This window comes from Actinomadura opuntiae (genome assembly GCF_030283205.1).
Taxonomy (GTDB): domain Bacteria; phylum Actinomycetota; class Actinomycetes; order Streptosporangiales; family Streptosporangiaceae; genus Spirillospora.
Genome location: NZ_JASNWF010000003.1, coordinates 56,640 through 112,773 on the forward strand (window position 1 = coordinate 56,640; position 56,134 = coordinate 112,773).

At 72.8% G+C, this 56,134-nt stretch carries 54 protein-coding genes (2 of these 54 only partly in view); 29 read left to right on the forward strand and 25 right to left on the reverse strand.

All coding sequences use genetic code 11. From position 1 onward, the window contains the following. Positions 1-409 carry the 5' portion of a siderophore-interacting protein gene (locus QP089_RS06550; protein ID WP_285910423.1) on the reverse strand. 356 nt of this gene lie to the left of the window's left edge, so only the first 409 of its 765 coding nucleotides appear in the window; the start codon lies at positions 407-409; its stop codon lies off the left edge, out of view. Between the two features lie 55 nt (positions 410-464). After that, on the reverse strand, positions 465-1,991 hold the full coding sequence (locus tag QP089_RS06555; RefSeq protein ID WP_285910424.1) for an MFS transporter: 1,527 nt from the start codon (positions 1,989-1,991) through the stop codon (positions 465-467). Between the two features lie 168 nt (positions 1,992-2,159). Between QP089_RS06555 and QP089_RS06560 the strand changes: the two genes are divergently transcribed. Both QP089_RS06560 and QP089_RS06565 read left to right on the forward strand, forming a co-directional pair. Further along, positions 2,160-3,068: a LysR family transcriptional regulator gene (locus tag QP089_RS06560; RefSeq protein WP_285910425.1), complete on the forward strand. Its 909-nt coding sequence runs from the start codon at positions 2,160-2,162 to the stop codon at positions 3,066-3,068. 76 nt (positions 3,069-3,144) lie between these two features. Then, the gene (locus tag QP089_RS06565; protein ID WP_285910426.1) at positions 3,145-4,242 is read left to right on the forward strand and encodes a winged helix DNA-binding domain-containing protein; all 1,098 of its coding nucleotides are present in this window, start codon (positions 3,145-3,147) and stop codon (positions 4,240-4,242) included. Between the two features lie 7 nt (positions 4,243-4,249). On the opposite strand, the gene QP089_RS06570 is transcribed toward QP089_RS06565, so the two are convergent. After that, the gene (locus tag QP089_RS06570) at positions 4,250-5,773 is read right to left on the reverse strand and encodes a long-chain-fatty-acid--CoA ligase (RefSeq protein WP_285910427.1); all 1,524 of its coding nucleotides are present in this window, start codon (positions 5,771-5,773) and stop codon (positions 4,250-4,252) included. A gap of 242 nt (positions 5,774-6,015) precedes the next feature. On the opposite strand from QP089_RS06570, the gene QP089_RS06575 reads away from it, so the two are divergent. Both QP089_RS06575 and QP089_RS06580 read left to right on the forward strand, forming a co-directional pair. Further along, positions 6,016-6,285, forward strand: coding sequence for a hypothetical protein (locus tag QP089_RS06575; RefSeq protein ID WP_285910428.1), 270 nt, complete (start codon positions 6,016-6,018; stop codon positions 6,283-6,285). Between the two features lie 140 nt (positions 6,286-6,425). Continuing rightward, entirely contained in the window at positions 6,426-7,748 is a 1,323-nt protein-coding gene (locus QP089_RS06580) for a DUF2786 domain-containing protein (RefSeq protein ID WP_285910429.1), read from the forward strand. 94 nt (positions 7,749-7,842) lie between these two features. Here the strand turns inward: QP089_RS06580 and QP089_RS06585 are convergent, their stop codons facing one another. Then, the gene (locus QP089_RS06585) at positions 7,843-8,055 is read right to left on the reverse strand and encodes a helix-turn-helix domain-containing protein (RefSeq protein ID WP_285910430.1); all 213 of its coding nucleotides are present in this window, start codon (positions 8,053-8,055) and stop codon (positions 7,843-7,845) included. Positions 8,056-8,221: 166 nt separating this feature from the next. Continuing rightward, a complete protein-coding gene (locus tag QP089_RS06590) occupies positions 8,222-9,220 on the reverse strand; it encodes a class II glutamine amidotransferase (protein ID WP_285910431.1) in 999 nt (332 codons plus the stop codon). A gap of 372 nt (positions 9,221-9,592) precedes the next feature. Between QP089_RS06590 and QP089_RS06595 the strand changes: the two genes are divergently transcribed. After that, entirely contained in the window at positions 9,593-10,546 is a 954-nt protein-coding gene (locus tag QP089_RS06595; RefSeq protein ID WP_285910432.1) for a hypothetical protein, read from the forward strand. Between the two features lie 775 nt (positions 10,547-11,321). Here the strand turns inward: QP089_RS06595 and QP089_RS06600 are convergent. Beyond that, complete coding sequence (locus tag QP089_RS06600; RefSeq protein ID WP_285910433.1) at positions 11,322-11,681, reverse strand: hypothetical protein; 360 nt, start codon at positions 11,679-11,681, stop codon at positions 11,322-11,324. 274 nt (positions 11,682-11,955) lie between these two features. On the opposite strand from QP089_RS06600, the gene QP089_RS06605 reads away from it, so the two are divergent. Further along, positions 11,956-12,690, forward strand: a complete 735-nt coding sequence (locus QP089_RS06605; RefSeq protein WP_285910434.1) for a hypothetical protein — start codon at positions 11,956-11,958, stop codon at positions 12,688-12,690. Between the two features lie 686 nt (positions 12,691-13,376). Here the strand turns inward: QP089_RS06605 and QP089_RS06610 are convergent. The 3 genes from QP089_RS06610 to QP089_RS06620 all read right to left on the reverse strand — a co-directional run bounded on the left by QP089_RS06610 (position 13,377) and on the right by QP089_RS06620 (position 17,035). Then, entirely contained in the window at positions 13,377-14,162 is a 786-nt protein-coding gene (locus QP089_RS06610; protein WP_285910435.1) for a hypothetical protein, read from the reverse strand. A gap of 129 nt (positions 14,163-14,291) precedes the next feature. Further along, positions 14,292-15,515, reverse strand: a complete 1,224-nt coding sequence (locus QP089_RS06615) for a cytochrome P450 (protein ID WP_285910436.1) — start codon at positions 15,513-15,515, stop codon at positions 14,292-14,294. A gap of 236 nt (positions 15,516-15,751) precedes the next feature. After that, complete coding sequence (locus QP089_RS06620) at positions 15,752-17,035, reverse strand: citrate synthase (RefSeq protein ID WP_285910437.1); 1,284 nt, start codon at positions 17,033-17,035, stop codon at positions 15,752-15,754. Between the two features lie 128 nt (positions 17,036-17,163). Between QP089_RS06620 and QP089_RS06625 the strand changes: the two genes are divergently transcribed. Then, complete coding sequence (locus QP089_RS06625; protein ID WP_285910438.1) at positions 17,164-17,823, forward strand: thiaminase II/PqqC family protein; 660 nt, start codon at positions 17,164-17,166, stop codon at positions 17,821-17,823. Between the two features lie 6 nt (positions 17,824-17,829). Here the strand turns inward: QP089_RS06625 and QP089_RS06630 are convergent, their stop codons facing one another. After that, entirely contained in the window at positions 17,830-18,768 is a 939-nt protein-coding gene (locus QP089_RS06630; RefSeq protein ID WP_285910439.1) for an aldo/keto reductase, read from the reverse strand. Between the two features lie 222 nt (positions 18,769-18,990). Between QP089_RS06630 and QP089_RS06635 the strand changes: the two genes are divergently transcribed. Further along, positions 18,991-19,878, forward strand: coding sequence for a hypothetical protein (locus tag QP089_RS06635; RefSeq protein WP_285910440.1), 888 nt, complete (start codon positions 18,991-18,993; stop codon positions 19,876-19,878). Between the two features lie 105 nt (positions 19,879-19,983). Then, positions 19,984-20,634 (forward strand): nucleoside triphosphate pyrophosphohydrolase, encoded by a 651-nt coding sequence (locus QP089_RS06640; protein WP_285910441.1) that lies wholly within the window; start codon positions 19,984-19,986, stop codon positions 20,632-20,634. Between the two features lie 31 nt (positions 20,635-20,665). Here the strand turns inward: QP089_RS06640 and QP089_RS06645 are convergent, their stop codons facing one another. The 3 genes from QP089_RS06645 to QP089_RS06655 all read right to left on the reverse strand — a co-directional run bounded on the left by QP089_RS06645 (position 20,666) and on the right by QP089_RS06655 (position 23,017). Beyond that, on the reverse strand, positions 20,666-20,902 hold the full coding sequence (locus QP089_RS06645) for a hypothetical protein (RefSeq protein ID WP_285910442.1): 237 nt from the start codon (positions 20,900-20,902) through the stop codon (positions 20,666-20,668). 499 nt (positions 20,903-21,401) lie between these two features. After that, positions 21,402-22,004: a DUF4291 domain-containing protein gene (locus QP089_RS06650; RefSeq protein WP_285910443.1), complete on the reverse strand. Its 603-nt coding sequence runs from the start codon at positions 22,002-22,004 to the stop codon at positions 21,402-21,404. Positions 22,005-22,039: 35 nt separating this feature from the next. Then, a complete protein-coding gene (locus QP089_RS06655; protein WP_285910444.1) occupies positions 22,040-23,017 on the reverse strand; it encodes a TetR/AcrR family transcriptional regulator in 978 nt (325 codons plus the stop codon). A gap of 108 nt (positions 23,018-23,125) precedes the next feature. Between QP089_RS06655 and QP089_RS06660 the strand changes: the two genes are divergently transcribed. Beyond that, entirely contained in the window at positions 23,126-24,034 is a 909-nt protein-coding gene (locus QP089_RS06660; protein WP_285910445.1) for a TIGR03620 family F420-dependent LLM class oxidoreductase, read from the forward strand. A gap of 72 nt (positions 24,035-24,106) precedes the next feature. Here the strand turns inward: QP089_RS06660 and QP089_RS06665 are convergent, their stop codons facing one another. Next, the gene (locus QP089_RS06665; RefSeq protein ID WP_285910446.1) at positions 24,107-24,763 is read right to left on the reverse strand and encodes a response regulator; all 657 of its coding nucleotides are present in this window, start codon (positions 24,761-24,763) and stop codon (positions 24,107-24,109) included. Between the two features lie 7 nt (positions 24,764-24,770). Then, positions 24,771-25,910: a sensor histidine kinase gene (locus QP089_RS06670; RefSeq protein WP_285910447.1), complete on the reverse strand. Its 1,140-nt coding sequence runs from the start codon at positions 25,908-25,910 to the stop codon at positions 24,771-24,773. A gap of 158 nt (positions 25,911-26,068) precedes the next feature. On the opposite strand from QP089_RS06670, the gene QP089_RS06675 reads away from it, so the two are divergent. Genes QP089_RS06675 through QP089_RS06685 form a run of 3 tightly spaced genes read left to right on the forward strand, consistent with a single transcriptional unit; the run spans position 26,069 to position 28,526 of the window. After that, on the forward strand, positions 26,069-26,974 hold the full coding sequence (locus QP089_RS06675; RefSeq protein ID WP_285910448.1) for an ABC transporter ATP-binding protein: 906 nt from the start codon (positions 26,069-26,071) through the stop codon (positions 26,972-26,974). After that, complete coding sequence (locus QP089_RS06680) at positions 26,971-27,747, forward strand: ABC transporter permease (RefSeq protein WP_285910449.1); 777 nt, start codon at positions 26,971-26,973, stop codon at positions 27,745-27,747. Before QP089_RS06675 ends, QP089_RS06680 begins: the two co-directional genes overlap by 4 nt. Further along, positions 27,747-28,526: an ABC transporter permease gene (locus QP089_RS06685; RefSeq protein ID WP_285910451.1), complete on the forward strand. Its 780-nt coding sequence runs from the start codon at positions 27,747-27,749 to the stop codon at positions 28,524-28,526. Before QP089_RS06680 ends, QP089_RS06685 begins: the two co-directional genes overlap by 1 nt. Positions 28,527-28,593: 67 nt before the next feature. Here the strand turns inward: QP089_RS06685 and QP089_RS06690 are convergent, their stop codons facing one another. Further along, positions 28,594-28,899 carry a hypothetical protein gene (locus QP089_RS06690; protein ID WP_285910452.1) on the reverse strand — a complete coding sequence of 102 codons (306 nt, stop codon included), beginning with the start codon at positions 28,897-28,899 and terminating at the stop codon, positions 28,594-28,596. An 863-nt stretch (positions 28,900-29,762) separates the two neighbouring features. On the opposite strand from QP089_RS06690, the gene QP089_RS06695 reads away from it, so the two are divergent. Continuing rightward, positions 29,763-30,629 (forward strand): Sco1979 family transcriptional regulator, encoded by an 867-nt coding sequence (locus QP089_RS06695; RefSeq protein WP_285910453.1) that lies wholly within the window; start codon positions 29,763-29,765, stop codon positions 30,627-30,629. Positions 30,630-30,650: 21 nt separating this feature from the next. Here QP089_RS06695 and paaI read toward each other — a convergent pair whose 3' ends face one another. After that, positions 30,651-31,091: a hydroxyphenylacetyl-CoA thioesterase PaaI gene (gene paaI, locus QP089_RS06700; protein WP_353070555.1), complete on the reverse strand. Its 441-nt coding sequence runs from the start codon at positions 31,089-31,091 to the stop codon at positions 30,651-30,653. A gap of 117 nt (positions 31,092-31,208) precedes the next feature. Between paaI and QP089_RS06705 the strand changes: the two genes are divergently transcribed. The 9 genes from QP089_RS06705 to QP089_RS06745 all read left to right on the forward strand — a co-directional run bounded on the left by QP089_RS06705 (position 31,209) and on the right by QP089_RS06745 (position 39,842). Next, positions 31,209-31,610: a nitroreductase family deazaflavin-dependent oxidoreductase gene (locus tag QP089_RS06705; RefSeq protein ID WP_285910454.1), complete on the forward strand. Its 402-nt coding sequence runs from the start codon at positions 31,209-31,211 to the stop codon at positions 31,608-31,610. A gap of 139 nt (positions 31,611-31,749) precedes the next feature. Then, complete coding sequence (locus QP089_RS06710; protein WP_285910455.1) at positions 31,750-32,883, forward strand: phosphotransferase enzyme family protein; 1,134 nt, start codon at positions 31,750-31,752, stop codon at positions 32,881-32,883. Between the two features lie 164 nt (positions 32,884-33,047). Next, positions 33,048-33,914, forward strand: a complete 867-nt coding sequence (locus QP089_RS06715) for an NAD(P)-dependent oxidoreductase (RefSeq protein ID WP_285910456.1) — start codon at positions 33,048-33,050, stop codon at positions 33,912-33,914. Positions 33,915-33,977: 63 nt separating this feature from the next. Then, positions 33,978-34,367, forward strand: coding sequence for a VOC family protein (locus tag QP089_RS06720; RefSeq protein ID WP_285910458.1), 390 nt, complete (start codon positions 33,978-33,980; stop codon positions 34,365-34,367). A gap of 11 nt (positions 34,368-34,378) precedes the next feature. Continuing rightward, positions 34,379-34,999 carry a class I SAM-dependent methyltransferase gene (locus QP089_RS06725; RefSeq protein ID WP_285910459.1) on the forward strand — a complete coding sequence of 207 codons (621 nt, stop codon included), beginning with the start codon at positions 34,379-34,381 and terminating at the stop codon, positions 34,997-34,999. Between the two features lie 68 nt (positions 35,000-35,067). Beyond that, complete coding sequence (locus QP089_RS06730) at positions 35,068-35,910, forward strand: serine/threonine-protein kinase (RefSeq protein WP_285910460.1); 843 nt, start codon at positions 35,068-35,070, stop codon at positions 35,908-35,910. Continuing rightward, on the forward strand, positions 35,907-37,013 hold the full coding sequence (locus tag QP089_RS06735; RefSeq protein WP_285910461.1) for a hypothetical protein: 1,107 nt from the start codon (positions 35,907-35,909) through the stop codon (positions 37,011-37,013). The genes QP089_RS06730 and QP089_RS06735 overlap by 4 nt, the downstream gene beginning before the upstream one ends. Before the next feature lie 7 nt (positions 37,014-37,020). Beyond that, a complete protein-coding gene (locus QP089_RS06740) occupies positions 37,021-38,493 on the forward strand; it encodes a hypothetical protein (RefSeq protein ID WP_285910462.1) in 1,473 nt (490 codons plus the stop codon). Continuing rightward, positions 38,490-39,842, forward strand: a complete 1,353-nt coding sequence (locus QP089_RS06745) for an AAA family ATPase (RefSeq protein WP_285910463.1) — start codon at positions 38,490-38,492, stop codon at positions 39,840-39,842. Before QP089_RS06740 ends, QP089_RS06745 begins: the two co-directional genes overlap by 4 nt. Here QP089_RS06745 and QP089_RS06750 read toward each other — a convergent pair. Next, positions 39,839-40,654 (reverse strand): ABC transporter ATP-binding protein, encoded by an 816-nt coding sequence (locus QP089_RS06750; RefSeq protein WP_285910465.1) that lies wholly within the window; start codon positions 40,652-40,654, stop codon positions 39,839-39,841. The genes QP089_RS06745 and QP089_RS06750 overlap by 4 nt on opposite strands. A gap of 215 nt (positions 40,655-40,869) precedes the next feature. Here QP089_RS06750 and QP089_RS06755 point away from each other — a divergent pair, with 215 nt between their 5' ends. From QP089_RS06755 to QP089_RS06765, 3 genes are all read left to right on the forward strand, one after another. Beyond that, positions 40,870-41,385 carry a hypothetical protein gene (locus QP089_RS06755; protein ID WP_285910467.1) on the forward strand — a complete coding sequence of 172 codons (516 nt, stop codon included), beginning with the start codon at positions 40,870-40,872 and terminating at the stop codon, positions 41,383-41,385. A 338-nt stretch (positions 41,386-41,723) separates the two neighbouring features. After that, entirely contained in the window at positions 41,724-42,413 is a 690-nt protein-coding gene (locus tag QP089_RS06760; RefSeq protein ID WP_285910468.1) for a thioesterase family protein, read from the forward strand. 146 nt (positions 42,414-42,559) lie between these two features. Further along, on the forward strand, positions 42,560-42,775 hold the full coding sequence (locus tag QP089_RS06765; protein ID WP_285910469.1) for a hypothetical protein: 216 nt from the start codon (positions 42,560-42,562) through the stop codon (positions 42,773-42,775). Positions 42,776-42,782: 7 nt separating this feature from the next. On the opposite strand, the gene QP089_RS06770 is transcribed toward QP089_RS06765, so the two are convergent. The 7 genes from QP089_RS06770 to QP089_RS06800 all read right to left on the reverse strand — a co-directional run bounded on the left by QP089_RS06770 (position 42,783) and on the right by QP089_RS06800 (position 53,815). Next, complete coding sequence (locus QP089_RS06770; protein WP_285910470.1) at positions 42,783-44,486, reverse strand: coiled-coil domain-containing protein; 1,704 nt, start codon at positions 44,484-44,486, stop codon at positions 42,783-42,785. Positions 44,487-44,584: 98 nt separating this feature from the next. Beyond that, on the reverse strand, positions 44,585-45,544 hold the full coding sequence (gene pip / locus QP089_RS06775) for a prolyl aminopeptidase (protein ID WP_285910471.1): 960 nt from the start codon (positions 45,542-45,544) through the stop codon (positions 44,585-44,587). A 44-nt stretch (positions 45,545-45,588) separates the two neighbouring features. Then, positions 45,589-49,530, reverse strand: a complete 3,942-nt coding sequence (hrpA, locus tag QP089_RS06780) for an ATP-dependent RNA helicase HrpA (RefSeq protein ID WP_285910472.1) — start codon at positions 49,528-49,530, stop codon at positions 45,589-45,591. A gap of 150 nt (positions 49,531-49,680) precedes the next feature. Next, positions 49,681-51,165 (reverse strand): NADH-quinone oxidoreductase subunit NuoF family protein, encoded by a 1,485-nt coding sequence (locus QP089_RS06785; protein ID WP_285910473.1) that lies wholly within the window; start codon positions 51,163-51,165, stop codon positions 49,681-49,683. Then, the gene (locus QP089_RS06790; protein ID WP_285910474.1) at positions 51,162-51,944 is read right to left on the reverse strand and encodes a ferric reductase-like transmembrane domain-containing protein; all 783 of its coding nucleotides are present in this window, start codon (positions 51,942-51,944) and stop codon (positions 51,162-51,164) included. Before QP089_RS06790 ends, QP089_RS06785 begins: the two co-directional genes overlap by 4 nt. Before the next feature lie 198 nt (positions 51,945-52,142). Then, positions 52,143-53,051 (reverse strand): SDR family oxidoreductase, encoded by a 909-nt coding sequence (locus QP089_RS06795; protein ID WP_285910475.1) that lies wholly within the window; start codon positions 53,049-53,051, stop codon positions 52,143-52,145. Then, entirely contained in the window at positions 53,048-53,815 is a 768-nt protein-coding gene (locus QP089_RS06800; protein ID WP_285910477.1) for an SDR family oxidoreductase, read from the reverse strand. Before QP089_RS06800 ends, QP089_RS06795 begins: the two co-directional genes overlap by 4 nt. A 64-nt stretch (positions 53,816-53,879) precedes the next feature. On the opposite strand from QP089_RS06800, the gene QP089_RS06805 reads away from it, so the two are divergent. The 3 genes in view from QP089_RS06805 to QP089_RS06815 are tightly spaced (each overlapping or abutting the next) and all read left to right on the forward strand, a layout consistent with a single transcriptional unit that may run on beyond the window. Continuing rightward, positions 53,880-54,626 (forward strand): enoyl-CoA hydratase family protein, encoded by a 747-nt coding sequence (locus tag QP089_RS06805; RefSeq protein ID WP_285910478.1) that lies wholly within the window; start codon positions 53,880-53,882, stop codon positions 54,624-54,626. Further along, positions 54,623-55,483, forward strand: coding sequence for a CoA transferase subunit A (locus tag QP089_RS06810; RefSeq protein ID WP_285910479.1), 861 nt, complete (start codon positions 54,623-54,625; stop codon positions 55,481-55,483). Before QP089_RS06805 ends, QP089_RS06810 begins: the two co-directional genes overlap by 4 nt. Further along, a protein-coding gene (locus QP089_RS06815; protein WP_285910480.1) for a CoA-transferase subunit beta crosses the window boundary here: on the forward strand, positions 55,480-56,134 show its 5' portion. The gene runs 77 nt beyond the window's last position; the window shows 655 of its 732 coding nt (coding positions 1-655); it begins with the start codon at positions 55,480-55,482; its stop codon lies beyond the right edge, outside the window. The genes QP089_RS06810 and QP089_RS06815 overlap by 4 nt, the downstream gene beginning before the upstream one ends.

Sequence of the window (56,134 nt, forward strand, 5' to 3'; positions counted from 1 at the left end):
AGAGGTGGTACGGGGCGGGGCGCAGGCCGAACGAGCCCTCCGGCTTGTTGAAGACGACCTCCTCACCAGGCCGGACGGTCCGCGCCCACCGCGCGCCCGGCCCGGCGCCCGCGTGGTCCATGACGCACAGTTCCAGCACGCCGGAGGCAGCGTCGTAGTCCCACACGGAATAGGTGCGCAGCGCGTCGCGCACCTTGCCGCTGATCCACGTCTTGGCGGAGGTGATGTCCACCACGTGCAGGCGGATGTGCTGGCCGGGCCGCCACTCCAGCCCGGGGACGCCGCCGATCCTGATCCAGCGCATGCGTCCCGGTGCGGGCCGGACGTCCTCGACACGGCCCCGGACGAACATCCTGTCCAGCAGCCTGCCGCGGACGCCGCACGCGGGCGGGCTCGGTTCCACGGTCATCGTCACCCCTCTCGATGTCGCGTTATATCGCGTATTCGATGGAACACGATATATCTCATTCGCCGTCGCGGCCAGAGCCCTCGGGCGCGTTCCGGCGCGGAAGCCCCAGGGCGACGAGCACCGCGGCCGCGCAGGCGATCACCCCGACCACGCGGAATCCCGACGACATCGCCCCGGTGAACGCGGCGATCACCTGCTGGTGCGCCTCCTGGCCGGCGCCGTTCGCGTCCGCCGCGGCGATCGCCTCGCCGGCCGAGTGGGCGTGCCCGGCGAGCGCCGGCGGCAGGGCGTCCGCGAACCGGGCGGTCAGCACCGTCCCCAGGACCGCGACGCCGAGCGCGCTGCCGATCTCCCGCGCGGCGCCGTTCAGCCCGGACCCGAGCCCAGCGCGCCCGGGCGGGAGCGCGGACATCACGCCGACCGACAGCGGCGGCACGCACAACCCCATGCCGACCGACATGACCAGCAGGTCGACCGCGTAGACCGGGTACGGCGTGGAGGCGTCGGCGAGCGAGAGCAGGCCGAGGCCGCCGGCGATGACGAGCAGGCCCGTGGTGATCAGCGGGCGGTTCCCGAACCGGTGGCCCAGGCCGACGCTACGCCGGGACACCACGATCATCCCGACGACGACCGGGCTGATCGCCACGCCGGTGACCAGGGGCGTGTAGCCCTTGGCGTACTGCAGGTACTGGGCGTTGACGAAGAACAGCGCGAACAGGCTGAAGAACGCCGCACCGATGCCGAGGACGCCGCTGCGCAACGCCGCGCCGGCGAACATGCGCGGGTCGAGCAGTGGGTGCGCGGCGCGCATCGCGTGAGCGCCGAAGACCGCCAGCAGGACGGCGGCGCAGCCGAACCCGCCCAGCACCGGCGCGGACGCCCAGCCGCGCTCGGACCCCTCGATGATCCCGAAGAGCAGGGCGAACAGGGCCGCGGTGAGCAGCAGCGCGCCGGGGACGTCCAGATCGGCGCGGTGCCGCTCGCCCACCGGCGCGGCCCAGGCCACCAGCCCGGCCAGGACGGCGGCGGCGGCCGCGCCCGCGAGGAACAGGCACTGCCAGGGCAGCCACTGCAGCACCGCTCCCCCGGCGAGGTTGCCGACGGCGCCCGCGACTCCGGTGGCGGCCGTCCAGACGGCGATGGCCTGCGGGCGCCGTGCCGGCTCGGTCACCTGGAGCAGCAGCGACAGCGTCGCGGGCATGATCAGTGCGGCCCCGACACCGGTGACCAGCCGCCCGGCCAGCAGCACGGCGACGGCGGGCGCGGCGGCCGACAGCACGCATCCGGCGGCGAAGACGCCGAGCCCGGCAAGCAGGGCGCCCTTGCGACCGAACCGGTCACCGGCGGCGCCGGCCGGGATCAGCAGGCAGCCGAACACCAGGACGTAGGAGTCGACGATCCACAGCAGGCCCGTCGCCGACGGGTGCAGGCCGCTCGCCGACAGCTTGGGGATCGACAGGTTGATCGCCGCGACCGTCGCCACGACCAGGACCACGCACGCCGACATCAGCGGCGGCATGGCGCGCCGGGCGGCGCTTCCCCGGTCCGGCGGCGCGGCGGCGCGGACGGCATCGATCGTCATGAAGGGTTCCTCGGATTCGCTCGCGGGCGCGCACGGGCGCGCCTGAAGGGGCTGAGCAGGAAGGTGCGGGGCGGGGATCCGGCCGCGCGCGCCGCCTCCGCGATCTCCAACGTAGGCTCGTGGCGACTTGCTTTCAAATGCATCTTTTGCACGTGAGGAATGCGTTTCATGCACTCCAGGCTGGACCTGAACCTGCTGGTCGCCCTCGACGCGCTGCTGGAGGAGGGCAGCGTGACCGGCGCCGCCGAGCGCCTGCACCTGTCGGGGCCGGCGATGAGCCGGACCCTCGGCCGGATCCGCAAGGCGATCGGTGATCCCGTCCTGGTGCGTTCGGGCCGCGCCATGGTGCCGACTCCGCGCGCGCTTGCGATGCGCGCGGAAGTCCATGAACTCGTGCAGCGCGCCTACACGCTGTTCTCCGAGGACGACGCCTTCTCTCCGCGCGCGCTGGAGGGCACCTTCACTTTGCAGGCGGAGGAGGGGACCATCTCCGTCCTGTCCGGCCCGCTCCTCGAGCGGATCGCAGAGGACGCGCCCGGCGTGAGGCTGCGCTTCCTAGGGGAGGGGCCGCGGGACACGCATCTGCTGCGGCGCGCGTCGATCGACCTGGAGATCGGCGTGATCACCGACGAGGCGCCGGACACGAGGGTCGAGCCGCTGCTGGAGGACCGCTTCTCCTCCGTGGTCCGCCCCGGGCATCCGCTCGCGGACAGGGAGGTGCCCCTGGACGCCTGGTGCGCGGCGAAGCAGGTGACCAACACGCGGCGCGGCCGCCTCGCCGGGCCCATCGACGAACTCCTCGCCGGCATGGGCCGGTCCAGGCGCGTCGCCGGGACGGTCCCGACGGTCGCCGCCGCACTGCTCGTCGTCCGGGGGACCGACCTGCTGGGGTTCGCCGCCGAGCGGCTGCACAGGCCCCTGGTGGAGCGGCTCGGCCTGGTGTGGGTGCCGATCCCCTTCCCCATGCCGCCGTTGAACCTGTCCCTCGCCTGGCACGCGCGCTACGACGCCGACCCCGCCCACGCATGGCTCCGCCGGTGCGTCCGCGAGACCGTCGCGGACATCGTCGGCGGGTAGGGGCCCTTAGCGCGTCGGTAAGGTCGGCATCTGGGAACGTTCTCGGCCCTGCCGAGACCTGCGCGAAGGCGGATCGATGGCGGACACTCTCAGCGTCCGGGCCCTCAACCGGGCCACGCTGGCACGGCAGTTGCTGCTCGCGCGGGAACGCGTCCCCGTCGGCGAGGCCGTCGGGCGGCTGTTCGGGATGCAGGCGCAGGAGCCCAAGCCGCCGTTCGTCGGGCTCTGGACGCGCCTGGACGGCTTCCAGGCGTCCGACCTGCACGCGGCCCTGCACGACCGGACGCTCGTCCGCGCCACCATGATGCGCGCGACCCTGCACCTGATGACCGCGTCCGACTACCTCGCGTTCCGGACGCCGATGCAGCCGATGCTGGACGGGGCGATGCGCGTCCTGGGCGACCGGGCCGAGGGCCTCGACCTCGACGAGGTCGTCCCGGCGGCGCGCGCCCTGCTCGATGAGAAGCCGCGCACGTTCAACGAGGTCCGGGCCCTGCTTCAGGAGCGGTTCCCGGACGTCAACGACCGCGCGCTCGGCTATGCGGTGCGCATGTGCGTGCCGCTGGTCATGGTCCCGACCGAAGACAGGTGGGGTTTCCCGCGATCCGCCGAGTTCGCCTCCGCGGGCGGCTGGCTGGGCGCCGACCCGGACACCGGCACCGCCGCCGACGACCTCGTCCTGCGCTACCTGGCGGCGTACGGGCCCGCGTCCGCAGCCGACGCGCAGGCCTGGTCGGGTCTGACCACGGTGGGCGAGGCCCTGGAGCGGCTGCGTCCGGACCTGGCCGTCTTCACCGACGACAAGGGCCGGGAGCTCTTCGACCTGCCCGATGCGCCCCGCCCGGGCGAGGACGTCCCGGCTCCGGCGCGGTTCCTGCCCGAGTTCGACAGCCTCGTCCTCGCGCACGCCGACCGCAGGCGCGTCATCGCCGACGCGCACCGCCCGTCGCTCACCACGAAGAACCTCCGGGTGCGCGCCGTCTTCCTGCACGACGGGTTCGCCCGCGGCATCTGGGAGACCGAGTACAAGCGCCGGATCGCCACCCTGCGGCTGCGCCCCTTCGAGCCCCTCTCCCCTGCCGCCCTCGACGACCTGACCGCCGAGGGAGAGGCTCTGCTGCGCTTCCTCGAACCCGCGGCCAAGGAGACGGTGGTGGCCGTCGCCGAGGCCTGACCGCCGGTCAGGCGATCGTCCGGCCGAGGCCCTCCCAGTAGGGCGCGCGCAGGTCCTTCTTGAGGATCTTTCCGCTGGGGTTGCGCGGCAGGGCCTCCACGAAGTCGACCGAGCGCGGGCGCTTGAAGCCGGCCAGCCGCTCGCGGGCGTACGCGATGACCTCGTCCTCGGTGAGCGCGGCGCCCGGCGCCGGCACGACGACGGCCTTGACCGTCTCGCCCCAGCGCTCGTCGGGCACGCCGATGACCGCGACGTCGGCGATGGCGGGATGGGCGGCGAGGACCTCCTCGACCTCGATCGGGTACACGTTCTCGGCGCCCGTGACGATCATGTCCTTGATCCGGTCGGTGAGGAACAGGTACCCCTCGGCGTCGAGGTAGCCGGCGTCGCCGGTGCGCAGCCAGCCGTCCCCGGCCAGCAGGCGGGCCGTCTCCTCCGGCCGGTTCCAGTAGCCGGGGGTGTTCTGCGGCGAGCGGATCACCACCTCGCCGACCTCCCCCGGCGCGCGCTCGGCGTCCCCGCCGGGCTCGACGATCCTCACCTCGACCCAGTCGTAGGGACGGCCGGCCGAGCGCATCAGGTGGGCGCGCGGGCCGTCCGGGTCGTGGTCCTCGGGGTCCAGCTGGACGATCGCACCGGTCGTCTCGGTCATCCCGTACAGCTGGAACAGCGGGGCCCGGAACGTCTCCAGCGAGCGGCGCAGGACCTCGGTGGTGATCGGCGAGGCGCCGTAGGTGATGGCGCGCAGCGCCGAGTAGTCGCGCTCCGCGGCGCCGGGCACCTGGCACATGAACTGCAGTACCGCCGGGACGATGAACGCGTTGCTGATCCGCTCGCGCTCGAAGGTGTCGACCAGCGCGGCCGGATCGATGTCGCGGACCAGCACCTGGCGGCATCCGGCGTACAGTCCGGCCAGCGCCCAGCCGGTGCCGCCGATGTGGAACAGCGGCATCGGCACCAGGCTCACCGACGAGGCGTCCAGCCGCCAGCGCCGCGCCATCCGCTCGCCCACCTCGAAGTTGGCGTTGCTGAGCTGCACGCCCTTGGGCACGCCGGTCGTGCCGGAGGTGTAGAGCTGCACGACGATGTCGCCGGGCTCGCCGACGAATCCGGGGTCGTCGGCGGGGTGGTCCGCCAGCCAGGTCTCGAAGCCCTCGCCGGTCACCACGACCCGCCCGGGGAGCCCGTCCGCGAGGGCGGCGAACTCGGCGTCCACCACGGTCACCGGGGCCTGCGCGTCCGCGACGACGGCGGCGATCTCGGCGGGGGTCAGCCGCCAGTTCACCGGCGCCGTCACCGCGCCGATCTTCGCGGCGCCGAACAGCAGGTCGAAGAACTCGGGCGCGTTCTTGCCCACGTAGGCGACCCGCGATCCGGCGCCGAGCCCGGCGGCCAGCAGGGCGCGGGCGGCGCGGCTGGAGCGCTCGTCCAGCTCGGCGTAGCTGATCGTCCTGCCGTCCCCGGTGAGGGCGGGGGCCGAGCCCCGGTCCCGGGCGTGGTCGCGGACGATGGACACGACGCGGTAGTCCACTCCGAGCCCCTTCCGAATCGCATTCGGTTCCGTGTGCCCGACCCTATCGACCGGATCCGCCCGCGCGAAAGCGGTCACTCGCCCCACGAGGGGCCATGACGCTATGCCCGTACGCGGCTCCGAATAGTGATCAATCCGATACCTCTACTGATTGAAAGATCCACCAAACGGGCGCAAGCTGTCTCCGACGTCTGGAACGCCCCGCCCGTTCCTTCCGGACCGACCGCCGACAGGACACGACCATGTTCGAGATCTGGGAGACGAGTGAGCCGGCGCGGCTCATCAGTGACGCGGGGAGCCTGAAGGTGGCATTGGAGAAGGTCGACACCATGTGCCGGCTCCGGCACGACCAGGCGGTCGCGCACGTCGGCGAGACCGGCGAGGGCTACCACTTCGAGATCAGGGACCACGACGGCCGGGCCCTCGCCCGGCTGAGCTACGTCCCCGACACCACCCGTGCCTACCAGAGCGTCGTGGTGGAGGAGATGCGCGGCGAGGAGCCGCGGAGGTAGCGCGCGCCGCCGTCGCGGCACGTCCCGTCCCGTCAGCTGGAAAGTCTCGTTTCGCACGGATGTCCACGCACGGGCACCCGCCCGTGCGTGGCAGTATGCGTCGTGGTCAGGTGACGGAGCCTCGGACGACGGGAGTACCGGTGCGGAAGGCGTGGTGGCGGCCACGGCAGGCTGGCTCATCTTCCGAGACGGCGCCCGGCGGACCTCAGCCGTCGCTCGCGGACGAGGCCGAGGCGCTGACGTCCCACGCGGTCGCCGCACTGGCACGGGCCGACGACGCCGGGTTCCGGCTCCTCGTGGCCGAGCTGGCCGACCGCCCCGACGTGCCGGGCTGGGCCCGGGCGACCGCCCGCTGCCTCGCCGCGCGGTTGCGGCGCGGCGTCACTCTCGCCTGGGACCGCGGCTGGCAGCCCGCCGACGTCGTCCGGTACGCGGGCCGCCGCCGTACCGCCAGGCACGGCAGGCTGGCCACCGACGCGATCGCCGCGGAGATGCGCGCCTATTCCGCGGCCACCGTCGCCGCGCAGTGGCGTGACCAGCTGAGCGTCCTCGGCGCCGAGGTGTGGTGGGAGAACGACGACGATCACCCGGACGCCTGGTGCGAGCGCGAGGGCGTCGGCCGCACGGAGTTCGTCGCCTGCGCCGTCGAGCTACTCCAGCTGCTGGAAAGCCTGCCGAGGTTGGCGAGCATCGGCCCGCCGCCGGGGACGCCGCTGCGGGAGACGCCCGTCCGGGACGGGTTCGAAGGCGTCGACCAGCGGATGCTCGGCAAGGTCAGAGCCCTCCTGGCGAAGGCGGAATCGACCGAGTTCCCGGAGGAGGCGGAGGCGCTCAGCGCGCGCGCCCAGGAACTCATCGCGCGGCACAGCATCGACCGCGCCCTGCTGGCCGCGGAGACGGGCGACCCCGGCGGACCTGCGGGCCGCCGCGTCGCGGTGGACAACCCTTACGACGCGCCCAAAGCGGTGCTGCTCACCGTGGTGGCCGAAGCGAACCGGTGCCGTGCCGTATGGCACAGGGAACTCGGGTTCTCCACGGTCCTGGGATTCCCCGCCGACCTCGCGGCGGTCGAAATGCTGTTCACGTCGCTGCTCGTGCAGGCGACCGCGGCGATGGTGCACGCCGGGCCGCGGCGCGACGCGCGCGGGCGGTCACGGACGCGTTCGTTCCGCCACGCGTTCCTCAACGCCTACGCGGCGAGGATCGGGGAGCGCCTCCGGGACGCGGCCGGTGAGGCGACGCACCGGGCGGCCGCCGACACCGGCGGGAAGGACCTGCTTCCCGTGCTGGCGGCGCGCGATCTGGCCGTCGAGAGGGCCGTCGACGCGATGTTCCCCAACCTGGCCAAGGGCCGGGCGGGGTCGGTGTCCAACTACGAGGGCTGGGTCGCCGGCCGCGCGGCGGCCGACCTCGCCAGCCTGAACGGGCGCTCGGAGGTTTCCGAAACGTCCGGCCGGTCCTAGCGCGCGGGGTCCCCCCGGGGGGCGAGGGGGACGTCCGGCCATGCCTTCCGTTCCGTGCGTTGGTGCTCGGCTGCGTGGTGCCTCGGGAGCGGGGTCAGCCCTTCTTGCGCCGGGTGTTGCCGCCGCGGCCGCGCAGCGGGACGCCCGCCTCCTTCAGGACGTTGTAGATGAACCCGTAGGACCGGCCGGTCTCGGCCGCCAGGTCGCGGATGCTCTCGCCGCCCGCGTAGCGGGGCGCGAGCTCCGCGGCGAGCTGCGTGCGTTCGGCACCGGTGACGCGGGTGCCCCTCGACAGCGTTCGGGTCACGGGGACCTCCTGTTTCCAGAGCTGGGCCGCGGGACCGTCCCCGCAGCTCACAGCAGTGTTGATCTACCCAACGTACACATTCCCCCTGAATCCGCCCCTGATGCGGCACCGATAGGTGCGAAAACGGCCGAACCTGGTCTTTTCCGTGGTCAACGGCGTGTCGGAACTAGACAGACGGTCCCCGGACCGCCTTCGCCTGCGCGTTCCGCAGGATCATGGGAGTGAGCGGACTGCGGACCGGAACCGCGCCGACCGGTCCCGCCCCCGTGGCGGCGACCTGAAGCGCGGTCACTTTCACGCCCTCCGCCTGCGGGACGACCGGCTGCTTCTCATCGGCGACGGCCGTCTGCTGGGACGCGGCCTCGCGGGCGGACAGGTCGGAGCGGTGCAGCCGGTGCCTCGGCGGCTCGAAGGGGAACAGCGAGGTCTCGTCCAGCCCGTCGACCAGGAGCAGTTCGCCGGGTTCGAGCAGCCGCCAGCCGGGCTGGTCGTCCATCGGCTCGCTGGCGATCACCACGGCGGGCACCGGACCGTCCGCCCCGGCGGCGTCCCCGGGCCCGCTCGCCCCGCCCTTGCCGGGCGACAGCACCCACAGCTCGTTGCTCTCGGGGTAGCGCAGCGCCCACAGCCGCCCCGCCTCGGCGATCAGCAGGTTGACCGCGAACACCGGCAGCTCGGCGCCGATCCGCCGCACCGCCTCGATGATCCCGGCGGTGGTGTCGCCGCGCCGCCGGATCTCCGCGGTCACGTAGGCGAACACGAGCTCGGAGTCGGTCTCGCCCGCCACGTGCGCCCGCTCGACGTCGGTCAGCCACGTCCGGAGCGTGTCCAGCCCCTTCACCACGCCGTTGTGCGCGAACAAGCGGTCGTTCATGACGAACGGATGGCAGTTGTGCACGGTGAGGCCGCCGACCGACGCGTCGCGCACGTGGGAGACGAACGTGTGGGACGGGACGTTGCGGGCGTGCAGGTCGAAATCGGCGTTCTCGAAAGCGGCCAGGGGCGCCCGGTCGCGCACGGGCTCACCGCCGAGCGAGAACCAGCCGAGGCCGGCGCCGTGCGGCATCCGGTGGCTCTGCGCCCGCAGGCTGGACGGCGCGTCCAGCAGCCAGTGGGCCGCCCGCACGCGGGGTCCGCCCGTGCTCATCCCGAACAGTCGGCACATGCCGTTCGCCTTTCGATAATCGGAAGTGATCTCGCGCCCCGGGTCCCCGGCCGGCCGCGCGGAAAGAAGATCATAACTACGAGTGATGGAGATTTTACCCAACGTCGCATCGGGCGTCCGGCGATTCACGCCAGTCGGTCGCGGATCCGCGCTCGATACGGCGGATCCGGGGGCAGGGGCCTGCGAGGCTCACCCGGCCGCGGCACACCACCGGATCACGGATCGGCAGTCGACGGTGGCCGCCGGTCATCGATTTTACGCGGTGCTTCCCATGCGTTGACCTGGTTATCCACAGAACACGGTTCGACTTCCGTGTGTTCCGGCCGGGCCGCAGGCTGGTGGGCGTCCGGCACCCGCCAGCGAGGAGAAACCATGATCGCCTTCCCGGTTCCCGCCACCACGACGTCCCGGTTCGCCGTTGCCGCCGAGCGCATCCCGCACGACCTCACCGGCCTGCTCCGCGGCGCGGACGGCCCCTACGCCGCGCACATCGCCGGCCGCCTCGGGTCACCGCACTTGGAGGTCGTCCGCGAGGACGAGACCGGCCTCCGCTGGGACCCGGCCCGGATCACGGCGCCCCGCCCCGAGGACCGCCGCCGCGAACGCGCCTTCCAGGACGCCCCGGAGTTCGCCGTCATCACCGCCTGCGCCCCGATCACCGACCAGCCCCGCGCCGTGCAGGTCGCCCGCGCCGCCGCATTCCACCTGGCCGCCGAGACCGGCGGCGTCGCCGCCGACCTCGTCACCGGCCACGTCCTGACGCCACCCGCCGAGGAACGGGCCCGCTTCGTGCTCGCCGACCAATGGCTGGGCGACGTGCTGCCGCCCTTCCGTGCCAACGGCCGCTGCACCGCCCCCGATCCCGACCGCGACCCCGAGGGCGTGAACGGCTGCTGCTGCGTCCGCCTGCGCACCCGCGGCCTGCGCCGGTTCGGCCTGCCCGAGCTGCAGATCAGCGACGTCGCGTGCCCGCACGACCTGGCCGCCCTCAACGTCCTGCGCACCGCCGCCCGCCGCCTGCTGACCGACCACTGGTCCTGGCTGCTCACCGGCCCCGCCGACCGCACCCGCGCGCTCGACGAGGCCCTCTCCCTCACCGAGTCCGACTTCAGCGACTTCTGGGGCACCGCCCGCCGCGTCCACCTCGTCCCCCCGAACCCCTTCGAGGTCCGCCTGACCCTCCTCACCTCCCGCCTCCTCGCCGTGGCCCCGCCCGACGACGTTCCCGGAACGGTCAACGACTGGCTCTGCGGCGACACCCTCCCGCTCGGCATCTACGACGTCATCCACTCCCCCGCCGACCCCCCACGCTCCCAAGCCGCCTAACCCGACCCCCAACCTCCGCACCAGGCGAGCCCACGCAGCAGTCGCGCCACGCCAACAAACCGGCGCGGCGCCCCACCTACAGATCGGTGAACCCCCACCCGACAACCAACCGCCTCGACCGCCACCGCCCACCCGCAAGCCCAGCCCACCACCACGCACCACAGCCGCGACCGAATCAGTGCCGACTCAACCCGTGCTGCTCTCGCAAGGAAGCGTGGTCACGGGCACGGCCAGCACCGGGAGCCTCACCTCGGCGGCCATGCGCAGAGCTTTCGATCTCTCTCCTTGCCGCGTCAGTGGACGCCGACTCCAGGCATCACCCTTTTGCGTGGACGACCCCCGCGGAGCTGCGTCCTGACGCGTTGACCGGGGCGCAGCGCCCCTTCCGCGGCGGGCATTCCGCGGCCGCCCTGCGCCCCAGGTCCTGCGCTCGTCGGGCATCTCGTTGGCGGCGGCTCTTGCAGGCGGAACGTCGTGATGGGTGTCACTTCCGGCGGCAGCACGCGTCGCCCATCGCGACATGGACATGCGAGTGGCTTGGCCTTGGTTGCACTGTCGGCGTGGACGACGCGCATGTCTTGGCGGGGACTCGGCGGCGTCGGGGTTGGGACGGTCAGAGCTTATGGGCGTTCATGACGATTATTTCGGTGTGGAGCGGATGAACCTTACTTCTCGGCTGGCATAGGTGAGCTTTGCCGGTCGTCAAGTGTGGCTGCCCGCCGGGCGCCGGATGACGGGGGGCATTTCGGGATGATTATGGACGTCGACCTCATATTCACGGGGCGATGGTGGGACGATCGGTCGATCGAGTGCGAGCAATGGTCAACGCTCCGTAGCCGAATTGACTACGATCGGCATTCTGACGGTGACCAACGCGATCCCCCGGGGCGAAGATGACCCGTTTCCTGGCAGATCCCAGGAAGACTGACATATTCGGCGAAATCGTCCGCTGCACCTGCGGGCTGCTCACCTGCACCGCGGTGGCGGGCGCGATCTCCTTCAGCGCGGTGCCGGCCGACGCGGCGCCGGGACCGCGGCCGGAGCCGCGAAGATCAGCGCCGGCTTCCTGCCGGCACAGCCTCGTCAACGGCGACTGGTACACCAGGTATCTGTGCAGGGAGGCCTGGCTGGCCATGTACGGCCCTCGGAAGAGGACGGCGGGCCACCGGGACGACGCCGCCCGGAGGCGAGGGCGGTTCGAGCGGAGCCCGAGGACCGGACGCCGGCGGCCCGCGCCGCCGAAACCGCCCGACCGGCCGAGTCCCCGTCCGGCGCAGCAAGTTCCGTCCGGCGTGGCTCAGGCGCCGGTTCCGACGCCGGTTCCGACCACGACCACGTGGGGCGCCGGCGACGCGCAGACCGCTGTGCGCCTGCGGGAACAGGCCGATGACGAACCTCAGGCTCGGCCGGTGCAGCCGGTGCTGCTGCTCGGCCTGCTCCTTCCGGCGGCCGCTGCGATCTGCTATCCGTTCCGGCACCGGATCTATGCGGCGGCCACCGCGGGGATGCCCGTGCTCGCCACCTCCACCAGCGACTCGGACCCACAGCCCGCCCCGTTCATCTACCGGCCCTCCCTCGACCCGTTCGCGGTGCCGGTGCTGGGCCTGGCGGGCAGCGGCGCGGTCGACAGCGCGCGGGTGCTCGCCCTCTCCGCCCTCGACGAGCACGGGGACGGCTCCCTGGTCGTGATCCCCCGCCCCGATGCGACCAGGCTCTTCGGTCTCGCCGAAGACGAACTCCTCGACGACAACGCCGCGGGTCTGTTCATTCCGGGCAACCTCGACGCCGCACTGGCCTATCTGGAAACCGAGTTGGCAATCCGGCGGAACACCGGCGGGACGCCCGACCGCCGCCTCCTGCTGGTCGCCGACTGCGCCGAGGAGGCCGCGCGGATCGCCGCGCTGCTCGACCACCATCCCGGCGGACTGTCCGCGGTGCTTCTCGGGCCGTGGACGGGCGCCCGGGCCGTGGTGGACGACGACGGCCAGGTCGATGCGCCTCGCGGGCTGGGGGCCCATCTCCCCGGACGACTTCCGGCCATGTCCCGGACCGAAGCCCGCGACCGACTCCACGCCGCCCTCGCCCGCCAGACCAAGGACAGGAGGCGCCCGCCAGGCCGTCGCTCCGGCCCACGCCGTACCTGACCGCCCACCCGCTCGTCACCCCAGGAGATCGCCGCCAGCGAGAATCGTTGCCCGCGAGATCGCCAATGCGCTGTCGCGTCACCCAAGACCACGACGCCTACAGCGAGCTTGCGGACCAGCGCCCGACGGGCCGCCGCTCCGGCACACGCCGTACCTGACCGCCCACCCGCTCATCACGCCAGGAGGTCGCCGCCGGCGAGAACGCCACCGCGCTGTCACAGCGCCCAAGGCCGCGACACCTAGAGCGAGATTGCACGGGCCAACGCCTGCCGGGCCGCCACTCCCGCCCACGCCCACACCGCACGTGACTGCCCACCTGTTCGTCGGGCCAGGAGTCGTCGCCGGCGAGAACGCCACCGCGCTGTCACGGCACCCCAAGGCCGCGACATGTGGAGCGAGTTTGTGGGCCGGCGTCTCCGCTCGCGGTGAGCGTTACCGCTCATGCTTTCGTCGTCTTGGGATAGGTACGGCGCCTTCTGCGTTCGGCGCACGGGTGGCTCGCCGCGTGTGACCGCCCGTCCGTGCGTCGTTTCGTGACACATGCAAGGCCGCTACCTGTGGAAACGCAGCCCTGCGGAGGGTTTGTCCCTCTGGTTCGGGCCTGTGGTGCCGGCGCGGGTCGCCGAGTTGAGTGGTGGCATGCGTTTTCGGTGCTGCGGGCTGCCTCGGCGGCGTGGGCGGCGTTCTCATCCGGGTTCCTGCTCGTGTTTGGCGGTTTCGGCTCGGGTTCCCGCCAGGCCGCGGATCGCGCGGGCGAGGACGGCCGGGTCCGGGGGTTCGTCGGCGGCCCGGTCGACGTAGGCGGTGCAGCGCAGCAGCCAGCCGCGCACGACGTCCTCCATGTCGGTCTCCGCCCGTCTCGCCTTGGCCAAGGCCCTGCGGCGCTTCTCCTCTCGGACCTCCTGCGCGAGTCCCTCATCGGCGGCCAGGGCGCGGATGTCGGCGAGGGCGTAGCGCCCGAACCGGTCCGTCGGCAGGGCCCGTTCTCCGGCGATGCGGTCGAAGGTCTTCCTGGGCCAGCCCAGAATGGTCACCGCCCCGCTGGCCTCGACAGTGTCGAACAACGGGCCCTTGCGGGCCGCGACGACCTCGCGGACCTCCTCGGGATCGAGGGCGTCGATGTCGCGCAGGAGGTAGAGCGGATGTCCGCGGAAGCCTCCGATGACCTCCAGATGCCCGCGGGCCACCAGCACCTCGATGTCACGGCGCTCGACGTCGAGGCCGGTGCGTCCGGCGAGCCGGGCGGCGGCGCGGACCGCGCCGATCGGCGGCTCGCCGCCGAACCGCGCGACCACCTGGGCGCGGCGCTGCGCGCATTCCTCGACGAGCCCGGCGGACCACCGTTCGCCGTCGAGGTCGGGTTCGGGGAGCAGGCCGTGCTCCCGGCCGAGTCGCAGTTGCCATCGGGCCAACCCGAGCCGGACGGCGAGCTGGTTCGCTGCGAGGTCTCCGTCAAAGGTCTGTGCGGGCATGGTGGTGCCTTTCTGTCGCGCCGGAATGTGACGCGCACCAGCCTCACCCATGCCGCCCGCCGGCAGTAGTGGAACGCAATTCTGTGGATAAGACTCGAACAGTCGCGGCTAATGTCCCAATTTGCGGCTTCAGAAGGCGCAGGGAAGCGACTTGATCCCGTTGATGAAGCTCGTGCGCTGCCGAACCGGAGCAGAGGTGGCGTGCAGACCGGGAAGGCGCGTGTAGAGCTCGCGGAGCAGGACTGTGACCTCGCGGCGTGCGAGATGCGCGCCGAGGCAGAAGTGCGGCCCGGGCGCCCCGAACCCGACATGGGGGTTCGGCGAGCGCGTGATGTCGAACGCGTGCGGGTTCTCGAACACGGCCTCGTCACGGTTGGCCGAGTTGTAGTAGAGCACCACCCGTTCCCCGGACCGGTACGTGTGGCCGTGTAGTTCGTAGTCCCGGGAGAGGGTGCGGCGCATCCACGTCACCGGCGTCGCGTACCGGACGACCTCTTCGACCGCGCCCGGTAAGCGGCCCTCGACGTCGGCGAGGAGAAGCGCACGCTGGTCCGGGTGGTCGGTGAGCAGCACCAGCGCATGCGACAGCGCGTTGCGCGTCGTCTCGTTCCCCGCGACGACCAGCAAGGTGAAGAAACGGGCCAGTTCCACCGCCGTGAGCGACTCGCCGTCCACGTTCGCGTGCGTCAACGCGGTCACGAGATCGTCCGCGGGCTGGTCGCGGCGCAGCCGCCCCAGATCGCCCATGAGCTCGTGGAGGTGGCCGAACTTCTCGCGCAACATGGTGACGCGGTCCTCACCGGCCGGGCCGACGTAGTCAGGGTCGCCTATCGCCAGGATCATGTTCGTGGCGTCGATGACGCCGTCGTACTCCGAGTCCGGGATGCCCATCATCGAGCAGATGATCCGCAGCGGCATCGGCATCGCGACGTGTTCGACGAAGTCGCAGGCGCCCCGCTCGGCCAGTTCGTCGACGATGCGGCGGGCGAGGACGGCGACGTCCCCGGTGAACCGCTCGACCATGCGCGGGGTGAACGAACGGGACACGATCCGCCGCAGCCGCGCGTGCCGGGGGTCGTCGAGGCTGATCATCGAACCCGAGTACTCGGCGATCTCCTGTGGCGGGTCCACGAGGCTGACCGCCGTGGGCTCGGAGCTGAACACCTCGGGATGACGGCTGGCCTCGGCGACCTGCCCGTACCGCGTCAGTGCGTAGAAGCCGGGCTCGTCCGACAGGGGGCAGAAGACGGGATCCGCGGCGGATCGCAGGCCCGCGAAGACCTCGTCGCGCTCCTGCTGGGTCTTCGCCCAGAAGTCAAGGCTGGACAGTCGGGTCTCGACAAGGGAGGGCATCGACCAAGGCCGCCTTCCGCCAGGGGGCTCGCGCCCACAGGCTAACCCGGCGTCCGCTGGAAATGGGATCGGTTGAGCCTTCCGGCTCCTGCAGGAGAGGAAGCTCTGCCGCAAGCGCGCGCGGGCGGGCCGAGGCCCGCCCGCTGCACACTGAGCCGCCGGACGGAACGGCGCGGTCTCCGGCACTGGGACGAGTCCCGATGCCGCGGATGGCAGGGCGCTACGAAAGCGGCCGGTCAGCGGGCGGACGGGTCCACGTAGTGGCGCTCCCCCGGGCCCACGTAGACCTGGCGCGGGCGCCCGATCTTGGTGGAGTTGTCGTTCATCATCTCGCGCCACTGGGCGATCCAGCCGGGGAGCCGGCCGAGCGCGAACAGCACGGTGAACGCGTTGGTGGGGAAGCCCATCGCCTTGTAGATGACGCCCGTGTAGAAGTCGACGTTCGGGTAGAGCTTCCGCTCGATGAAGTAGTCGTCGCTCAGCGCGACCTCTTCCAGGCGCATCGCCAGGTCGAGGAGCGGGTCGGACTTGCCGAGCGCCTCCAGCACCTTGCCGGTGGCCTTCTTCACGACCGCGGCGCGCGGGTCGTAGTTGCGGTACACGCGGTGCCCGAAGCCCATGAGCTTGACGCCGGGCTCCTTCTTCTTGACCCGCTCGACGAACGACTCGATGTCGTCGCCGCTCTCGTGGATGCGCTCCAGCATTTCCAGGACGGCCTGGTTGGCGCCACCGTGGAGCGGGCCGAACAGGGCGTCGACGCCGGCCGAGACGGAGGAGAACAGGTTCGCCTGGCTGGAGCCCACCAGCCGCACCGTGGAGGTGGAGCAGTTCTGCTCGTGGTCGGCGTGCAGGACGAAGAGCATGTCCAGCACGCGCACGATCTCGGGGTCGATCTCGTACGGCTGCGTGGGCAGCCCGAACGTCATGCGCAGGAAGTTCTCCACGTACCCGAGCGAGTTGTCGGGGTACAGCAGCGGCTGCCCGTTGGAGGTCTTGTACGCGTAGGCCGCGATCGTGGGCAGCTTGGCGATGAGGCGGATGCTCGACTGGTCGACCTGCTCGGGGTCGAAGGGGTCGAGGCTGTCCTGGTAGAAGGTCGACAGCGCGCTGACCGCGGACGACAGCACGGCCATCGGGTGGGCGCGGCGCGGAAAGGCGGAGAAGAAGGCCCGGAACTTCTCGTCCAGCAGCGTGTGGTTGCGGACGCTGTCGGTGAACTCGTCCAGCTGCGCGGGAGCGGGCAGCTCACCGTAGATCAGCAGGTAGGCCACCTCGAGGAAGGACGATTTCTCCGCCAGCTCCTCGATGGGATACCCCCGGTAGCGGAGGATGCCCGCCTCACCGTCGATGTAGGTGATCGCCGATGTGGTGGACGCGGTGTTGGTGAAACCGGGGTCGAGTGTGACGTGCCCCGTCTCCTTCAGCAGGCTTCCCACCCGCAGTCCCGACGGTCCTTCGGTCGACTCCGTCACCTCGAGAGGCATCCGGCCGCCCGCGTGGTTGAGTTCGAAATCCGACATATGCGCTCGCTCCCAACTCCGTCCACACCTGCGTAGACGTTCCGCTCTTCATCGTATCCAGGTGATCACATGGGCCGATCGGCGGCATGTCGTTGACGCCGGGGCCGCGAGGGTGTTGCGCTGGGTACATGACCGACGACAGTGTCTCGGAGCTGGTCGCGCGGGCGCGCGAGGAGATCGGCGCGGCGGGCGGGAACCGCTTCCTCGACCTGCTGGAAACGGGCGAGTTGCCCCGAGAACGCCTGGTCTGGCTGGCTGCCGAGGAGTTTCGGATCGTCAGTAGTGATCAGCGTAGTTTCGCCCTGCTCGCCGCGCGTTTTCCCGCCGCGCCGGCGGGCGGGATGTTCCTGGGGCTGGCACAGGGCGAGGCGCGGGCGCTCACGCTGCTGGAACGGTTCGCCGGCGCGCTCGGGGAGAGTGAGAAGAATCTCAGAACCCGCGAGCCGCGGCCGTTCGCACAGGCGTATCCGGCGTACCTGGCGCAGCGCGCCGCCTTCGGCACGTCCACCGAGGTCGCCTTGGCCATGCTGGCCAATCTGGAGGAGTGGGGCTCCTATTGCGCCCGCACCGCCGCGGCGCTTCGCGCCCGTTACGGATTCGACGAGGAGGCCGTCGCGTTCTTCTCCTACTTCGCGGAGTCGCCGCCCGGCTTCGAGGAGCAGGCGCTGGCGGTCATCGCCGCCGGTCTGGCCTCCGGTGACGATCCCGTGGACGCCTCCCGTGCGGCCCGGCTCTTGCACGCCTACGAGACCGCCTTCTGGGACGCGCTCGTGGAAGGCCTGTCCTGAGCCGGCTCAGGTCCAGGGCAGCTCGCTTCGTTCCCGCCAGTACCGTACCGGCGCGATGCGCAGGGCGGAGAGCACGTCCAGTTCCCGTTCGTCCAGAGAGACCCGGGTCGCCTCCAGATTCGCATGCAACTGGCCCGGGCTGACGGCACCGATCAGCACGGTGTCCGCCCAAGGTCGACTCAGCGCGGCGGCCAGTGCGAGCGCGTCTGCCGCGACGCGCTTCTCGGTTGCCATGGCCTGCATCGCGCTCGGCGGCTGTACGGCAAGTCGGCCGTTGGCAAGCACCTCCTTCAGGAGGACGTGCAAACCAGCCTGATGCGCCTCCTCAAGTGCAGCTTCCGCGGACGTCTCAAGGAGATTCCAGGTCGACTGGACAGTGCTGAAGAGCCGCTGGCCTGACACCTCCAGCTGCATCGCATGGCGGATCGTCTCGGCCTGCCTGGGGCCGGACGTGGAGAAGCCGACCCGGACTCCCTGGGCCGCCGCTTCGGCAAGGGCCGCCTGAAGCCTGACGTCGTGGAAGAGCGGGCTCTCCTCCGTGAGCGAGTGCACCTGGTAGACGGAAAGGTGATCGCCCAAGAGGGCGCGCGTCTCCTCGTACTGGGCGCAATAACGGTCGATGCCGTGGTCCTTGACCTCGTGCACCGGAGCGTCCGTCTTCCACTCGCCGACGTAGGTGTAGCCCCATTTGCTGGAGACGGTCACACCGTCAGGTGTGCGCGCGGCGAGCCATTCGCTCAGGAACTCCTCCGCGCGCCCATAGGAACGCGCGGTGTCCACCCATCGGATCCCGGCCGCGTACGCGCTGTCCAGCAGACGCCAGGTGGCGTCGCGCAACTGCTCGACATCCCGATCACTGGGCAGTTCCTCCGTCCTGCCCACGTTGATGTAGGCAGGTCGCCCCACCGCCGCAAGTCCGATCCCCAGCCGTCCTATCGCGTTCACTCTCTCAGCGTCCCATGCCGTAAGCGGCCGAGAAGACGCGGGCACGGCACTTCTGCATCTGTCGGCTAATCGTCATGCGGGAATCACCATCCGGTATTTGCCCTGTTTCTGGCGCTATCTGGCGACCTTTATCCACAGAACGACATTCCAGTTCCCTTGCCCTCGCGCCTCCCCCGAGGCTTGACCACATCACGCGGTCCGCCACGGCTTGAGGAGGCCCCCTTGCCCATCACCATCACCGTTCCCGAGGAGACCACCGCCCGGTTCGTCGTCACCGCCGACCGAACCCCCGGCGACGTTGCGACCGCCGTCCGGCAAGGGACGGACGGCCGGCTCGACGCCGCGGTGGCCGAGCGGCTCGGCACGTCCGCGCTGATGGTCGCCGCGCACAGCGCCGAAACGTCGCCCTGGGACCTGAGCCGGGTGACGAGCGCCGACCAGGAAACCGCCGAACGGGTTCGCCGCACCGCCTGGCATGTCGGCGTGACCTCGGTTCTCCCGGTCTCCGACCTCCCCCACGGCCCGCACATCGCACGCAAAGCGGCCGAGGCCCTCGCCGAATCGCTCTGCGGCATCGCCGTCGACCTCGACCTGAACCAGGTCCTGCCGCCGGTGCGGCGCCCCGACGACTTCGTCCTCGCGGACGACTGGACGGGCGCCGCGCTCCCGCCGTACCGCAACGGTGGCCGATGCACCGCCGACGAGGACGAGATCGACGGCTGCTCGTGCGTGGCGCTCACGACCCGGGGGATGCGCCGCTTCGGTCTACCAGACCTGGAGATCACCGGTGTTGCGTGCCCGCACGACCTCGCCGCCCTGAACGTCCTCCGGACCACCGCCCAGCGGCTGCTGCCCCTCGGCAGGCACCAGGGCGAGCACATCCTGCATTCGGAACTGGTGCTGACGAGTGCCGACTTCTCGGCCTTCTGGGGGATCCGCGAACAGATCTGGGATGACGGCCCGGTCCCCGTGAGACTCGTGCAGATCGGACCTCGCCGTCTCGCCGTCCGGGCGCCGGAGGATTTCCCCGGCACGCTTAACGAGTGGCTGTGGGACGAACTGCCGCCCGTCCTGCATCACTACCTGAGTTCCGAACCCGACGGCACCTGAGTTCCGAACCCGACGGCGCCGTCGCCGACTGAACAAGGCCGATGACGTGGGCCTCGACGACGGACCACCTGCACTGCCGCGCGGCGACGGTTAGCGTCAGTCGGCATGCAGGATGAAAGAGAACCGGGCTCCCTGGAGAAGGTCCTGGCGGACGTCGCCGCCGAACGCGCCGCGCAGGACCGCACGTGGGGCGTCCAGGAGTTCCCCGACGGCCGCGGGCCGGCGTTCACCGGAAAGGCCGAGGAGGCGAAGGCCGACTGCGCCGCGGCGTCGTCACGCGGCGAACTGACATGGCGACACGTGCTCACCGAGGAATACCTCGAAGCGCTGGCCGAGTCCGAACCCGCTCCCCTGCGGAACGAATTGGTACAGACGGCGGCGGTGGCGGTGAAATGGATCCAGTCGTTGGACCGCCGGACCGGCGCGACTGAGCATCGCACCGAAGACGGCGGTGGGCGCGCCGAGAAGCTGGTCCGCGACCGGATCCCCGACCTGCTGCGGGACGCCGGCGAGCGGCCGGAGGCCCGCGTCGCCGAGCCCGGCGAGTATGCGTCCCTGCTGCGCGCCAAGCTCTACGAAGAGGCTGGCGAGTACGCGGCCAGCGGCGATCCCGCCGAGCTCGCCGACGTCCTGGAGGTCGTTCACGCGCTCGCCGCGCTGCATGGAATGACACCGGCCGACCTGGAGGCGCGCCGGGCGGCGAAGTACGCGGAGAGAGGAGGCTTCTCCGGCCGGATCGTCCTGCGGCTCCGGTGACAGGCGTGCGCCGTCGGCCGCGGGCACGGTGTCAGGACCAGATCCGGCGAAGTATCCAGGGGCCGGTGGCCTCGGCAGGCGGCCCGACCACCTCCGCGATGGCCAGGCCGTCCGGCGTGGCGATCTGCAACCGGTAGAAGCGGGCCGCGCCGGGCTCCTGCCACTGCTCGAGGACGCGGCGCACCCGGAAGCAACCGCGCGCGCCGGTGATCTGAGATGGATGCCCCACCGGGGTGGTCTCCGCGGAGACGGGTTCATCGATCAACACGAGTCCAGACCCTAGCCCGAACACGCGTTCGAACGAAAGGCGACAAGCCATACAGCCACCACAACCGAACCCCAGCCCCGGCGACCATCCCCCATGGGCGTCAGCCCCCATGGGCGTCAGCCCCCATGGACGCCCCGATGGATCACCCCCACGGACCGAAGAACACGCCGATCACCTCGGAACCCCCGCACCCGACACGCATTACTGGGCGCTTCGCCACGTCGCGGCGCTCTGGACCCTGCCCACTGCCTTCGGAATGAGCTGGGTTCGCCGCGCGAGCCGCGCGTATCCCCGGCGTCCCACGCCGCGGTCCGTTCCGGGCAGCGGTTTGGCTGCGGCGCGTGGCGGGTTGGGTGGGTTCGTGAGCGCTGGTTCGTTCGGGGGTGGGCGTTTGTGGGTTCTTCGCAGGGGTGCTGTGCCGTGATTTGGCGTGCCGCTGGGAGTGGGCCGGTTCTTTCGAATTTGCCGGGGCTGGAGGTGGTGCGTGTTGTGAGGCGCTTTAGGCGGATGGTTGGTCTGCGCCGATGGTTTGGGCGAGAGGAGGAGGGAGCAGGTAGGGCCGTTCTTTGGGGAGGAGGGCTTTGGCCTGGGCCGTTCGGCCGGCTTGGAGGAGTCCGTGGATTCTGCGAGCCAACGGGGTGCGGTCCTCGATGCCGAGGATCCAGTCGTCGACGTAGCGGTCCACGATGTGGCGGCTCAGCCCGATCTGGATGCTCCGTGTCTCCAGTTTCCGGCCGTCGATCGAGCGCTCGGGGTCCCACTGCACGTGGACGAGCGCCCGGGCGAAACGGCGGCGCCATTCCTCGGAGCTGCGGAAGACGCGGCGGTCCGGGTCGGTCGGGACGGCCTGGGCGAGGGCCTCCTCCCAGCCGGCGCGGGTGATGCGGACGGCGAGGATGGTCTCCTGGTCCGGCTTGCGCGCCCAGTTGCTGCGGGCCATCAGCCACAGGAACGACGGCTTGATCCACGTCATCCGGGTGCGGGAAAACGGCGGCACGAAGGTGCCGTGGTGTGCCGCCGGGCGACCGATCTCCGGTGCGTACGCCTGGTAGACCGTGATCGAGTCGCGGTCGTGGAGGGCGCGGATCTCGCGTGTGCTCATGGTGCGGCCACGGTCCCGCAGGGGTCAGGCGAGGTTCAACCGGATTTCGGGGCTGCGGACCTGCGGCGGTGGGCCTTCTGGCGGCACGCGGCACCGCAGAAGCGGGCCGGGCGGCCGGTGCGGGCTGCGGTCAGCGGGGTTCCGCAGACCTCGCAGCGCCCTTCGTTACGTGACGGCGACCGAGTTTCGTTATCCAGTTTCGTTACGGGAGTGGGACGCAGCGCGTCGCAGGCCAGGGCGGTCATGCGGCCGGGCGGCCCGTCGGCGCGCCGCATCCGTTCGGTGACCATGCAGCCCGCCATCAGGGCCCGGACATCCCGGATGTCGACGTCCGCACGGACCTGGCCCGCGTCCTGCGCCCGCCGGAGCAGCACTTCGAGAGCCTCGTTGAACTCTTCCTCGAGGCCGACAGCGAACGCCTTGATCCCTTCCTCCAAGGCCAGTGCGTCGCAGAGGGCGTGGTTGAACATCGCGCGCTCGACGACCCACATCAGGAAGCCGTAGAACTGTTCGCCCGGATCGTCCGCGCCGCCCAGCGCCCTAGCCTCCTCGACGATGTCCCGGAGGCGGTCGGTGACGACGGCCGTGAACAGGGCCTCCTTGGTCGGGAAGTTGCGGTAGACCGTGCCGGCGCCGACCCCGGCACGGCGGGCGATGTCGTCGAGGGGGACCAGCCGTCCCTCCGTGGCGAACGCCTCCATCGCGGCCTGCAGGATCCGCTGCCGGTTCCGGCGCGCGTCGGCGCGGCGCGGTTCGGCGTCGACACGCCGGGATTCGGCGTCGACACGCCGGGATTCGGCGTCGACACGCCGGGATTCGGCGTCGGCACCCGGGGGTTTTGCGTCGGCGCGCAGAGGCTCTGTGCTGGTGCGCTGGGCTTCCGCGTCGGTGCGCTGGGGTTCGGCATCGGTGCGCAGGGGCTCTGTGCCGGTGTGTTGGGCTTTCGTGTCGGCGCGTTGGGCTTTCGTGTCGGTGCGCTGGGGTTTGGTGTCGGCGCGGCGGCTGTTAGGCACGGGCGCCCTCTCCTTCAGGGAACGGTCGCCGTTGACAAGCGGGGCGAGCGTTCCGGTAACGTCCTAAGCGGGTTGGCAGTTCCGATTGTACGGCCGAAGGAGACGGCGATGGGAAGCGACGCGGTGCTCGAGGCAAGGCGGCGGCTGGGGCGGATCGGGGTGGGGCTGACCACCCCGATCGCGCCGGCCGACGAGTGGCGGCAGGCGGCCCGCCAGGTGGAGGACGCCGGTTACGGGGCGATCTGGGTGAACGAGGCGATCGGCGGAAGGGAGGTGTTCACGCAGCTCGGCGTGCTGCTCGCCGCCACGGAGCGGATCACGCTCGGATCGGGGATCGCGAACCTGTGGGCGCGGCATCCGGCCGCGATGCAGGGGGCCGCGTCGGTGCTGGCCGACGCCTATCCGGGGCGGCTCGCGCTCGGCATCGGCGTCAGCATGAGCGCGATCGTCGAGCAGAGCGGCCAGACGTGGGGCAGCCCGCTCACCCGCATGCGCGAGTACCTCGAAGGCATGGACGCCTCGGCGCAGGCCGCGCCGACGCCGGACGTACCGTTCCCGCGGCTGCTGGCGGCGCTGGGGCCGAAGATGCAGGGCCTGGCCCGCGACCACGCGGACGGCATGCTGCCCGCGCTGATGCCGGTCGAGCACACCCGCAAGGCACGGGAACTGCTCGGTCCGGACAAGCTGCTGGTCGTCGGGCAGCCGGTGATCCTCGAGACGGATCCGGACAAGGCGCGCGGCATCGCCCGCCAGGCCGGGCCGTTCACGATTCCGGGCTCGCCCTACGTCCGCGCGCTCAGGAACCTCGGCTTCTCGGAGGCGGACTTCGACGGCGGTGGTTCCGACGCCATCATCGATGCCTGCTTCAACTGGGGCGACGAGGCCGCGGTCGCCAAGGGGATCACCGCCCACCTGGACGCCGGAGCCGACCATGTGTGCCTGTGGGTGTTCCAGCCGGACCTCGCCTCGTCCGCCGAGCAGTTCGAGCGGCTCGCGCCGTTCCTACTGGGCACGTAGAAAGGAGGCGGCTCCACGTCTAAGGACCCGCGACGCGCACCGAGCGCGGCGTGACGAAACTCCGCGCGGCGCTCAGCGGGGGCGGACCAGGCCGGTCTCGTAGGCGGCGATCACCAGCTGGGCACGGTCGCGGGCCTGCAGCTTGGCCAGCAGGTGGCCGATGTGGGTCTTCACCGTCGCGGGGCTGAGCTGCAGGTGCTCGGCCAGTTCGGCGTTGGACAGGCCGCGGGCGATGAGGGCGAGGACCTCGCGCTCGCGGTCGGTCAGGCCGTCGAGGCCGGCGGGCGCCGGCCGCACGGGCGCGGGCCGGCGGACGAACTCGGCGATGAGCCGGCGGGTGACGGTGGGGGCGAGCAGCGACTCCCCGGAGGCGACCACCCGGATCGCCGACAGCAGGTCGGCGGGCGGGGTGTCCTTCAGCAGGAAGCCGCTGGCGCCGGCGCGCAGCGCCGAGTAGACGTAGGAGTCCAGGTCGAACGTGGTGAGGATGAGGACACGGACGTCCGGCAGGTCGCGGCAGATGCGCCGGGTCGCCTCGATGCCGTCCATCTCGGGCATCCGGACGTCCATCAGCACGACGTCGGGGCGTTCGCGCTCGGCGAGGTCGACGGCCTCGGCGCCGGTGCCGGCCTCGCCGACGGTGCGCAGGCCCGGCGCGGTGTCGACGAGGACGCGGAAGCTACCGCGCAGCAGGGCTTGGTCGTCGGCGACGAGGACGCGCAGTTCCAACGGATTCCTAGGCTTCGTAGGGGAAGGCGGCGGCGACGGCGAAGCCGCCTTCCGGGCGGGGGCCGGCGGTGAAGTCGCCGCCGTACATCATGACGCGTTCGCGCATCCCGATGAGCCCGTGGCCGGGGGCGCCGGGCAGGACGCGCTCGCCCGGTCCGTCGTCGTCCACCTCGATGCGGACCCGGCCGCCGCCGGCCTCGACCAGGACGCGGCAGCGGGCGGGGGCGGCGTGCTTGACGACGTTGGTGACGGCCTCCTGGACGATCCGGTAGGCCGACAGCGCGACGCCCTCCGGCAGCTCCCCCGCGCGGACGTCGAGGTCGACGTGGACGCACGCCATCGCGGCTCGTTCCACCAGGCCCGGCAGAGAGGCGAGACCCGGTGCCGGTGGCGGCACGGCGCCGGGTTCGTCGGCGCGCAGGACGCCGAGGAGGTGGCGCATCTCCGCGAGCGTGCCGCGGCTGGTGGACTCGATGACGCGCAGCGCGTCGAGCGCCTCCTGCGGGCGGGCCTCGGCGACGTGGACGGCGACGCCGGCCTTGACGGCGATGAGGCTCATGCTGTGCGCGACGATGTCGTGCAGTTCGCGGGCGATGCGGAGGCGTTCCTCGCCGACGGCGGTCTCGGCGAGCCGGCGGGCGGACTGGGCGGTGTAGGCACGTCGGTCGCGGACGGCGCGGCCGAGCGCCCAGGAAGCGCCGAGGACGCCGAGGCCGAGCAGCAGCCGTCCGAGCTGCTCGGCATGCCAGTTCTTGGGGCCGATCAGGGCGCCGCCGAAAATGACGATCGCGCTGAGCACGCCGATGGCGTGCGTGGGGATCCAGCGGCGGCGGGGCAGGGCGAGCGCGAGCGGATAGAGCGCGTACGCGGCGGCGGCGAAGAAGTCCCAGGGCAGGTCGAGGACCAGCGCGAGGGCGGAGGCGGCGAGGACGGCGCCGAAGACGGGGACGGGCCGGACCCGCCGGAAAGCGAGGGGCAGTCCCATGGCGCAGATGACGGGCACCGCGAGCAGCGCCGAGGCCTCGTGGCCGCCGGAGAACAGCAGCAGGAACAGCGTGTAGAGGACCGCCACCGCGGCGTCCGCGCGGATCAGCCGCCGGCGGCCGATCCGCCGGGCGAACGGGGAGGGCGGCTCGGATTCGTGCACGTCACGACGGTAGCGGGGCAGCGAGGCCGAGCGCGTCGTGCCGGCGGACGTCATACCTGGCTCCGATACGGCGAGACGAAATCGGAGCACGGTCGTAGCGGCGGGTCCCGACCGGGTTCCGATGTGCCGACGGCCCGTCCGGCGGGAGCGTTGCGGACATGATCGAAGTGAGGGAGCTGACCAAGCGCTACGGCGGGACGCTCGCCGTCGACCGCCTGTCGTTCCAAGTGCGGCCCGGCGCGGTGACGGGGTTCCTCGGCCCGAACGGGGCCGGGAAGTCGACGACCATGCGCGTCCTGCTGGGGCTGGACGCGCCGTCGTCAGGCGCGGCGCTGGTGAACGGCGGCCCGTACGGCGCGCTGCGGCGGCCGATGCGCGAGGTGGGGGCGCTGCTGGACGCGGGCGCGGTGCACGGCGGGCGCCGCGCGTTCGACCATCTCGGCTGGCTGGCGCGCAGCAACGGGATCGGGACGCGGCGGGTGGCCGAGGTACTGGAGCAGGTGGGGCTGGCCGGCGTCGCGCGCAAACGGGTGGGCGGCTTCTCGCTCGGGATGCGGCAGCGGCTCGGGATCGCGGTGGCACTGCTCGGAGATCCGGGGGTGCTGTTGTTCGACGAGCCGGTGAACGGGCTGGACCCCGACGGCGTGCGGTGGATCCGCGGGCTGATGCGGGCGCTGGCCGCCGAGGGCCGGACGGTGCTGATCTCCAGCCATCTGATGAGCGAGATGGAGCTGACCGCGGACCGGTTGATCGTCATCGGCCGGGGGCGGCTGATCGCGGACACGTCCGTGCGGGAGCTGGCGGACCGGTTCGCGCGCGGGGTGCTGGTCCGGTCGCCGCGTCCGGAGGAGCTGACCGGGGTGCTGGTGGCCGCGGGCGGCACCGTCGAGGCCGGGCGGGGCGGCGCGTTGTCGGTCACGGGGCTGGACGTGGCGGAGATCGGCGACCGCGCCGCCGCGCGCGGCATCCCGCTGTACGAGGTGACGCCGCGCAGCGCGTCGTTGGAGGAGGCGTACATGGAGCTGACGGCGGGCAGCGCCGAGTTCGGGACGGTGACGTCGTGATCGACGCGGTGGCGGCGGAGTGGTGGAAGCTGCGGTCGGTCCGTTCGACGTTCGCCGTGCTCGCGACGGTCGCGGGGTTCACGCTGCTGTGTGTGGTGTGGTCGTTGTACGCGGCCCATTACTGGGACGGCCTGTCGGAGGCGCGCCGGGCGACGTTCAGGTCCGCGCCGCCCGAGCAGCCGTTGTCGATCGCGCTGCCGGTGTGCGCGGTGGTGCTGGGCGCGCTGCCGCTGACGTCGGAGTACGCGTCCGGGATGATCCGGACGAGCCTGGCCGCGTTGCCGCGCCGCCGGACGCTTTTCGCGGCGAAGGCGGCGGTGCCCTGCGCCGCGATGCTCGGGGCCGCGCTGGTGAGCCTGGCCGTCGGCGTCCTGGCGGGTAAGGCGGTCGTGGACGGCCGTCCCATACGCGCGTTCGACGCCTCGCTCGCGGACCATCTCCCCTACGTGCTCGCGACGGCGGCGGCGACCGCGGCCATCACGCTCATCGCGTTCGGGCTGGCAGCGGTGCTGCGGTCCACCGCGGCGACGATCACGGCGGGGATGGCGGTGCTGTTCGTCGTGCCGCCCATCGCGAACCTGTTGCCCGATCCGTGGGCCGGGCGGATCTGGTCGGTGCTGCCCGCGAGCCTTCCCGGGCAGATCGCCGCGCCGCCGGGTGCCTCGGCCACCCGGGACGGCTTGCCGCCGCTGCCCTCGGCTCTGCTCCTGATGGCGTACACGGCGGTGGCGCTGGGGGCGGGCGCCCGCGTCTTCGGAAAGAGGGACGCGTGATGACTGACGCGATCGCGGCCGAATGGTGGAAGCTGCGTTCCGTCCGGTCGACCTACACGATCCTGGCGATCACGGCGGGGTTCGTGGTGTTCGTCGTGCTGCTGGCCTTCCAGCAGGCGAACGTGTGGGATCACCTCGACTCCGCCCGGCGCGCCCGGTTCGATCTGCGGCCGCTGCAGGAGCTCGGCGGATGGGTCGCGCAGCTGTGCCTGGCCGTGCTCGGAGTGCTCGCCGCGACCTCCGAGTACCGCACCGGCATGGTGCGGACGAGCCTGACCGCGGTGCCGTCCCGGACGCGGTTCCTGGCGGCGAAGGCCGCGGTCGTGGGGGCCACCGGGCTCGTCGCGGGCGAGGCGGTCGCGGTCGGGTCCCTGCTCGGCACGCGGCTGGTGATCGGCGGGCGCCCGTTCCCCGACCAGGGCGCGTCCATCGCGCACGACCTGCCGGGATTCCTGGTCTCCGGCGCCGCGGTGGCGGTGTTCGCGCTGCTCGGTCTGGCCCTCGGCGTCCTGCTGCGGTCGGCGGCGGGTGCGATCGTCGCGGTGGTCCTGCTGTGGCACGTGATCCCGCTGCTGGTGTACCACCTGCCGGGGCCGTGGAACGAGCGGGTCGGTTCGCTGATGCCGTCCGGTTTGTCGGCCGAGATCGCCGGCCTGAGCGCGGAGCACTCCATCTATGGAGGGGCGCTCTCACCGCCGACGGCAGCGGTCGTCCTCGTGGCCTATGCGTTGGTCCCGCTCGCATTGGCCGGGCTCGTGCTCGTCCGCCGGGACGCGTGAGGAAACTCGTGGGCGGCGGTGCCCGGTCAGGGACACCGCCGCCCGTTCGCGCAAGTCCGCCGGCGGGTCAGCCCGCCCGCCGGTGGGACGCGCGGACCGCGAGCCGGTGCCGGAGCAGGCCGATGGCCTCCTCCAGCGTCGGTGCGGCGGCCTGCGCGCGCAGTTGCCGGCCGTCGAGCTCGGCGACGACCCTGGCGAGGGCCGGCCGGGGCAGCGACGGGTCCGCCACGACGCTCAGCGTGACGTGCGCGGACGCGGCGCCGGTGCCGTCCAGCGCCTCGCGGACGGCGCTCGCCGCCTCCGTGCGCTGGGCGTCCGTGACCTCGCCCGAGGTGAGAAACCGGATCTCCGGTCGCTCGAGGGTGGCGTTCATGATTCCCCCTGGATGGATCGGTGACGTTCTCCGGGACGGTGCCGGGCGCCGCCGCGTCGCCGCGGTGCGCGACGCCCTCCCGTCAAGTGAACGCCGTCCGGGCCGGGGAGATCGTCCGCTGGCGACGAGAGCTTGGTCACCCGCCTCCACCGCAGATCCCGTGATCAGCGGTGATGCGAACGGTGAGGCGCACCTCACCCTCTCTCCAATTACCGGGATAGGCGTCATGCCCCGAGGGACTTCTTCGCCGGCGCGTCGATGATCGCGTCCGCGCCGTGGTCGTCCGGGCGGTTCGGCGGCTCCTCGGCCGCAGCGGCCGGGGGCGGGCGGCGTCCCGCCGTTATTCACCGAACAGGGTGACCGCCGTCATTTGGGCGTCATACAACGGGCGCCCGGAAAGCGCACGCAGATTGGCGGGCGCAAGGACACGAAACACCAGGCAATTGATGTGCCGGCAGTGACTTCGCCGCCCCGGAAATGACCTCCCGGTCAACGCGGACGGCGGCCCGCCGCCACGTTCCGCACCCGGACCGCCACCGACGGCACTGGTCACGGGCCGTGGTCACGCTCCAAAAAGCCGATCCGCATCCGTTGGCACGGTCCCGGGTTCGATCGGCGGGCGCGGCGAGGGTATCCTCGCCCGCGCCGATCGGCGAACGGACCGTCCGCCCCGGCCGCCCTAACACGGATGGGCCGTTTCGCCGAAGATGCGCTTTTTCATACTTCCCAAAAACGTGCTTCGATCCTCTAACATAGGGCGGTGCCGTTCCGCCCCAGAACAGACCCGTCGACTGGCTGGTGACCCCTTGCCCCAGGATTCAGCCGCCCCCACGCCTCCGGCCGAGGGCGATCAGCCCGGCAGATTGATCGACTATCCGCGGCGCGGCGGGCCGACGGTGCTGCGCATCCTGCTCGGCGCCCAGCTGCGCCGGCTGCGCGAGGCGCGCGGCATCTCCACCGAGCAGGCCGGCTACGAGATCCGCGGCTCGCACTCCAAGATCAGCCGGATGGAGCTCGGCCGCGTCGGGTTCAAGGAGCGCGACGTCTCCGACCTGCTCACGCTGTACGGCGTGCAAGCCCCCGAGGAGCGCGCCCCGCTGCTGGAGCTGGCCAAGGAGGCCAACACCCCGGGCTGGTGGCACCGCTACGGCGACGTCCTGCCGAGCTGGTTCGAGGTCTACCTGGGCCTGGAGGAGGCCGCGTCGCTGCTGCGCACCTACGAACTGCAGTTCGTCCCCGGCCTGCTGCAGACCGAGGACTACGCGCACGCCGTCGTCCGGCTGGGCTACTCCGACGCCTCCGACGAGGAGGTCGAGCGGCGCGTCCAGCTCCGCACCGACCGGCAGCGTCGCTTCACCTCCCCCGGCGCGCCGACGCTGTGGGCCGTCCTGGACGAGGCGGTCGTGCGCCGCCCGCTCGGCGGCCGGGACGTGATGCGCCGCCAGCTCGAGCACCTCATCGCGATGTCGGAGCTGCCCAACGTCACGCTGCAGATCGTGCCGTTCGGGGCGGGCGGGCACGCGGCCGCCGGCGGCCCGTTCACCATCCTGCGGTTCGCGGAGCCGGGCCTGTCCGACGTCGTCTACCTGGAGCAGCTCACCAGCGCGCTGTACCTCGACAAGCCGACCGACGTCGACACCTACATGCGCGCGATGAACAACCTGTGCATCACCGCCGCGCGCCCCGACGACACGGCGCGGCTGCTCACCGGCATCCTGAAGGACCTCTGACCGGGGCGCGCGACCAGGAGCCTACGCTTCCCCGTCCGCCAGGACCCGCTCGTTGCGGCTGCGGCTGCCGCCCCGGAACTCGGCGATGACGTCCCCGTCCGGGACGCGCTGGACGGTCACGTCGTAGACGCCGCTGCGCCCGTACCGGGTGCGTTCGACGGCGGTCGCCTCCAGCACGTCGCCGGCCCGCGCGGGCGCGACGAACACGACGTCGGCGGACGCCGCGACCGTCACGGCGCCGTGGGTGTTGCAGGCGTAGGCGAACGCCGAGTCGGCGAGCAGGAACAGGTAGCCCCCGTGGGCGATCCCGTGCCCGTTCACCATCGCGGGGGTCAGGGTCATGCGCAGCACCGCCCGTCCGGGCGCGATGCCGGCGATCTCCATGCCGAGGTCCTGCGCGACCTTGTCGCCCGCGTACATCTTCTCGGCGCATCGCCGCGCCAGGCCCGCCGCGTCGTTCACGGTGCAAGGGTAATGAGCGTCCGGGCATTGGACCCGCGCCCTTGGGAAGGTCATCCAGGGTTCCTCGGTTCACACGGGTGGCCGTGGTTACCGCCGAACCGGATAGAGGAGGACTCAATGCTGTACGGCAAGGAGCACGTCGCGCGTTACCAGGAGACCGACGGCGCGGAGGGGCACGACTGGCAGGGCACGGTGACGCTGCTGCTCACCACGACGGGCCGGCGCAGCGGCAAGGAGTACACGACGCCGCTCATCTACCAGCCCGAGGGAGACGCCTATCTCATCGTCGCGTCCAAGGGCGGCGCTGACGAGCCGCCGGAGTGGTACCTGAACCTGCAGGAGAACCCGGAGGTGAAGGTGCAGGTGAAGGGCGACAAGTTCACCGCGCGGGCGCGCACGGCGACGGCGCAGGAGAAGCCCGCGTTGTGGAAGAAGATGACGGCGGCCTGGCCGGCCTACGACGAGTACCAGCAGAAGACCGACCGCGACATCCCCGTGGTCGTGCTCGAAAGGGTCTGAGCAGGCGGAGACCGCCGGGCGGGCGGCCCGGAACCGTCCCCGCCCCGGCGGTTCCCTTTCGCGGTGGCGCGCGGACGTGTAGCGTCGTGTGGGAACATCCGTTCGACCGCCGTCCGTCCGAGGCCACCGAGGTGCGAAGGTGCCGACGTCCCGCAGCGCCGACGAGCACAGCGCTGACAAGCACAGCACCGACCCGTCCGCCGCCGGCGCGAAGGGCGGCGAACGCCCCGAGGACGAGGGGCCGCCGCCCCGGCTGCTGAAACGGTGGGGCCTCGACGCGACCCAGGTGCCCGAGGCGCTGGCGGGCGGACGGTGCTGGCGGGTCCGCACGTCCGGCGGCCCGTTCTGCCTGAAGGAGTACGCCGCGCACGACCGGCGGCGCGTCCTGTTCCAGCACGAGGTGACCGGGGCGCTCGACGCCGCGGGGCTCCCGGTGCTCGCGCCGTTACCGGCGCGGACCGGGCGCACGCTCGTGACCGCCTCGGGGCACGGCTACGCGCTGTACCCCTGGGTCGCCGGACGCGAGCGCGGCGGCTTGGAGCTGACGTTCCGGCAGTGCGAGGAGCTCGGGGAACTGCTCGGCCGGCTGCACGCCGAGCTGGAGCGGATCACGCCGCCGGTGCAACAGAGCTTGCTGGTGCCGACGCCGCGGGCCGCGGACGCGGCGGCGGCCGTCGAGTCGATGCTGGAGTCGGTGCCCGCCGACGGAGGCGGCACCGACTTCGAGGCGCTGACCGCGCGCCGGCTGCGGGAGCGTCGCGCGCTGCTCGCCGAGTTCGCCGGGCACCAGCCGCCCGAGATCGATGTCAGCACCGTCGGGCATCTGCACGGCGCCTTCCACGCGGGGCATCTGCGGTACGCGGGCGCGGGCAACGTGACGGCGGTGCTCGGCTGGGACGCGCTGACGACGGGTCCCGTCGCCGGGGAGGTCGTGCGGGCCGCGGCGCGGCTCTTCGCGTGCGAGGACGAGCGCGGCCTCGACCTGGACCGGGTGCAGGCGTTCGTGCGGGGGCACCGCGCGGCGTTCCCGCTGGACGCGGGCCAGATCCAGTCGGCGGTGCACCGCGAGTGGTGGGAGCGCCTCTGCGACGTGGCGCCGCTGCGGCACCGGTACCTCGGCGAGGAGGGCACGGGCGAGCGGGGCCCCGCCGGGCTCGTGTCCTGGTGGTCGGCTCAGCTGGAGCGCACGCTCGACGCGTTCGCGGCTCCCTACACCGGCCCCTTCGGCGACCCGTACGCCGAGGTTCCGGACGACAGCACCGCCTACGGCTGACCGGTCCCCGCTCGTCTCCGCCCCGATCTGATGGCGCGGTCACGCGATCCCCGCGCGTCGGCGGGTAGGGACGTCCCGGACGCACCACGGGGATGCGCGCCGCACCGCCATGTGCCAATCTTGTCCCGACGGTTATGTATCGCACAGTCCAAAAGGAGCCGGAAATGACGCAGACCGCAATGCTCGGCACCGGGATCATGGGCGCCGCGATGGCCCGGAACCTGCTGAAGAACGGCCACGGGGTCGCCGCCTGGAACCGCACCCGCGAACGCGCCGAGCCGCTGGCCGCCGACGGCGCGACCGTCGTGGACTCCCCCGCCGAGGCCGTCTCGGGCGCCGACGTCGTCATGACGATGCTCAACGACGGCGACACGGCCCTGGCGGTGATGCGCGACGCCGCGCCCGCGCTGCGGTCCGGGCAGATCTGGGCGCAGATGGGCACGGTCGGCGTGGCGGACGTGCCGCAACTCGCCACGTTCGCCGACGAGCAGGGGCTGACGTTCGTGGACTCGCCCGTCCAGGGCACCAGGCAGCCGGCCGAGCAGGGCCGGCTGCTGGTCCTGGCCGCAGGCCCGCAGAGCGCCAGGACGGTGCTGGAGCCGGTGTTCGGCGCGATCGGCAGCAGGACGCTCTGGTTGGACGAGGACGGCGCGAGCGGCGCCGGCACCCGCCTGAAGCTCGCCGCCGTGAGCTACGCCATCTCGCTCACCTCGGTCATCGCCGAATCCGTCGCGTTGACCAAGGGACTCGGGCTCGACCCCGCGCTGCTCGGCGAGGTGCTCACCGGCGGCCCGCTCGACAACGCCTACCTGCAGATCAAGATGAAGGCGATGCTCGCCGACGACTACACGACGAGCTTCGCGGTCAGCAACGCGGAGAAGAACACGCGGCTGATCCACGACGCGGCCGCGTCGGCGGGCGTGCGCGTCGACGTCAACGACGCCGCCGGCGACCGGTTCCGCCGGGTCATCGACCAGGGGCACGGCGACGAGGACATGGCCGCGACCTACCGCGCGAGCTTCGGCGGCTGATCCGTCCCGGCCCGCGGGCGTGGCGGAGCACGGCGGCGGAGCGCGCGGGGCGAGGATGGGGGCATGGAGGTACTGAGCAGCCGCGTCCTGCTGCGCCCCGCCGACCTCGAGCGCAGCCAACGCTTCTACCGCGACGTGCTGGGGCTCGCGGTATACCGCGAATTCGGCCCGCCCGACTCCCCCGGCGTCGTGTTCTTCCTCGGGCCCGGCTTCCTGGAGGTGTCGGGGCACGGGCCGGGCGGCGCCGGCCCGTCCCCGATGCTCTGGGTGCAGGTCCGCGACGTCCGGGCCGAGCACGAGCGGCTCGCGGCGGCGGGCGCGCGCGTCACCCGCGAGCCGCGCGAGGAGCCGTGGGGCCTGGTGGAGATGTGGATCGAGGACCCCGACGGCGTCAAGATCGTTGTCGTGGAGGTCCCGGAGGGGCATCCCCTGCGCCGCGACACCCGTCCGTGACGGAGGCGACCGTGACCGCACCCGAGACGCCGGCGGAGTACTGGAACCACAACACCCACTACCACCGGCTCGTCCTGCGCCATGTGCCGAGCGGCTGCGAGGAGGCCCTCGACGTGGGCTCCGGGGACGGGCTGCTCGCGCGCCGCCTGGCACCGCACGCCCGCCACGTCACCGGGCTCGACCGGTCGGCGGAGATGGTCGTCAAGGCCAAGACGCTGAGCGAAGGCGTCGGGAACGTCGACTTCGTCGAGGCCGGGTTGCTGGAGTACGACCTTCCGGAGAAGCACTACGACTTCGTCTGCAGCGTCGCCACGATCCACCACATGGACTTCAGCGCGGGCATGACGGCGATGCGCAACGCCGTCCGGCCCGGCGGTGCGCTCGTGGTGATCGGTCTCGCCGACAACGCGGGGATGAAGGACTTCCTCTACGGGGCGGCGGGCCTTCCCGCGCACCTGCTGCACGGGCGCGTCCTCAAGCGCAAGCACGCGGGAGGGCCGGGTGCACCGCTCGCCGATCCCGACATGACCTGGGGCGAGGTGCGGGACGCGGCGCTGCGCCTGCTGCCCGGCGCGGTGTTCCGCCGGCATCTGCTCTGGCGGTACTCCATCGTCTGGCACCGGCCGGGCTGATCCGGAACGCCCGCAGGCAACACTGGAAAACGCTGGAACTGTCTGGAAGCTCCTGTACTGTCTGCCGCATGCCCCCGTCCCCCGGCGTCCCGGCCCCCGACGCGCTGGAGGCGCGCATCGCCGAGCTGCGCGCCGGCGTGCGCCGCGCGATGGCGTCCGGCGACCGGGGCACCGCCCGCGAGCTGCGGGCCGACCTGCGCCGGGCCGAGCAGGAGTGGGACGCCGCCGTCCTCGGCGACGCCGGCGAGCCGGAGGCGCCCGCCCGGGCCGAGCCCGAGGGGCGGCGCGGGCTGCTGCCCGTACGCGAGCAGGTCCACCAGGCGCTGACGCTGCTCGGGGTGCCCTCCGCGCCCAAGCTCATCGGGTCGGTGTACGCGGCGTTCTTCCCCGGCGAGATCCCCGGGACCCGGTTGACGAGCCTGCGTCGCGACGAGGAGCGCTCGTTCCGGACCTCGCCGTACGCGCGGCCCTACTACCTGTGCGCCGCGCTCACCGCCGACCTGCTCGCGCCCGCGCGCGGCCTACTGACGGTCAGCACGTGGCCGCTGGAGCAGCGGATCGTCGGGCCGCTGAGCCCGCGCACCGACTTCCTCGCCGCCGCGCTCCGCCTCGCCGAGCACGCCGAGCGCACGGGTCCCTCGCCGGACGCGCAGCGGCTGCTGTGGCGGTTCGCCTCCAACATTCCCGGTGCGGTCACCGGTACGGTCGGTACAGTCGATCCGGCCGTGCTCGCCGAGGCCGCCCGGGCCGAACTGGACGTGCACCGGGAGCCCGACCGGCGGCGCCGCGCGTCGGCCGCCGGGCGCGCCCGGGCCCAGCTCGACGACGCGGAACGGCTGTTCGGCAGCCGGCTGCGGGCCCTGCAGCATTCCGCACGGCGACGTGCCAGCTCTGGAGAAACGGACCGATGACCGAGACCGCGCCGGACCTGGACCGGCTGCGCGGCGACGCACCGCCGCGCAACCACGACGCCCGCACGATCGCGGCGCTGACCGCCAATCCCGGTTGCGCCCGCCGCGGGCTGATGGACGCGGCGGGCGTCGACAAGGACGCGGTGGCGCGCGCGCTCGGGTTCCCCGCGCCGTTCGGCCAGTCGCAGTTCGCGATCACGCGGGGCAACGCGTTCGAGGCGCAGGTGAAGGCCGACGGGTGCGCGGAGCTGCTGACGCTCCTGCGCGACCGGATGGGCCTGGCGGTGTCCGAGGTGGCCTACGACGACCTGGAGGTCGTCGCCGGGAACGAGGGCCGGGAGCTGCGGCACACCCGCACCCGGCGGCTGCTGGCCCGCGCGCTCGACAGCGGCGAGGGCACCCTGTTCGACCATCCGCTGCTGCGGCTGGAGATCGGCGGGCAGCTCGCCTACCTGGAGCCGGACGTCATCGCGTTCCAGATCGCGGGCCGGCTGCACGTGGTCGAGATCAAGTCGTTCGCGGTGGTGGACGGGCAGGCCGAGCCGGAGCAGGTCGCGGCGGCGGCCCGGCAGTCGGCGGTGTACGTGCTGGCGCTGCGCCGGCTGGTCGCCGAGCTCGGGCACGAGCCGGAGCGGGTGTCGCACGAGGTGTTCCTGGTGTGCCCGGAGAACTTCTCCAACCGGCCGACCGCGACGCCGCTGGACGTCCGCCCGCAGCTGGCCGTGCTGGAACGGCAGCTGGCGCGCCTCACCCGCGTCGACCAGATCCTGGACGCGCTGCCCGACGACCTGACGTTCGAGCCCGGCGAGCACCTCGCCGAGTCCGTCCGCACGGTCGAGGCCCGCTACGCGCCCGAGTGCATGGCGGGCTGCGAGATGGCGATGTTCTGCCGGGACGAGGCGCGCGCGTGCGGGGCGACGGGCGCGCTCGGCCGGGCCGTCCGCGACGACCTGGGCGGCGTCGACTCGATCGGCACGGCGCTCGGGCTCGCGGACGGTTCGCTCAGCCCGTCCGACGACCTCGCGGAGACGGCGGAGCAGTTGCGCGCCGCGGCCCGGCTGCGCGCCGAGGCCCTCGGTACGCCGTTCCGGGAGACCGCGTGACGGCCCGATGAGCGCGCTGAGTTCGCTGGCACGGCTGGAGGCGGTGCAGGCCGCGATCGCGCAGCCGCTCGCAACGGTCCGGCACTGCCACGTTTCCGACGCGCCGCTGGTGCTGATCCCGCTGAAGCTCGCGGGCGAGGCGGCGGCGCCGCTGGCGGTCATGCTGGGGTCGGCGCCGGACGACCCGTCGCTGCTGGTGGTGCCGCAGCCCCGCAACCGCGATCTGAGGTTCGCGTTCGCGGCGGAGCTGGCCAAGCTCGTCCTGAACTACATCGAGACCAGCCGCGGCGAAGTGGAGGAGCTGCCGCCGGGCAAGGAGGGCGAGGAGCGGATCCGGTACGGCAACGCGCCGCAGCTGCTCGTCCCGAACCGGGGCGGGGTGGCGTTCCTGAGGCTGATGGGCCGCTCGACGCGGTTCCGCAGCACCGAGGGCCCGTACGCGGTCGACCCGGCGGTGCCGGTGCTCGGCCGGTGGCTGACGTGGTTCGCCGACCGGCATGACCATCCGGGGTCGTCGCTGCTGCGGGCGATGACCGAGGTGCTGCGGCTGCACTGGGCGACCGGGCAGAGTTCGGTGGAGGACGGCAACCTCGCCGCACTGATGGGCTGGATCGACCCGCCGGACGGCCTGGACGGCCCGGCGGCCGCCGCCCGCGCCGAGGACCCGGTGACCTGCCCGCCGGCCGGCCCCGCGACCGACCCGACGTTCGACAACGAGGTGCTCGCCCCCGCGATCGCCGCCTACGACCGGTCGGGCGGCGACCCGCGCGCCGGCGACCGGCTCCGCGCGCTCGTCGCCGGGCAGCTGACCCCGACGTGGGACCTGATGTGGCGGGCGGTCGGGCTGCTGCGCGCGATGCCGGAGGGCGCGAGCGTGCCGCGCCGCTGGGAGCGCGACCGGGACGCCTTCACCTATTACCACCAGACGTTCGGCGAGGCGTATCCTCAGGCGCGCCGCGACCCGCCCGTCCGGGCGGCGCGGCGGCTGCACGATCTCGAACGCGCCCAGGACGCCTACGAGGCGCAGCGGGCGTTCGACGACCCCCTGGTCATGGCCGAGCACCGGCTGGCCGGGCAGGCGTTCGGCGGGCCGGTCACCGAGTGCGACCCGGCCCGGCTGGACGAGACGGGCAAACGGCCGAAGCTGCGCCCGCTGCTGCGCGTCCGCACCGAGGACCCCGTGCGGCTCGACATCGGGACGACCGTGTGCAACGCGGCGCGCCCGGCGCTGAAGGGGAGGATCGTGGAGATCGGCGACGGCGGCGTGCTGCTGGAGCTGACCGGCGGCATGGGCCGCAGGCTCACCCCCGAACCGGGCGCCGTGCCGCAGGTCGGCGAGCACGTGGTCTTCACCTCGCTCACGGAGGGATCGTTCGGCGCCGCGAAGTTCCCCGACCGGGAGGACACGCCCTGGACGCACGGCGGGCCGCCCGAGGAGTACGTGCCGACCGACGAGGACGCCGAAGAGGACTGGTCATGACCGAACGCCATCTCGTCGCGCTCGCAGAGCCGGAGCCCTCCGCCGCGCTCGCCCCGGCCGAGGCCGCGGCGCGGGTCGTCGACGGGGTGCTCGCCGACCTCGGCGGCGGCCACCGCGGCGTGGTGGTCGACTCGCCGCCGGGCGCGGGCAAGTCGACGCTCGTGGTCCGCGCCGCCGCGCACCTCGCGGAGGCGGGCGAGCGGCTGATGATCGTGGCGCAGACCAACGAGCAGGTCGACGACCTCATCGAACGGATCGCGGCCAAGCACCCGCGGCTGACGCTGGGCCGGCTGTCGGCGTCGGGGTACGTGCCGTCCGAGCGGGTGCTGGCGCACCCGTCGGTGCGGGTCGCGCAGAAGGCCGACGACCTCGCCGAGCACACCGTCGTCATCGCGACCGCCGCGAAGTGGGCGACCCTGCCGGACGGGTCGTGGCCCTGGGCGATCGTCGACGAGGCGTACCAGATGCGCTCGGACATGCTTCTGCGCATCGCCGGGCGGTTCGAGCGGGCGCTGTTCGTCGGCGACCCCGGTCAGCTCGACCCGTTCTCCACCGTCGAGGTCGAACGCTGGGCCGGCCTGGCGTGGGACCCGATGCGCAGCGCCGTGTCGGTCCTCCTCGCGCACAACCCGGACCTGCCCGTGCACCGGCTGCCGGTGTCGTGGCGCCTGCCGGCGTCCGCGGCGCCCGTGGTGTCCCGCGCGTTCTACCCGTTCACCGGCTTCCGCGCCGGGACGAACGAGGGCGACCGGCGGCTGGAGTACGGCGCGCGCGGCATGGGCACCACCTACGACCACGCGCTGGAGGAGGCTGCGGCGACCGGATGGGCGCTGTACGAGCTGCCCGCCCGGCACACGCTCCGCACCGACGCCGAGGCCGTCCGCGCGACGGCGGCGCTGGCCGTCCGGCTGCTGCAGCGCGGCCCGGTCGCGCACTCCGAACTCGGCTCCAAGCCCATGGACGCGACCCGCGTCGCGATCGGCGCCGCACACCGCGACCAGGTCACCGCGCTCCGGGCGGCGCTCGGCGCGCACGGCGCGGGCATCACCGTCGACACCGCCAACCGGTTGCAGGGACGCGAGTACGACGTCACGGTCATGCTGCACCCGCTGTCGGGGCGCCGCGACGCCACAGCGTTCCACCTGGAGTCGGGGCGGCTGTGCGTCCTGACGTCCCGGCACCGGCACGCCTGCATCGTGGTGGCGCGGGCGGGCATCCCCGAACTGCTGGACGCCCATCCGTCCACCGAACCCGTGCACCTCGGGGTGCCGGTCAAGTTCCCGGACGGGTGGGAGGCCAACCAGTCCGTCCTCGCCCACCTCGCCCGCCACCGCGTGGCGGCGGACTAGCGACCCGGTTGCGCGGGGCCGGCGGTGGCGGCCCAGCGGCCGTTGTGCCGGGTGATCGTGATCGGATGGTCGAAGCAGGCGCTGACCAGCTCGGTCGTCAGCACCTCGTCCGCCGGCCCCGACGCCAACACCTGCCCCTCGCGCAGCAGCAGCGCGTGGCTGGTGCTGGTCGGCAGCTCCTCCAGATGGTGCGTGACCAGCACCGTCGTCAGGTCGGGGCGCTCGCGCCGCAGCTGGTCGATGCTCGCCAGCAGCCGCTCGCGCGCGGCGACGTCCAGGCCGGTGGCGGGCTCGTCGAGCAGCAGCAGCGGCGGATCCGGCATCAGCGCCCGCGCGATCAGCGCCCGGCCCCGCTCCCCCTGCGACAGGTTCGGCCAGCGGGCGTCGGTACGCGCCGTGAGCCCCATCAACGCGATCAGCTCGTCGGCGCGGCGCAGCTCGTCCTCGCTCGGCGTCCAGCGCGGGACCAGCTCGATGGTGCCCGTCGCGCCGGTCAGCACGATCTCCCGGACGGTCCGCGCCGACTCCAGCGGATGCCGCGGGTTGACCTGGCCGATCAGCCGGCGCAGCTCCTGCACGTCGACCCGGCCGAGCCGGCGGCCGAGGATCTCCGCCGTGCCGCGCGTCGGATGGGTGTAGGCGCCGAGGATGCCGAGCAGCGTGCTCTTGCCCGCGCCGTTCGGGCCGATCAGCGCCCAGTGCTCGCCGCGCAGCACCGTCATGGTCACCCGGTCGAGCAGCGGCCGCCGGTCCCGGACGAGGTCGATCTTGTCGGCGTTGAGCACGATGTCGGTCCGGTCGGGAAGGGACAAGGAGACCTCCCTTTCGAAGGCGCGGCGGGACGGGCTCGCACAGGAGCACCGGGGACATGCGGAGAGGCGCGCGGGGTATGCGTCGCAACACCGGGCCGGGATCGCCGGGGCGGCGGAAGATCTTCAACGTACCCCAGCGTTCGCGCCGCCCGGTACGCGGGACGCGTCCGGACGGATACTGTGAGAGCCGGTGCCTCAGCGATCAGGGGAGGGACATGGAGGAGATCGGCTTCATGTGCGCCCGCTGCGGCGGCGAGGTGCACGACGTCACCCACAACCGCGAGGGCTCGCTGGACGGGGTGGGCTACCGGCACAACCGCCGGGTGGAGCCGTGGGACCACGAGCTGGAGCTCGCCGTCGGCGAGCCGTCCCCCGGCGAGCCGGCGTGCGACTTCTGTGGCGCCGACGGGCCGGCGTGGCTCTACTACCCCACGCTCGACCCCGAGGACACCGACATGTTCGAGGTCGAGCTCGACACCACGCACCTGTCCGACGACGACACCGCCGTCGCCGTGCTGAACATGCTCTACCCCTGGTACGCCTGCGACACCTGCTCGGTCCTGGTCGCCGACCGCAGGGTCGACGTGCTCATCTCGCGCGCCCTCGAGCGCACCCCCGTGCCCGACGACGTCGACATCGACGAGGACACCGTCCGCGCCCGCCTCCGCGGCTCGCTGTCGGTGTTCTTCACCACCCGCCCGGGCCGCCCCCAGCCCTCACGCGCTCTGTAGTTTGCATTGTCGTTTGCATTGCCCTTGGCGGTCGGGCGCTGGAGCGCCCTCCCTTCGGCGGGCAAAGCGGCGATCGCTGCATCGCTCCGACTCGCCCGGGGGCTCGCTGCGCGATCGGATTCTCGCTTCGCTCGCATCCGGCTTCGCTCGCGATCGCAACGTGGCGGGCGTCTCGGGCTGAGGTTCTAACCTCCGGGGTGTGGGGTTCAGAGCGCCGGGGGCAGGGCTCTACCGGGCCGACCTGGGGTCGGAGGGGTGGGGGCGACGGGGCGGGATGTCGGTGGCGCTCATTATGATCGGTGCCGTTTTCGTGCGGCGACGTGATTGCGGGGGACCCAGTGATCATCGACAGGCGGTTCCAGGGCCCGGACGGGTCGGGCAACGGGGGGTACGTGGCGGGGCTGCTGGCGGGGCGGGTGCCGATCGGCACGGTGACGGTGACGCTGCGGCGGCCGCCGCCGCTGGACACCGAGCTGACCGTGACCATGGAGGACGAGCGCGGGCGCAGCGCGCGGCTGTGGGACGGGGAGCGGCCGGTCGCGGAGGCGCTCGCGGGGGCGATCGTGGTGCCGCCGGTGCCGCCCGTCCCGTTCGCGCGGGCGCTGGAGGCGGCGGAGAAGTTCCGGGCGATCGAGAACCATCCGTTCCCGCGCTGCTTCGTGTGCGGGCCGGAGCGCGAGCCCGGCGACGGGCTCCGGCTCGAGCCCGGGCCGGTCGCCGAGGGCACCGTGGCGGCGCCGTGGGTGCCCGACCGGGTCCCCGAGCGGACGCTGGTGTGGTCGGCGCTGGACTGCCCCGGCGGCTGGTCGTTCGACGTGGTGGGCCGCCCGGCCGTCCTCGGCACGATGACCGCGCAGGTCACCGACGTGCCCGAGGCCGGCGAGGAGTGCGTGGTGATGGGCCTGGCGCGCAGCCGCGAGGGCCGCAAGATGCACGCGGCCACCGCGCTGTACGGCGCCGACGGGCGGCTGCTCGGCCGCGCCGAGCAGATCTGGATCGAGATCGACCCCGAGGCGTTCGTGCGGTGACCGCCGGCGGGCCGCGCGCCGGTGATCCGGCGCCGCGGTCCGCCAGACCGGTTCCGCATGAGTGCCGGAAATATGTCAGGCGACATGGTTCGGCACCGGGGTTACGCTGTTCAATCTGACTTTCCGCGACAGCAGAGGCGGGTCAGATGAGCGGAACGGCCTTACTTCTCCTCGGGGTGGCGGCGCTCGCGGTGTACACCGGCATGCACTGGGAGCGCGCGCGGCGCGCCGCGTCCGACATGCGGCTCAGCCGCCGGAGAGTGGTCACCCTCCGGCGGACCGCGGTGCGCGAGCGCGGCCAGGCCACGATGATCGTCGCGGCGGCGCTGGTCGTGCTGGTGATCGTCGCCAAGTACGGCTGAGCTCCGGTCAGGGCCCGGTGAACAGCGGGTCCTCCCGGTCGGCGCCGTTCAGCCGGCCGGGAGGCGCCGGCGGGGCGGACGGGGCCGAGGGGGCTGAGGGGGCTGAGGGGGCGCCGCCGGCCGGGGGCGGCGGCAGCGTGTACCCGCCGGAGTGCGCCGGCCCGGCCGGCTGACCGCCCGGCGCTCCGCCGAGCCCCTGCGGCCCGGGCGGGATGGGGGCGCCGAGCGGGACGCCCGCTCCGCTGACGGGCCCGGTGGGCACGGCCGGCGGCGGCCCGCCCGCGGCGTGCGCGAAGCCGGGCGGGGGGACCGGGCTCCCGCCCGACAGCCGGCCGCCCGGCGGGATGTTCGACGACAGGGTGTTGTGCGTGAGCTGGTCGATCTGGCGGCGGGCGCGGTCGGCCTCGGCGCGGGCGGCGTCGCGCTCCTCGGCGAGGGCCGACAGCGCGGCCTGCTGCTCGGCGACCGACTGGGACAGCTGGCGCAGCTGCACCGCCTGGTCGTTGATCTTGGCGGTCAGCTCGTCGCGCTCGGCGGTGGCGGCCTCGGCCTGCGCGCGGGCGGCGTCGCGGTCCTTGACGGCCTCCTCGGCGCGGGCGTTGGCGCGGACCACCTCCGCCTCGGCCTCCGACTGGGCGCGCAGCGCGGCGGCCCGCTCGGCCTCGGCCTTGCTGGCGGCCTGCATGGCGTGCTGCCGCTGCGCCTCGGTGTCGCGCATGGCGTTGCGCAGGTCCTCGGCGCCCTGCTTGGCGACCGCGGCCTCGACCCGCTGCGACTCGGCGGCGCCCTCGGCCTCGGCGAGCTTGGCGTGCAGGCCGACCAGCTCGGCGCGGGCGGCCTCCAGCGCGGCGAGCAGCTCGGTCTCGCGGGCGGCGATGCGGTCGCGCTCGCTCTCCGCGGCGAGCTTGGCGGTCATCGACTGCTGCGCGATCTGGTGCGCCTCCTCCCACGCCTGCTGCGCGGCGTCGCGCTTGGCGGTGGCGAGCCGGGCCTCCTCGCGGGCGCCCGCGGCGTCCTTCTCGGCCTCGGCGGCGCGGCCGCGCGCGGCCGAGGCCTCGTGCCAGGCCTCCTCGGCCTTGCGCTGGGAGGCGTCGCGCTCGCTCTGCGCGATGGCCAGCTCGCGGGCGGCCTCGGCCCGCACCTCGGCGACGCGGCGCTCGACGCCGGCGACGCTCAGCTCGGAGGTCAGCGAGTCGGCGAGCAGGTCGGCGGCCTTCTCCAGCCGCTCCACCATCTCCCAGGTGGAGGCGACCTGGCCGGTGAGGCCCGGCGCGTCGCGGCCCCGCTCGCGGCGGTCGCGGGCCTCGCGGGCGCAGGCGCCCTCGTTGTCCTGGCAGTACCGGACGGCGCGGACGGCCCCGACCGGCTGCGGGACGGGCCGCCCACAGTTCGCGCACGGCCAGACCGTGACGGGGTCGCCCATCCGGGCGACCGCGGTCTCCGCCGCGCCGGTGCCGGCGACGTCCCCGCCCGGCTCCGGCGTGCCCTGCTGCGCCGTGTTCTGCTGTGCCGTGCCCTGCTGTGCGGCGCCCTGCTGCGGCATGCCCTGCCGCTGGGCCCCCTGCTGCCCCGGCGAGCCCGGCCCGCCGCCCCCGTCGCGCCGCTCCGCCGTCGCGGCGTCCCGCGGACGCCCGTCCTCGGAGACCGCGCCCTGGGGAACCGCGGCCGTCCCCTCGGGGCCGCTGTTGTCGCGCTCTTCGCTGTTAGGCATGGAATGAACCATACGCACTAGTACGCGGTACTGCAGTGACTTGCGAGGTAGATGTGGGGCCTCCCACGTCGTACGGAAGTGAGTAGACCGTTCCGGAGTCAACCCGCGGCGAACCGGTCGGTCGCCTCGATGAGCCGGTCCCGGACGCCCGGTTCGGAGCCGCCGTGCCCGGCGTCCTCGACGATGCGGAACTCCGCCTCGGGCCAGGCGCGGTGCAGATCCCACGCCTGGTCCGGCGGGGTTTTGATGTCGTAGCGGCCGTTGACGATCACCGCCGGGACGTGCCGGATCCGGTCGATGCCCGCGAGCAGGCCGCCGGCGGGCAGGAATCCGCCGTTGGCGATGTAGTGGCGGGTGATGCGGGCGAACGCGAGGACCTCGGCGTCGCTCAGGTCGGGCGGCGAGACGGGCAGCAGCGTGTTGGCGCTGAGCTCCCACCCCATCCACGCCCGCGCCGCCGGCAGGTGGACGGCCGGGTCCGGGTCCTCGATGCGGCGGCCGTAGGCGGCGACCAGGTCGCCCTGCTCGGCGGCCGGGATCGCGTCACGGAACGCGGCCCACTCGGCGGGGAAGAGGTGGGCGGCGCCGGACGGGGTGAACCCCCAGTCCTCGTCGGACGGGCGGACGAGATAGATGCCGCGCAGCACCATCTCCGTGACCCGCTCGGGATGGGTCTGCGCGTAGGCGAGCGCGAGAGTGCTCCCCCAGCTGCCGCCGAACACAAGCCAGCGCTCGATCGACAGATGCTCGCGCAGCCGCTCGATGTCGGCGACCAGATGCGGCGTCGTGTTGTGTTCGAGCGAGACGCCCGGATCGCCGGCGTGCGGTCGGCTCCGTCCGCAGTTGCGCTGGTCGAAGAGCACGATCCGGTACGCGGCGGGGTCGAAGAAGCGGCGGAAGCCGGGCAGCACACCGCCGCCGGGCCCGCCGTGCAGGAACACCGCGGGTTTGCCGTCCGGGTTCCCGCAGGTCTCCCAGTGGATCCGGTTCCCGTCGCCGACGTCCAGCAGCCCGGAATCGTAGGGCTCGATCTCCGGATAGAAGTCCCTCAAGACCATGCCCCAGTCATATCCGACAACCGATCATGGTCGGGACGCACCGCCTAGAGCTGGGCCATCGCCTTGCGGATGCGCTTGTCGGACACCGGGAACCGGGTGCCGAGCTGCTGGGCGAACAGGCTGACCCGCAGCTCCTCCAGCATCCAGCGGATCTGCCGGGCCGGCTCCTCGCCGCGGCGGGACGGGTGCAGCCGCTGGAGCGCCTGCTCGTACTCCTGCCGCAGCACCTCGACCTGGTGCGCGAGCATCCGGTCGCGTCCGGGGTTCTCCGGGAGCTTGTCGAGCCGGACCTGCAGCGCGCGCAGGTAGCGGGGCAGGTCGGCGAGCCGCGCCCAGCCCGTCTCGGTGACGAACCCGGGATGGACCAGCGCCGCCAGGTGCGCGCGGATGTCGGTCAGCGCGGGGACGAGCGTGAGGCTGGCGGTGCCGCGCAGCCGCCGGTCCAGCTCGTGGGACTCGGCGAGGATCCGCTCGACCAGCCCGACGATCTGCGCGGTGGCGTCGTGCAGGTCGGCGCGGACCCGGTCGTACAGCGCGCGGAACCCGGCCTCGTCCCAGGCGGGCCCGCCGGCCTCGGCGATGAGCCGGTCGGCGGCGGCGGTGACGCAGTCGTCGAACAGCGCGGCGACGGACCCGTGCGGGTTGTGGCTGAGGGCGAGCTTGCCCTTGTTGGTCAGGCGGCCCTGGATGAGCTTCACCGGCGACGGCGCGTTCAGCAGGATGAGGCGGCGGGTGCCGAGCCACATGGCGCGGCGCTGCTCGGCCTCCGTCTCGTACATCCGGACGGCGACGCTCTCCCCCTCGTCGGTGAGCGCCGGATAGGCCTTGACGTCGTACCCCGCCTGTTTCTGCTCATAGGTGCGGGGCAGCTCGCCGATCGTCCACTCGGTGAGGCCGGAACGCTCGACGGTCGAGGCCGCCTTCGACAGCGTCCCGCGGACCTTGCCCGCGAGCCGGCGTTTCAGCTCGTCCAGGTCGGTGCCCTCGCCGAGGGTGCGCTTGCGGTCGTCGACGACGCGGAAGGTGATGCGCAGATGCGCGGGCAGCCGGGAGGTGTCCCAGGCCTCCCGCGCGACGGGCACGCCGGTCATCGCGGTCAGCTCGCGCTCCAGCGCGTCCAGCAGCGGCTCGGTGCGCGGCGCGACGCGGTCGAGGACCTTGCGGGCGTAGTCGGGCGCCGGAACGAAGTTGACGCGTAGCTGCTTCGGCAGCGACCGGATCAGCTCGGTGACCAGCTCGGTCCGCAGCCCGGGGACCTGCCACTCGAACCCGTCCGGACGGACCTGGTTGAGGACCTGGACGGGGACGTGCACGGTGACGCCGTCGGCGTCGGTGCCCGGCTCGAACTGGTAGGTCAGGCGCAGCCGCAGCGTCCCCTGCTTCCACACGTCCGGGTAGTCGGCCTCGCTGACGCCGCCCGCGGTCTCGTTGATGAGCATCGACTTCTCGAACCCGAGCAGGTCGGGGTCGGAGTGCCGCGCCGTCTTCCACCAGGCGTCGAAGTGCCGCCCGGAGACCACGTCCTCGGGTATGCGCTCGTCGTAGAAGTCGAACAGCGTCTCGTCGTCGACGAGGATGTCGCGGCGGCGGGCGCGGTGCTCCAGCTCCTCGACCTCCTCGAGCAGGGCCCGGTTGTCGTGGAAGAACTTGTGGTGGGTCTCCCAGTCGCCCTCGACGAGCGCGTGCCGGATGAACAGCTCGCGCGACAGCGCGGGGTCGATGGAGCCGTAGTTGACGCGCCGGTCGGCGACGATCGGCACCCCGTACAGGGTGACCTTCTCGTGCGCCATGACGGCGGCCTGCTTCTTCGACCAGTGCGGCTCGCTGTAGTTGCGCTTGACCAGGTGCTCCGCCAGCGGCTCGATCCACTCGGGCTCGATCCTGGCGTTGACGCGCGCCCAGAGCCGGGACGTCTCGACCAGCTCGGCCGACATCACCCAGCGCGGCGGCTTCTTGAACAGCGCCGAGCCGGGGAACACGGCGAACTTCGCGCCCCGCGCGCCGAGGTACTCCTGGCCGCGCCGCTGCTTGCCGTCCTTCTCGCCCTTGTCGGTGTCCATGAGCCCGATGTGCGACAGCAGGCCGGCGAGGAGCGAGACGTGGATGCGGTCGGGCGGGGCGTCGGCGGTGTTGAGCGTGACGCCGAGGGACTTGGCGACCTGCTTGAGCTGGCCGTGCAGGTCCTGCCACTCGCGGACGCGCAGGAAGTGCAGGAACTCGTTCTTGCACATGCGGCGGAACGCGCTGCCCGACAGCTCCTTCTGCTGCTCGCGCAGGTAGTTCCACAGGTTCAGGTAGGCCAGGAAGTCGGAGGTGGGGTCGGCGAACCGGCGGTGCCTGTCGTCGGCGGCCTGCTGGTGCTCGGCGGGGCGCTCGCGCGGATCCTGGATCGACAGCGCGGCGGCGATGACGAGGACCTCCCGCACGCAGCCGTTGCGGTCGGCCTCCAGCACCATGCGGGCGAGCCGCGGGTCGACGGGGAGCTGGGCGAGCCGGCGGCCGAGCGGGGTGAGGCGCTTGCGCGGGTCCTGCTCGGACGGGTCGATGGCGCCGAGCTCGTGCAGCAGGTCGACGCCCGCCTTGACGTTGCGGCGGTCCGGCGGCTCCACGAACGGGAACGCGGCGATGTCGCCGAGGCCGAGCGAGGTCATCTGCAGGATGACCGACGCGAGGTTGGTGCGCAGGATCTCCGGGTCGGTGAACTCGGGGCGGGACTCGAAGTCCTCCTCGGAGTACAGCCGGATGCACACGCCCTCGGACACGCGGCCGCAGCGCCCCTTGCGCTGGTTGGCCGACGCCTGCGAGATCGGCTCGATCGGCAGCCGCTGCACCTTCAGCCGGTGGCTGTAGCGGGAGATGCGGGCGGTGCCCGGGTCGACGACGTACTTGATGCCCGGGACGGTCAGCGAGGTCTCGGCGACGTTCGTCGCGAGGACGACGCGCCGCCCGCGGTGCGCCTGGAACACCCGGTGCTGCTCGGCGGCCGACAGCCGCGCGTACAGCGGCAGCACCTCGGTGGCGCTCTTCCGCCGGGTGAAGTGCTTGGTGAGCGCGTCGGCGGTATCGCGGATCTCCCGCTCGCCGCTGAGGAACACCAGCACGTCGCCGGGCGCCTCGCGGCCCAGCTCGTCGACGGCGTCGATGATCGCCTGGATCTGGTCGCGGTCGGGGTCGGCGGACGGGTCGTCGGGGTCGGTGACGGGCCGGTACCGCACCTCCACCGGGTACGTGCGGCCGGACACCTCCACGATCGGGGCGTCGCCGAAGTGCCGGGAGAACCGCTCGGGGTCGATCGTCGCCGAGGTGATGATCACCTTGAGGTCGGGGCGGCGCGGCAGGATCTCCCGGATGTAGCCGAGCAGGAAGTCGATGTTCAGGCTGCGCTCGTGCGCCTCGTCGATGATCAGCGTGTCGTACTGGCGCAGCAGCCGATCGGTCTGGATCTCGGCGAGCAGGATGCCGTCGGTCATCAGCTTCACGAGCGTGTCGTCGCTCGACTTGTCGGTGAAGCGGACCTTGTAGCCGACGGTGTCGCCGAGTTCGGTGCCGAGCTCCTCGGCGATCCGGTCGGCGACGGTTCGGGCGGCCAGCCGGCGCGGCTGGGTGTGCCCGATCGAGCCGAGCACGCCCCGGCCCAGCTCCAGGCAGATCTTGGGGATCTGGGTGGTCTTGCCGGACCCGGTCTCCCCGGCGACGATCACGACCTGGTGGTCGCGGACCGCGGCGAGGATGTCGTCCTTCTTCTGCGCGACCGGCAGCTGCTCCGGATAGGTGATCGCGGGCACGGCGAGGCGCCGCCGCTCGACCCGCCGCTCGGCGGCCTCGATGTCGGCGGTGATCTCCTCGGCGACCTTCGCGCGGCGCGCCGCGTCCCGCATCTTCTGCGAGCCGTCGATGCGGCGGCGGATCCGGTGCTGGTCCCGCAGCATCAGCTCGGGCAGGCGCGCGCGCAGGTCGGCGAGCGGCGATCTCACAGACGTCCTCATAACCATCGACAAGGATAGGGTTCCAGGCCCGCAGGCCCCGCTCACCCTCAAACCTTCGCACCGTAGCCGGACCGGCCCGTGCCGGGCGATCCATTTTCCGCGGGCGCGCTCGGTACAACGCCCGCCGCCCCGCCCGGCATTCCGGCGCCGCTAGGAGGCCCGCCCGGCCTTCTCGTGCGGCGTGCGCGGGACGAGGCGCAGGGCGAGACCGGGGCAGATCGCGACGGCGCGCCGCGCGTCGGCCTCCAGCCGCGCCGGGATGGGCTCGGTGGGGATCACCGGGTAGTCGTACTCGTCCATCCGGACGGTGCCGCGCAGCACGTCGGCGCACAGGCCGTGGCCGTCGCAGCGGCTCCAGTCGACCTCCAGCCGCAGCTCGGCCGCCTCGGCCGCGGCGGGCAGCACCCCGAGGACGGGCCGCCCGCAGCCGCCGTCGGCGGCGTGCCGGGCGATGTCGCCGGCGAAGACCTCCAGCGCGGACAGCACGAACCGGGCGGTGCCGTCGGGGTGCGCGCAGGCCCCGCGGCCGTTGACCATCCGGACGGCGCGGCGGGCGGCCTCGGCGGCGGACGCGACGCCCCGGCCGGCGGCGAGGTCGGCGAGCGCGCCGGCGATGTCGGGCAGCCCGAGCCGGCACGGCCCGCACTGCCCGGCCGACTCGGCGGCCAGGTACCCGGCGACGCGCGCGGCCTCGCCCAGCGGGCAGGTGCCGCGCCCGATCGGCATGACGATCCCGGCGCCGAGCGCGCCGCCCGCCGCCGCGAGCCCGGCGCGCGACACCGCGGTGCGGGTCGCGACCTCGCCCTTCAGCCAGGCGCCGTGGTAGCCGCCGACCAGCACCCCCTCGCCCGCCCGCGCGCCGCACAGGTCGAGCAGGTGGCCGAGCGGCGCCCCGGCCGGCGTCTCCACCACGGCCGGGAAGCGCGCAGCACCGGTCACGGTCAGCAGCACCGTGCCGGGCTCGTCCGGTGTCCCGATTTTGCGGTACCCGGCCGGGCCGAGCCCGGCGAGGACGGCGAGCTGCGCGTAGGTCTCGGCGTTGGACAGCAGGGTGGGCAGGCCGTCGACGCCGCTGGTCGAGGCGCGGCCCTTGCGGCCGGGCGGGATCGGGCGCTTGCCGTTGATCCCGCGCACCAGCGCGCCGCTCTCGCCGGTGACGAACCGCTCGGGCAGCACAGCGACGCGGGCCCGGCCGCCGAGGTCGCGTTCGGCGATCGCGTCCCGCACCGACGTGGCGGCCGTCTCGTCGGTCACGGCGACGATGATCTCCAGCGAGCCGAGCGCGGTGGCGGCGAGCGCGGCGCCGTCCAGGATCAGGTGCGGGGCGCCCCGCAGCAGCGCCTTGTCCTTGGCGCTGCCGGGCTCGCCCTCGGTGCCGTTGACGACGACGATCGTCCGCTTGCCACGCCGCACGGCGCTGTCGGCGGTGGCCCGCACCTTGCGCGCGAACGGGAACGCGGCACCGCCGCGGCCGTGCAGCCGCCCCTCCTCGCACAGCGCGACGAGCTGGTCGGTGGTGAGGGGACGCGGGTGGGGATGCAGGGCGCGGTGGGCGTCCCAGTCGAGGCGTCCGCCGTCCGCGAGCCCTTTGGTGAGGCGGGGCGGGCCGATGTGCCGGATGGCGAGCGCGGTCACGGCGTCCTCCTCTCCCGGGGCCGCAGGACGGGCCGGGCGGCGAGCGCGAGCACGACTGCGGCCACGCACAGCAGGTAACCCGCCGTCACCCACACGGCGGGAGCGCGGCCGGAGGTCAGACCGTGCCAGATCCCGAGCGGCCACGCCGCGTACGCGGTGAGATGCGTGGCCCGCCAGGCCCACGGGTGCCTGGTGCCGGCGAAACGGCCGCGCGCGATGCCGCCTGCCACGGCGAGGAGAAGCAGGTAGAAGGCGATGACGCCGATGTCGTAGTCGGCGGCGTGCCGGCCGGGCAGCGGCAGGAGCGCTTGGGCGATCCCGACCCGGTGCTCGGCGAGCTGCGAGGCGATGTGGACGGCCAGCATGGCCACGGCGAGGAACGCGGTGGCCCGGTGCACCGCCTGGGCCCGCAGCCGCTGCCGGGACGCGAGGATGGCGCGGTCGGTGGCCAGCAGCCCGATCATGACCGTCAGCGACAACGCGACCAGTGCGAAGACCCCGCAGTAGAAGTCGAGGAACCGGCCGACCGGGCGCAGTACGGGCGACAGCTCTCCGGTCGCGGCGGCGAGGCCGAGGAGGACGCCGGCCGCGACGGCCGCGGCCGCCCACGCGGCGATGCGGCCCCGGCGTGCGCCGCCCCGCCCCTGCCGCGGCGGTGCGACAGCGGGAGCCGATACGGGCCGGGGGCGGGCGCCCGGCCCGGCGAGGAACGCGCCGGTCAGCTCGTGGGCGGGGCCGCGGCGCTGCGCGCCCCCTGGCGGCGGACCCTCAGGAGCCATGACGGCACCCCCTGCCTTTCGCGTCGTCCGGGGAAATCCCCCGGTCACTACGACGCGTGCTCGCCTCATACCGGTTCGGTGACACGACCGTCCCCCGTCCCCCGCCGCTATCCCGAATGGTGGCAGGTCAGGACGGTTTCACGAGGTTCGCGACCGGAACCGGCCGCGCCCGGCGGCGCGCCGGGCGCGGAGGCGGGGTCAGCCCGCGCCGTAGACGGGCTCCGGTGCCGGGGCCTTCGCGAGCAGGCCGGCGACGACCTCGCCGACCTCCGCCGGGTCCCAGCGGGCGCCCTTGTCGGCGGTGGGGCCGTGCCGGAAGGCGTCCATCACGCAGATCTTGCCGCCCTCGGCCTCGAAGACCCGGCCGGTGACGTCCTTGGACCGGGCGGAGCCGAGCCAGACGACCAGCGGCGATACGTTCTCCGGCGCCATCGCGTCGAACTCGCCCTCGGCGGGCGCGGCCATCGTCTGCGCGAAGACCTCCTCGGTCATCCGGGTGCGGGCGGCGGGCGCGATGGCGTTGACGTTCACCCCGTACCGGCCGAGCTCGGCGGAGGCGACCAGCGTGAGCCCGACGATGCCGGCCTTCGCGGCCGAGTAGTTGCCCTGGCCGACGCTGCCGAGCAGCCCGGCGCCGGACGAGGTGTTGATCACGCGGGCGTCCACCGGGCGGCCCGCCTTGCTCTCGGCCCGCCAGTACTGCCCGGCGTGCTTGAGCGGCAGGAAGTGGCCCTTGAGGTGGACGCGCATCACCGCGTCCCACTCGTCCTCGGACAGGTTGATCAGCATCCGGTCGCGTAGGAACCCGGCGTTGTTGACCAGGGTGTCGAGGCGGCCGAAGGTGTCCACGGCGGTGGCGACGAGGGCGGCTGCACCGGCGTCGGTGGCGATGTCGTCGGTGTTGGCGACGGCGCGCCCGCCGAGCGCCTCGATCTCCTTGACGACGTCCTGGGCGGGGCCGCCGGAGGCGTCGCCGGTGCCGTCGCGGGCCACGCCCAGGTCGTTCACCACGACCAGGGCGCCCTGCCGGGCGAACTCCAGCGCATGCGCGCGGCCGAGCCCTCGCCCGGCGCCGGTGACGGCGACCACGCGGTCCTTGCAGATCATCGCGTCTCCTCCTTGTTCGCGGTGGCGGCGTCCAGGAACGCGGGCCGCTCTCCCCCGCCGTGCATCAGCAGCTGCGTCCCGGTGATGTAGGACGCCAGGTCGGAGGCGAGGTACACGCAGGCCGCGCCGACCTCGAACGGGTCGCCGAGACGGCCCATCGGGACGGTCCGCGCGACGGCCTCCACGCCCGCCTCGTCGCCGTAGTGCAGGTGCGCCAGCTCGGTGCGGATCATGCCGAGGATCAGCGTGTTGACCCGTACCCGCGGCGCCCACTCGACGGCCAGCGACTGGGTCAGGCTGTGCAGACCGGCCTTGGCGGCGCCGTAGGGCGCGGTCCCCGGCGACGGCCGCACCCCGCTGACGCTGCCGATGTTGATCACCGAGCCGCCGTCCGGCATCAGCGGGCGCAGCGCCCGCGCCATGATCAGCGGCGCGGTCAGGTTCAGTTCCAGGATCTTCAGATGGGTGCGCAGCGGACCCTCGGTGAGCGGCAGGAACGGCCCGCCGCCCGCGTTGTTGACCAGCACGTCCACCCGGTCGAGGCCGGCGGCGAAGGCCTCGGCGGCGTCGCCGTCGCGCACGTCCAGCGAGGCGAACGACGCCGTGCGGCCGCCGCCCTCGGGCAGCGCCTCCGGCTCGCGCCGGGCCACCGCGACCACGTCGGCGCCCGCCTCCAGGAAGGCGCGGCTGATTCCCGCGCCGACACCGCGCACGCCCCCGGTGACCACGACGGTCCTCCCCGCCAGGTCCAGCGTCAGTGACATCCCGCCTCCTCCGAGACCCTCTGCTACGGTCTGTTCTAACAAATGTTTGGTGGAAAGGTAGCGCATGGGAGTCTCCACCACGACCCTGGACGGGGTCGCCGAGATCGTCGTGGACGCGCCGCCGGTCAACGCCCTGACCGTCGCGGGCTGGTTCGAGCTGGCCGGCGCGGTGCTCGCGGCCGGCCGCGACCCGCAGGTCGGCGCCGTCGTGCTCCGGGCCGAGGGCCGGGGCTTCAACGCGGGCGTCGACATCAAGGAGATGCAGCGCAGCGAGGGCCACACCGCGCTGGTGGGGGCCAACCGGGGCTGCTTCGCGGCGTTCGCCGCCGTCTACGAGTGCGAGGTCCCGGTCGTCGCGGCCGTGCACGGCTTCTGCCTGGGCGGCGGGATCGGCCTGGTCGGCAACGCCGACGTCGTCGTGGCGTCCGACGACGCCTTCTTCGGCCTGCCCGAGGTCGACCGGGGCGCGCTCGGCGCCGCGACGCACCTGGCCCGGCTCGTCCCGCAGCACCTGATGCGCGCGATGGTCTACACGTGCCGCAACGTCACCGCCGCCGAGCTGCACCACCACGGCTCGGTGCTGGAGGTCGTCCCGAAGGACGAACTGCGCGCCAAGGCGATGGAGGTCGCCGGGAACATCGCGGCCAAGGACAAGTACGTGATCCGGCGCGCGAAGGAGTCGCTGAACGGCATCGACCCGATCGACGTTCGCCGCAGCTACCGCTACGAGCAGGGCTTCACGTTCGAGCTGAATCTCATGGGCGCGGGCGACGAGCACCGCGACGCCTTCGTGGCCAAGGGGGCGAAGTGAGCAAGGTACTGACCATCGACGAGATCGTCGGGTCGCTGGAGAGCGGCATGACGGTCGGGATCGGCGGCTGGGGCTCGCGGCGCAAGCCAATGGCCCTGGTCCGGGCGCTGTGCCGCTCCGACGTCACCGACCTGACCGTGGTGACCTACGGCGGGCCGGACGTCGGGCTGCTGTGCGCGGCGGGCAAGGTCCGCCGGCTCGTCACCGCGTTCGTGACCATGGACTCGATCCCGCTGGAGCCGCACTTCCGGCGGGCGCGCCAGTCCGGGTCGATCGAGCTGACCGAGTACGACGAGGGCATGTTCATGTTCGGGCTGTACGCGGCGGCGCACCGGCTGCCGTTCCTGCCCACGCCGGTCGGGCTCGGCTCGGACGTGATGCGCGTCAACCCGGAGCTGAAGACGATCCGGTCGCCGTACGAGGACGGCCGCGAGCTCGTCGCCGTCCCGGCCCTGACGATGGACGTGTCGCTCATCCACATGAACCGGGCGGACGCGCGCGGCAACGCGCAGTACCTCGGCGCCGACCCGTACATGGACGACCTGTTCGCCAAGGCCGCGGACCGCACCTACATCTCCTGCGAGCGGCTGGTGGACACCGCCGACTTCGCCAAGGAGGGCCCGCCGCAGTCGATGCTGATCAGCCGGGCGCAGGTGACAGGCGTCGTCGAGACGCCGAACGGCGCGCACTTCACCGACTGCGAGCCCGACCACCGCCGCGACGAGGCGTTCCAGAAGCTGTACGCGAAGTCGGCCGGCGACCCGGAGGCGTGGGCGGCGTTCCGCGACCGGTTCCTGTCCGGCGACGAGGCCGCCTATCAGGACGCCGTCCGGACCTGGCAGGAGGAATCCCGATGAGCGATGTGACGAGGGCCGAGGTCTGCGCGGTCGCCTGCGCGGAGCTTTTCCGGGGCGACGGCGAGATCGTCGCGGCGGCGGTCGCCGGGTTCGTGCCGATGCTGGGCTCCCGGCTGGCGCGGGCCACGTTCGAGCCGGACCTGCTGACGACCGACGGCGGGCCGACGCTGAGTGCCGAGCCCGTCCCGCTGGGCCGCACGGCCGAGGTGGCGGAGGGCTGGCTGCCGTTCCGCGACCATCTGTGGCTGGTGCTGAACGCGCGGCGGCACGTGGTGATGGGTCCGTCGCAGATCGACCGGTACGGCAACACCAACATCTCCTGCATCGGCGACTGGGAGCAGCCGACGCGGCAGCTCCTCGGGTCGCGCGGCGGGCCCGGCAACACGCTGCTGAACCCGACGAGCTACTGGGTGCCGAAGCACTCGACGCGGGTGTTCACCGACAAGGTCGACTTCGTCAGCGGCGTCGGCTGGGACCGGGGCGCGCACGAGATCCGCGCCGTGGTCAGCAATCTGGCGGTCCTCGACTTCGACACCCCCGACCACCGGATGCGGCTGCGCTCGGTGCATCCGGGTGTCACGGCCGACGACGTCGTGTCCGCGACCGGATTCGAGCTGGTCGTCCCGGACGAGGTGCCGCAGACGCGCCTCC

Bases quoted from the DNA above. Each gene is read 5' to 3' on its own strand.
- QP089_RS06765 (WP_285910469.1), top strand. From the start codon at position 42,560: ATGAGCGGAACGGCCTTACTTCTCCTCGGGGTGGCGGCGCTCGCGGTG.
- QP089_RS06640 (WP_285910441.1), top strand. From the start codon at position 19,984: ATGCAGGATGAAAGAGAACCGGGCTCCCTGGAGAAGGTCCTGGCGGAC.
- QP089_RS06745 (WP_285910463.1), top strand. From the start codon at position 38,490: ATGACCGAACGCCATCTCGTCGCGCTCGCAGAGCCGGAGCCCTCCGCC.
- QP089_RS06615 (WP_285910436.1), bottom strand. From the start codon at position 15,515: ATGCCCTCCCTTGTCGAGACCCGACTGTCCAGCCTTGACTTCTGGGCG.
- QP089_RS06555 (WP_285910424.1), bottom strand. From the start codon at position 1,991: ATGACGATCGATGCCGTCCGCGCCGCCGCGCCGCCGGACCGGGGAAGC.
- QP089_RS06625 (WP_285910438.1), top strand. From the start codon at position 17,164: ATGACCGACGACAGTGTCTCGGAGCTGGTCGCGCGGGCGCGCGAGGAG.
- QP089_RS06800 (WP_285910477.1), bottom strand. From the start codon at position 53,815: ATGTCACTGACGCTGGACCTGGCGGGGAGGACCGTCGTGGTCACCGGG.
- QP089_RS06685 (WP_285910451.1), top strand. From the start codon at position 27,747: ATGACTGACGCGATCGCGGCCGAATGGTGGAAGCTGCGTTCCGTCCGG.
- QP089_RS06730 (WP_285910460.1), top strand. From the start codon at position 35,068: ATGCCCCCGTCCCCCGGCGTCCCGGCCCCCGACGCGCTGGAGGCGCGC.
- QP089_RS06705 (WP_285910454.1), top strand. From the start codon at position 31,209: ATGCTGTACGGCAAGGAGCACGTCGCGCGTTACCAGGAGACCGACGGC.
- QP089_RS06620 (WP_285910437.1), bottom strand. From the start codon at position 17,035: ATGTCGGATTTCGAACTCAACCACGCGGGCGGCCGGATGCCTCTCGAG.
- pip (WP_285910471.1), bottom strand. From the start codon at position 45,544: ATGGTCTTGAGGGACTTCTATCCGGAGATCGAGCCCTACGATTCCGGG.
- QP089_RS06575 (WP_285910428.1), top strand. From the start codon at position 6,016: ATGTTCGAGATCTGGGAGACGAGTGAGCCGGCGCGGCTCATCAGTGAC.
- QP089_RS06715 (WP_285910456.1), top strand. From the start codon at position 33,048: ATGACGCAGACCGCAATGCTCGGCACCGGGATCATGGGCGCCGCGATG.
- QP089_RS06795 (WP_285910475.1), bottom strand. From the start codon at position 53,051: ATGATCTGCAAGGACCGCGTGGTCGCCGTCACCGGCGCCGGGCGAGGG.
- QP089_RS06735 (WP_285910461.1), top strand. From the start codon at position 35,907: ATGACCGAGACCGCGCCGGACCTGGACCGGCTGCGCGGCGACGCACCG.
- QP089_RS06565 (WP_285910426.1), top strand. From the start codon at position 3,145: ATGGCGGACACTCTCAGCGTCCGGGCCCTCAACCGGGCCACGCTGGCA.
- QP089_RS06790 (WP_285910474.1), bottom strand. From the start codon at position 51,944: ATGGCTCCTGAGGGTCCGCCGCCAGGGGGCGCGCAGCGCCGCGGCCCC.
- QP089_RS06770 (WP_285910470.1), bottom strand. From the start codon at position 44,486: ATGCCTAACAGCGAAGAGCGCGACAACAGCGGCCCCGAGGGGACGGCC.
- QP089_RS06650 (WP_285910443.1), bottom strand. From the start codon at position 22,004: ATGAGCACACGCGAGATCCGCGCCCTCCACGACCGCGACTCGATCACG.
- QP089_RS06690 (WP_285910452.1), bottom strand. From the start codon at position 28,899: ATGAACGCCACCCTCGAGCGACCGGAGATCCGGTTTCTCACCTCGGGC.
- QP089_RS06610 (WP_285910435.1), bottom strand. From the start codon at position 14,162: ATGCCCGCACAGACCTTTGACGGAGACCTCGCAGCGAACCAGCTCGCC.
- QP089_RS06590 (WP_285910431.1), bottom strand. From the start codon at position 9,220: ATGTGCCGACTGTTCGGGATGAGCACGGGCGGACCCCGCGTGCGGGCG.
- hrpA (WP_285910472.1), bottom strand. From the start codon at position 49,530: ATGAGGACGTCTGTGAGATCGCCGCTCGCCGACCTGCGCGCGCGCCTG.
- QP089_RS06720 (WP_285910458.1), top strand. From the start codon at position 33,978: ATGGAGGTACTGAGCAGCCGCGTCCTGCTGCGCCCCGCCGACCTCGAG.
- QP089_RS06660 (WP_285910445.1), top strand. From the start codon at position 23,126: ATGGGAAGCGACGCGGTGCTCGAGGCAAGGCGGCGGCTGGGGCGGATC.
- QP089_RS06595 (WP_285910432.1), top strand. From the start codon at position 9,593: ATGATCGCCTTCCCGGTTCCCGCCACCACGACGTCCCGGTTCGCCGTT.
- QP089_RS06675 (WP_285910448.1), top strand. From the start codon at position 26,069: ATGATCGAAGTGAGGGAGCTGACCAAGCGCTACGGCGGGACGCTCGCC.
- QP089_RS06755 (WP_285910467.1), top strand. From the start codon at position 40,870: ATGGAGGAGATCGGCTTCATGTGCGCCCGCTGCGGCGGCGAGGTGCAC.
- QP089_RS06805 (WP_285910478.1), top strand. From the start codon at position 53,880: ATGGGAGTCTCCACCACGACCCTGGACGGGGTCGCCGAGATCGTCGTG.
- QP089_RS06600 (WP_285910433.1), bottom strand. From the start codon at position 11,681: ATGGCCAGCCAGGCCTCCCTGCACAGATACCTGGTGTACCAGTCGCCG.
- QP089_RS06560 (WP_285910425.1), top strand. From the start codon at position 2,160: ATGCACTCCAGGCTGGACCTGAACCTGCTGGTCGCCCTCGACGCGCTG.
- QP089_RS06740 (WP_285910462.1), top strand. From the start codon at position 37,021: ATGAGCGCGCTGAGTTCGCTGGCACGGCTGGAGGCGGTGCAGGCCGCG.